The sequence below is a fragment of the Cupriavidus necator genome (assembly GCF_013141915.1).
In the GTDB taxonomy this organism is placed as follows: Bacteria; Pseudomonadota; Gammaproteobacteria; order Burkholderiales; family Burkholderiaceae; genus Cupriavidus; species Cupriavidus necator_B.
On record NZ_SROX01000030.1, the window covers coordinates 1 to 42,190 of the forward strand.

Consider the following 42,190-nt stretch of genomic DNA (forward strand, 5'->3'; position numbering starts at 1 on the left):
TTGAGATAATGCTGGCTCACCGGTCAAATCCACGGTGAGCCTTTATCTGCCCTGAACACAAAAACGCTGACAGGCCCCGGATCGCGATCCGTATAAATTTCAGACGGAGGAATAAGCAAAGTGAAATCGAGCAAGCTTTTTCCAGCAGACGGTGGTTGTGCCTGCCAGTCCGTTCGATATCGCATTGAAACACCACCTCTGTTTGTACACTGCTGCCACTGCCGCTGGTGCCAGAGAGAGACGGGAGCTTCATTTGCCCTCAATGCAATGATTGAAGCAGACCGGGTCTCGCTCTTGTCTGGAGAGCCGGAGATTGTCGACACGCCGTCGGCAAGTGGCCGGGGGCAAATGATTGCTAGATGCCCGAAGTGCCGTGTCGCTGTGTGGAGCAGCTATGCGGGGTCCGGGCCGATACTACGCTTTGTGCGTGTTGGCACACTGGACAATCCAGACTTGCTCCCCCCGGATATTCACATCTACACATCATCGAAGCAACCCTGGGTCATTATCCCGGAGACCGTGCCATCCGTTATGGAGTACTACGATCGCGAGCAGTACTGGACAGCGGAGAGTCTGGAGCGGCGCCTGGCGATACTCCCAAAGATCAAGGCTTATCAAGCCAAGCGTCAGCGGGCGGGAAGCTAACGATTCGCTCTAAGCCGAAGCGCGCTTCGCGCTCGGACTGACTATGGCGTTCCAACGGCAGGCTCATCTCGGCCAAGCGGTTGGTAACGGAGCCGACCGGTCTCCATGCGGAGACCGGTGCGTCGGAGATGCTAAAGCGATTCTGTGTCCGGGCATGCCGCGGGCGCGGCGCTCACTCAGTTCCAGACAGGATTTTCATTCTGCATCTGTGCCTTGGTCTTCGACTGCCAGTACGCGCCGATCTGACGTTGTGTTACGTAGCCCCGCTTCCTGGCGTCGATCTTGTCAAAGCGCTTGTAGACCTCCGGCATGCCTGCCTCGGCTTCCTCGCGGCTGAGTTTCCCGTCATGGTTGGCGTCGGCCGCCTTGAACTTTTCGTCGATCAGGGCCTTGGCCTGGGCGGTGGTCGGCGGCGCAGCCGGCACCTGGGCCGCATCCGCGCCCTTGGCGGGTTGCGGCTGCTGCGCGCTCGCTGCGCCAAAAACGAGCACCATGGCAACGAAGCCCGCCGCCGACATTTTACGAACGATCATGTTTTATCTCCTCGAGTATTTGTGGTTCTACCTTGCCTTCCCGCCAAAATTGCCTGGCCGTCACTGACCGCAGATGCGTCTTCTGTCCTGCTATTTGCCGGCGGCCGGCTGCACCGACACCGCCAGGGCTTCCGTATAAACCGCCTGGACCCGATCGCCCTTCTTGATGTGCTTGAGTCGCTCCGGATCGTCAACCACCAGGTCGACCGTACGTCCTTTTGGACCCTTCAGGGTAACGGTCCTGGCAGTGGCGTTCACCGCGACAACGTCAGCTGTGGCCGTTACTTCCCGACCCACGGTGCCACCAGGCTTGGCGCCGGGTGCCGAGCGGTCCGACATTTCGCGCTCTTGCATGGCAAGCGGCCCGCTGCCCTTTTGCAAGCTCAGGCTCAGGGCTTCCCGGTACTCGACAGTCACGGTATCGCCGACCTTTAACTGGTCAAAGTTCCGGGCTTCGTCGCCGACCACCAGGTCCACCACCTTGCCGTCTTTCCTCTTCAGTGAAACCGTTCGTGTCGACGCATCGATCCTGGCGATCTTGGCGGTCACCTTGGATGTGCCCGTCGCCTTCATCTGGCCGGGGGCCTGCGAGACGTCCATCTTCGTTTCAGGCTGCGCCCAAGCCGACGCCGTAGCCGCCATCATCACGGCCACGGCCAGCAGTGTCTTACTTTTCATGCCGCTCTCCCTTTCGTCTTCCATTGTCAATCTTCCGCGGACCTGGCACCTGCCGCAACCGGCTGCTGCGGCGCGCATCAGGACTGCATGACCGTGCGCGTCATGGCGTCACCTCGGTCCAGCCCGGGCCCGGGTCAAAGGCCCGGATCGACAGCGCCCGGCCCCGGCTGTCCGGGCCAAGGTCGCGCTCGAAGACGCGTCCGTCATGACTGACCATGAAGCTCTTGATCCCGGTATCGCCATAGCGAACCGGCCACGCAATCACGGCAAAGCCACCGAATAGCTTGCCATTCACGAGATAGTCGTACTGGCCACCCGGTGCGTGGCTTCCCTGCGAAGTCAGTAGCTTGAAGTGATAACCGTAATAACCGCCCTGCCCCGCGTTGCGCATGGTTGCCTCAAGAAAGGCGGGCCCGAGCGGGCTTTGCGGTTCGCCGAGCTTTGTCGGCCAGTACAGGCCGTCGCGCTTGCCAGGCGAACTGGTGAGCCTGGCTGCGTACAGCGACACACCGCTGGTCTGCCGGCTCATCTGCGCATAGTCGTTCTGCGCATCGCAAAGCGCCAGCAAGGTCTGCATCACCGCCAGTTCGTTGCGGCCGATGCGGCGCACACGCATTTCCTCAACCCCCGCGCGCGTATCGAAATGCCAACCTTTGGCAGTCTTTACCAGGGGAATCGGCAACGTCCAGTCGTCTTTTCCGGTCACAATGCGAGCGCGGTTGTCCCCTTCACGCCGAATGGCGTGTGCCTGGCTCCATGACTCAAGGAACCGGTAGCGAATCTCCGCGCCCACCGGTGGGATCAGGTTGTGATAGCTGGAGCCAAGCAGCGATTTCACCGCCTCATCATCACTGGTGGCCACCGCTTCGCCAAAGGCGTTCATCGCCGCTTCGGGTGAGCTGAAACTCTTCTGCGCAGCGGCCGGCGCCATGCCCAGAATGAGCAACGCAAGCACCTGGGCGATGGCACTGCCCCAGGCACAAGGCCGGCACGCAGAAGATCGTGGTATCAAAGGCATGATCGTGTTTCCCCGGATTAGCGCCTGCCGCCACGACCGCCGCCACCGCCACCACGGCCGCCACGACCGCCGCCACCGCTGAATCCACCGCCGTGGCCACCGGCACCACTGAATCCACTGCTGCTTCTGCCCGCGCCGCTTTGGCGTTGCGCAATCGACTGCGCGCTGGACCTGCCTCGGTCAAGATCCCGCTGCGCCGCCGCGCCGCCTGCGCCTACGCCCTGGAACGCGTTATCGCGTCCACCGCCTGCACCGCCTTCGCGTCCGCCTGCAGCTCCGGCACGATCCGACACGCCTCCGCGATCGCCGGCACCGCCGCGATCGCCCACACCGCCACGATCGCCCACACCGCCACGATCGCCCACACCGCCGCGATCGCCCACACCGCCACGATCGCCCACACCGCCGCGATCGCCCACACCGCCCCCATCGCGACCACGGAACTCGTTGCGCCTGTCGGCACCGGCCCCACTCCTGCCGCCGAACTTCTCACGCGAGGCATTATCGCGGTACGACACGCCTTTTCGATGTGCGGCGTCGTGCTGCCATTTTCCACCGGCCTGCACCTTGGTGCGGTCGAAGTTGCGATCGATGTTGGTAGCTCTGTTAACGTTGACGTTCACGTCGCCGCCGCCCCAGTTGCAGTTGCCGAAGATGGCTCCGGCCGCTGCCAGGCCAACGCCCCATGCCAACCCGGTGGCAAGGGCTGCGCCGGGATAGTAGGCCGGATATGGCGGCCAGTAATAAGGCGGATAAGCGGGATAGCTCCAGGCGCCGTAAACCACGCTCGGATTGTAGGCAGGCACGTAAATGACCTCCGGGTTCGCCGGCTCGATCCGTACGATGCTCTGAGGGGGCGGCCCCGCCGTCGTCACCTGGCCCTGAGCCGGGGCGGGAGGCGGCGCAGATTCCACAATCACCTTCTGCTGTTGGTTCGACTGGAGGTTGCCCGATTGCTGGGCGCGCGCCCGCAGCCGCTGCACCGCTGCCAGCACGTCCTTCTCCTGGCCCAGGAAGGCGTCGCCAAGCTTCTGCGTCCAGTCGAGCTTGTCGCTCATTGGCTCGAGCGCCTGTGGAAAGGCAACCAGCGACTTTACGCTGACATCCCATGGCTGGCTCTCGACCGCCTTGACGGCGGCATCGCCTTTCACCTTCGGGTTAGCCTTGACCCAGCGCGCAGCCTGCACGATTTCCAGCGGATAGGTGGAAGCCATCAGGACCTGGGACAACACGGAATCGGGGTAGAGCGCAATTGGCGCGACCAGCGCCTCGAGTTCCTCGGGCTTGAAGGGGGGCGCTTGCTCCGACCCAGCTTGCGCGCTTGCACCGAACGAGACCAGCGTCAGGCTGGCGAAAAGCCAGGGTCGGACGTAAAGAAACAAACGCATCAGCCAACGGTTCATCCCCAGGCCTCCACCATTTGCCGTTCACCACATCGGGCTTCTTCATGCCCGGGGGCCGCGCAGGCCAGGAAGGACGGGCCGACAAAGGCCCTGGCCGCCCAGTTCTGGTCAGATGCCTTGCCGCGCCCGGCGGGAAAGATCACTTGGGCCAGTCCCGTGGACGGAAGCGCATCGGTTCCTGCGCTACGGATGTTGCGCCATCCCGGGAGGGAAGCCGGACAACAGGTGTTCTCTATCGTCCTCATGCCAACTCTAGCCGTATGCTTCGCTGACACCTATGAAATCTTTTCGAAGCCGAAATAAGAAATTTCCGATGCCGCCATGACAAAGAGGCGATGCGCCGCTATATTGGGAACAATCATTTCCTAATTAACCGGTCCACCGGCATGACCGCAACCCATCCCGAAGTATCCACACGCGCACGCGGCCGGGGCCGCCCGCGCGAGTTCAACGTCGAGCAGGCGCTCGACCGGGCAGTGCGCGTGTTCAGCGAACGCGGTTACCACGGCACTTCGATCACCGATCTCACCGACGCCATGGGCCTCGCGCAAGGCAGTCTCTACAAGGCATTCAAGGATAAACAATCGCTGTTCCTGGCGGCGTTCGATCGCTACCGGGCCCAGCGGGCGGAGAAGCTGCACCGGATCAGCGATAACGCCGGCACCGGCCTGGATCGCCTTCGCGCCACGCTGGACTTCTATGCCGACTCCGCCCAGGGCGCGGCCGGTCGGCAAGGGTGTCTGGTTGTCGGCAGCACCGTGGAACTGTGTGCATTTGACAAACCAGTGGCCGACCACATCGCTGCCGCGCTGTCGCGCAACGAGGCGTTACTGGCTGAACTGATCCGCCAAGGCCAGGAAGACGGCTCGATCGCGGCCCATGTGAATGTCGAAGCGACTGCGCAGATGCTGCTGTGCCTGACGCAAGGCATGCGCGTCGTCGGCAAGACCGGGCGCAGCCGCGAACAGATGCAAGCCGTGGCGGCCGTTGCACTCAAGGCATTAGCCTGAAAATTTTTTGTCTATTTAGGAAGCAATCGATTCCCTTTTGACCAAGGAGACCTCTCCATGAAGATCGCTTTTTTGGGCCTCGGCACGATGGGTCTGCCAATGGCCACCAATTTGCTCAAGGCCGGCCACGCGATGCGTGGCTGGAATCGCTCGCCCATGCCGGTGGCGAAATTCAGAGCGCTCGGCGCGCAAAGCGCGGCCACACCGGTCGAGGCAGTGGCCGATGCGGACGTGTTGGTCTCGATGCTGGCCGACGACGAAGCCACCCGTGCCACGATACTGGATGCACAGACACTGCCCGCGCTAAAGCGGGGAGCGATCCATGTCAACATGGCCACGATATCGGTGGCCCTGGCAGCCGAACTGGCTGCGTTACACCACGCGCAAGGCGTGGGCTACGTTGCCGCCCCGGTGCTCGGACGGGTAAACGTGGCAGAAGCGGGGCGGCTCAACATCCTGGCTGCCGGCAATTCCGAGGCCATTGCAACCGTGCAGCCGCTGCTGGATGTACTCGGGCAAAAGACCTGGCATCTGGGCGAACGGCCAGAACAGGCCAATGCTGCCAAGCTTGCCGTGAACTTCATGATTGCCAGCGCCATCGGTACGATGGGCGAAGCCGTGGCACTGGCGCACGGCCACGGGGTGGACAAGGTCCGCTTTCTGGAAATGGTCACGTCTACGGCCTTCGCGGCTCCAGTCTACAAGGGCTATGGTCAGGCCATCGCCGAAGAGCGCTTCGAGCCAGCCGGTTTCAAGCTGGCGCTGGGCTTCAAAGACGTGCGCCTGGCGCTGGAAGCTGCGGAACAGGTTAACGTTCCCCTTCCTCTAGCGAGTACTCTGAGCGATACGCATATCGAAAGCCTTGCGCATGGCGAAGGCCACCTGGATTGGGCAGCGCTGTCGCGCACGTCCGCACGCCGTGCCGGGCAGGCCTGAACTGTCACCGCACCTGCGACCGGATCGCAGGACCGGGTTGCCACGTATTCGAAGGCCAGGCCGCTACTGCAGCGGCCGGCCAAATCCAGACCGACCACTTTACGTTAGAGGACTGTTCTGGCTCAGTTGAAATGTCCGAGCTGGCCCGGACAACCTGTGCGCCCCCCCCCGCCAAGAAGCTTCCGTGCCACCGACACCCTCGGCAGAAGCGACGACTCGAACTGCGTCCCTTGGACAACCCGGTTTCCGCGCTGCTATATTCCCGGATACTTCAAGTGTGCCTCACTGACCACCCCCACCCATGGCTCGCTGGCTTCCGCTCGCAGCATTGGCTGTTCTCCTGCATGGCTGTGCCGGTGCACCTTCCTTTGCCTTGTTCGGCGCCTATTTTCCGCTCTGGCTGTTGAGCGCGCTGATCGGCATCCTGGGCGCCGTGCTCGCCTGGCGTGTCTTCATTGCAACCGGCTGGGCGGAGACGGTCCGCTTCCAGCTGCTCGTCAATACGGCGATCGGCCTCATCGTTGCCGAAATCGTCTGGCTGATCGGTACGGGGCATCTATGAAAATGGCTGGCATGCGCCGCGGCCCGTGGCGCGGGAAAGTGATTGCGCTGGGGATCGTGGCGCTGGCCGTGGCGCTTTCTCTCTATGCCTACGAGCGGACCGTGCGGTTTCCCTCGACCGACGATGCCGCGCTGGACGCGGACCTGATCCACGTCGCGTCGCCGGTAGGCGGCCGCATTGCCCGCATACGGGTGACGGAAAACCAGCGCGTTGCCAGGGGCGATGTCCTGTTCGAAATCGACCCGGTGCCGTACGGGCTGACCCTGGCCCAGGCACAGGCCGATCTGGAACTGGCCAAGGCAATGCTCGGCACGCGGCGCCGCAGCATCGGCACCGAGCGCGGCACGGCCTCCGTCGCTGCCGAGCAGATTGCCCGTGCCGAGCAGAACTATGCGCTGACGCAACGTACCGTAGAGCGCTTGCGGCCACTGGCTGCCGATGGCTATGTGCCGAAGCAGCAGTTGGACCAGGCCGAAGTTGCCAGGCGCGACGCGGCAGTGACGCTGAAGCAGGCGCAGTTGCAGCAAGCCACCACGGCACAGGCAGTGGGCAATGCGGACGATGCCATGGCCACGGTGCGCGCACGCGAGGCGGCCCTGGCCCTCGCCCAGCGTGCGCTGGACGATACCGTGGTGCGCGCCGCGTTCGATGGCCGTGTCAGCGGCCTGCGGGTGCTGGCCGGCGAAGTCGTGCTGCCCAACCAGTCGCTGTTCCTGCTCGTGCATACCGGCGAGTGGTTTGCCATGGCCAATTTCCGCGAGACCCAGCTGGCGGATATCCATATCGGCGACTGCGCCACCGTCTACTCAATGATCGACCGGCGCACTGCCCTGCGTGGCACCGTGGAGGGCATCGGCGTCGGCATCGGCGACACCGATCGCGTGAATCTTCCGCGCTCCCTGCCCTATGTGCAGCCGTCGGTGAACTGGGTGCGCGTGGCCCGCCGGTTTCCGGTGCGCATCAAGCTGGCCGAGCCGCCGGAAGCCCTGGCTCGGGTCGGTGCGAGCGCCATCGTCGAGGTGCGGCATGGCGCAGCCTGCCGCTGACCAGCGCCGTGCCGTTGCCGAGTTCGGCGCCCTGCTGGCGCCGTTTCCCGGTCGCGCGGCGCTCACCACCCGCATTGCGGTGGCCAGCACGCTGACCGTACTGATCGCCGCGATATATGGCACGCCGGAGACCGCGATCTCCGCGTACGTCATCTTTTTCATCAACCGCGCAGACCGCACCAGCAGCATCGTGCTCAGCCTCGCCATGCTGGTCCTGGTGAGCCTGATCGTCGGGCTGGTGATCGTGCTGGCTGATTTCACGCTCGACAACCCCGTGCTGCGCGTGGCATGCATGGCGGTGTTGTCGGCGGGGCTGCTGTTCCTGACCTCCGCCAGCAAGTTGCGGCCGGTGGGCGCGATCGTGGCGATGATCGTCGGCTTCGGACTGGATGAACTGGGACTGGTGCCAGCCGGCGAGCTGGCCACGCGCGGCCTGCTGTATGCCTGGCTGATGGTGGCCATCCCGATTGGCGCCAACGTGGTGGTCAACCTGCTGCTGGGGCCATCGCCACGCCGGCTGGCAGGCGAGCGTCTGGCGCATTGCCTGCGCGTGGCGGCGCGCAGCCTGCGCGATCCGGCAGCGCAAGGCACCGCGCTGGCGACGGCGTTACGCGATGGGGTCCAGCCCCTGCCCGGCTGGCTCAGGCTGGCCAGGCTCGAAGGCAGCGCGACTGCGGCTGACGTGCTCGCGCTACGGCAAGCGATGACGTCGACCATGGCCATCCTGATGGCCGTCGATGTCGCCTGGCGGCAGCCTGACGCGCGCTTGCCCGCCACCTGCGCGGCGATCATCGCCGATACGCTCGATGCCATGGCACGCATGCTCGCCGCCGGCGGCTATCCGGTCGACATCACCCTGGCGCTGCCCGAGGCCGCGGCCCTGCCGCCGCTGCAGCAAGCGGTGGCAAAGGCGCTGCGCGAGGCCATCGAACACTACGCCGAACCCGCCGCATCGGCGGCACCGGAAGCGGCGCACAGTACTCCGGCCAGCAAGCCGGGGTTCATGGACCGCGACGCCTTCACTAACCGTTCCCATGTTCACTACGCCCTGAAGACCACCGGCGCTGCCATGTTCTGCTACCTGCTCTACCAGCAGTTGAACTGGCCCGGCATCCATACCTGCTTTATTACCTGCTACCTGGTTGCGCTCGGTACGGTGGCGGAATCCGTGGAAAAACTCGCGCTGCGGCTGGCGGGATGCCTGGCCGGCGCGGCGGCGGGGACCGCGGCCATCGTCTATGTCGTGCCGGCACTGGATTCCGTGACCGGTTTGCTGGCGCTGGTGTTGGTCGGTACGTGGCTGTCGGCGTGGGTGGCGTCGGGCTCGCCGCGCATCGCGTACGCGGGCTTCCAGGTCGCGTTTGCGTTCTATCTCTGCGTGATCCAGGGCCCGGGCCCGGGATTCGACCTGACCATCGCCCGGGACCGGGTGATCGGCATCATCATCGGCAACCTGGTGGTGTACCTGGTGTTCACCAGGATCTGGCCCGTCAGCATCGCCGGCCGCATCGACGCGGCGCTGGCGGCATTGGCAAGCCAGTGGCAGCAGCTGATTGATGCGCACCAGCCCGCCGCGCGCCGCCAGCATGCCGCCAGCGCCATGGCACTGCAGCGAGATATTGCGCAGGACTTGTCGCTGGCACGTTACGAGCCGGCGTCGGTCGGCCCTGCGCCGGCGTGGCTGGCGCAGCAATGGCAGCGCCTGAGACTGCTCGACGCGGTGGCGGGCCCCCTGTTCCTGCTGGCGGAACGGTTCCCGGGCGATCCTGCGATCGCCGCGCGGCTTCGCGCAGTGCGAACCGGCGAGGCACCGCCTGCCGGCGCGCAGCGCGATGCAGCGGCCGGCCCGGACGACGCCACACGCGCCACCCTGCTGGCGCTGGTCGATCAATACTTGTCTGAAACGCGCCCGGCCGCGGCGCACGCACCCTCTTCCCATGCGCAAACCTGATCCGCTCGCGCTGCTGCCGCTGGTGGCGGTGCTGGCCGTGGCCGGCTGTGCCACCGCGTCGCTCGACCTTGCGCCACCGCGGCCCGACCGGCCATGGCAGGCGCCCACCGGCGCGACGGGCGAAATCGTCGCCGGTGCGCCGGCCGGATCCGCCCCGACGGACTCGCCATCGGACTACGTGCTGCCTGCGAACACGACGCTGGCGACCATCGCCCCGCCCGTGCCGCTCGATGCCGCGCACGCCTATACGCTGCCCGAGCTGATCGACCTGGCGCAATCGCACAACCCGCTGACCCGGGTGGCCTGGAACGACGCCCGCAATGCCGCACTGGCCACCGGCATCGCGCGCAGCAGTTATCTGCCGCAGCTTTCGGTGGCGGCCATGGGCGGCTGGCAGAACGGCCGCCTGTCCGGTTCCACCGTGCTCGGCCAGGCAGGCACCGACACATCGCGCCACGGTGCGATCTCCGCGGTATCGCTGCAGTGGCTGCTGTTCGATTTCGGCGAGCGCGCGGGCGTGGTCGAAGCCGCCGAGCAGGCCACGGTGGCGGCGAACATCGCCTTCACTGCCCTGCACCAGCGCATCATCCACGAGGTCAGCGTCGCGTTCTACCGCTACCAGGCAGCGCGCGCGCGGATGGCCACGGTCGACCAGGCCACGGCCAATGCCGATGCGGTGCTGACGGCCGCCCGGTCACGCTACCAACGCGGCATCGGCACGGTGGTGGAAGTGGCGCAGGCCACCCAGAACCAGGCCCAGACCAGGCTGGCGAAGGTGCAGGCGCAAGGCGCGGAAACCGATGCCTACCTGGGGCTGATCAACGCCATCGGCATTTCCCCGCTGTCGAAGCCGCGCATCGCCGGGATGCCGGTGCGGCCGCTGTCGCCGGCGCTGCGCAGTTCGATCGAGCAGATCGTGGCGCGGGCCATCGCGCAACGACCCGATGTGCTGGGGGCCTACGCCGTGGAGCGCGCCAGCCAGGCCCGCGTGAAGGCGGCCGAAGCGGCGTTCCTGCCGAAGGTGTTCATGTCGGCGGTGGCCTCGTATGCGTCGGGCGGATCCGCCATCACGGCGATTCCTCCCGTGGGGCAGCAGCCGCCGACGGTCAATCTCAACGGTTATCGCTACGGCAGCAGCGTATTCCTGGGCGTGACGCTGCCGCTCTATGACGGCGGCATGCGCTCGGCCGTGCTGGCGCAGGCGCGCAACGATGCGGACAGCGCATCGGCGAAGCTGACGCGCGCCAAAGAAGACTCGGTGCGCCAGGTGGTGGTCAGCCAGAGCGCGCTGGAATCGAGCCTGGCAGCCTATGACGCCGCCAGGGCGCTGGCCGACGCTGCGCAGATCACCTATGACGCGGCGTACAACGCCTATCGCCGGGGCGTGGGCACGGTCACCGAGGCCAACCTTGCGCAAAACCAGTTGCTGCTGGCGCGCAACGCATCGGCCGATGCCTACAGCGCGGCCTTGACCGCGGCGGCAATGCTGGCGCTGGCCACCGGGGAAATCGGCAAGGGTGCCAACTAGCGGGCCACGCTCGGCGCCAGGACGGCAGTTGCGTCCGGCCTGCCGCCCCTGACCAAAGCATCCGTGCGCCGGCGCACAGATGGGTGCGCCGGCTGACGGCATGCTGGGACGTCACTTTCCCGTTAGCGGAAGGCCCTGTGCTGTGCATGCCATGGAGCGCAAAGAGGATGAGCCAGCCTGAGCCACCGGAGGTCGCCCCGCCGCCGCTGCCGGACCTCTTGATCTTCAGCGCCCCGTTCCACCCCTCCGTTGGCGGCATGGAGCGCTTTGCCGAGGACCTGGCGGGGGGACTGACCGAGCTCGGCTATCAGGTAGAGTTGGCAACGCGCACGCCGGCCGCCGCCGGGGACGCGCCGACGTACCCCTATCCGGTGACGCGCGTGTCGAGCCTGGTCGAGCTGGCGCGCGTCATGCTGCGGCATCCGCTGATCGTGTTCGTCGGCCTGACGTTCTACGACGTGTTGCTGGCCACCGCGCTGCGGCGCCGCATCGTGCTGACGCATCATGGTCCGTACGACAACTATGGCGAGAAGCGCCGTTTCACCCCAGGCAACGTCAAGCGCTGGATGTCGCGCTTCTACCACAACATCTGCGTCAGCCGGTACCTGGCCGGATGGCTGCCGGGACAGCCCCTGGTGATTCATAACGGCTATCGCGACGACCTGTTCGCGCCGTCATCCGGGGCGCGCCCGCCGGGCAGCTTCGCTTTTGTCGGGCGGCTGGTGACCGAGAAAGGCGCTGACCTGCTGCTGCGCAGCTTCGCCAGGCTGCGCGCGCTGCACGCTGACGCCCGACTGACGGTGATCGGCGACGGGCCGCAGTACGCGATGCTGGTCGCGCTGGCCGCCACCCTGGAGTGCGCCGAGGCGGTGACGTTTGCTGGTGCGCAGCCGGCCGCGGCCGTGGCGACGATGCTGGCGCAGCATGCCTGCCTGGTGGTGCCGTCGATCGGTTACGAGCCCTTCGGCATCGTCGCGCTGGAAGGCCTCGCGGCAGGCTGCGAAGTCATCGTCACGCGCCGCGGCGGCCTTCCCGAGGCGGTCGGCGGGTTCGGCTGGGTGGTGGATCCCGCGGTCGACCCGTTGTGCGAAACCATGCTGGCGGTGCAGGCCGGCGCAACCCGTCGCAGCGAACCCGGCCTGCGGCTGTTCCTGGCCGACCACCAGCGCAAGACCGTTGCGCGCCGGTACGCCGAAGCGATCGCGGGCTTCATGCAGCTACGCCGCAAGCGCTGAGGCGGCGGCTGGCCGGCGCGCTGCTGCGCGCCGGTCCTCACGCGCCCAAGCCTGTCAAGACCGCGGTCAACCGCGTCTAGCGCGCGGGCTTGTTCGGCTTGCGGGTTTCACCCTGATGCTGTCTCTGCGGATCTTCGTTCTTGAAGCCGCCATAGCTGCTCTGCCCGGGATCGGCGCTGCGGCTCTTGATCTGGCTGGCATCCCGGTCCATCCGCGCGCCCGGGTTCTTTTTGTCCGCGCCGGTCTTGCCGGTCTTGCCTGCTGTCTTTCCACTTGAACCTGGTTTCATTTCCAACTCCTTGTCGTGACACAGTGTCGGTCTGAGGACCTGCCCCCGGGCCGGCTGACTCCGCCTTTCAGGAGTCCGCGCTGGCGCCCGGAAGCGAAAACCACGCAACTTTTATTCCACGATCGATCGCGGCGCGCGGTCAACCGTGGCGGCCGTCGCAGAGGGGCGCCTGCGGTATCGCTGGCAGCAGCATTGCAGAATTTGCCGGCCTCCCCTTCCCTCAGGCCAGCTGCAGCAGCCACGCGACCGCCCAGGCCGTGCCGGTCGACAGCACCAGCCCAAGCGCCACCGGCACCGCAAAGTACGCGCCGCCCGCCGTCGAGGCGACGATCTTGCTGACGGTATTGGCGGTCAACGCCCCCAGCACCGGCCATACCGCGGCCGGCGGCTCGACCTTGCCGGCGCCGACCATGGCGCCGATCGAAGTGGCCGCGGCATGCGCGTCGGCAAAGCCGGCGCCCACCGACAGCGCCAGCAGCCCCTCGTTGCCGGCCCATGCCTGCGTGGCCGCGCCCACCAGTTGCAGCACGGCAAACAGCAGCGCAAACACCGCCGCGCCGCGCCAGTCGAAGATCCCGCCGCCGGGCACGCCCTCGGTGCCGCCGCGGGCCTCGTGCCAGGAGCGCCAGAGCCAGATGCTGCCAAAGGCCGCGATCACTGCCAGCCCCGCCGCCAGCGGCAGCGCCAGCGCCGCCAGCGCGGACAGGCTGGTGGCGCCCAGCAACAGCAGCATCTGCACGTAGGTGGCGACACTCGACAGCAAGGCCGCCGCCACCGGGCCGTGGATGCGCGCCTCGCTCCGGCGCGACAGCACCGCCATCGCGGCAATGGTGGCGGTGCTGGAGACGAAGCCGCCGAACAGGCCCGAGATCGGCAGACCCAGGCGGTCGCCGAACAGGCGCGCGCAGACGTGCCCGACCGCGCCGGCCAGCAGCACCAGCAGCACCACCAGCCAGATCGCATGCGGGTTCCAGGCCTGCAGCGGGCCCATGTAGCGGTCCGGCAGCAGCGGCCAGACGATCAGCGCCGCAGTGGCAAGGATCAGCGCCTCGCTCATTTCCTCGCGCGTGACCACGCGGCGGGCCAGATGGTGCAGGAAGGACTTGCCATGCAGCAACAGCACCACCACCGTGGCCAGCGCTGCCGCCAGCGCCGGATGGCTCGCCGCCAGCGCGCCCAGCAGCAGCGTCAGCAGCAGCGCGAATTCCGTGGTCAGGCCGCTGTCGTGGCCGGCCGAGCGGTGGTAGCTCACCGCCGTCAGCATGGCCGCGCCCAGCAGCATGACCGGCAGCACCAGCGCCGACGGCAGTATCGCGCTGGCCACGCCCGCCAGGCTGGCCAGCGCGAAGGTGCGCAGCCCGGCCGGGGCTTCGCTGCTGCCGTCGGCCGCCTGGCTGCGCTCGCGCTCCAGCCCGATCGCGAGTCCGATGCCCAACGCCACCGATGCGGAAATGATCAAGGGGTCCATGCCATATGCCCGAGGTTGCAGTCGTCGTGAAGCCTGGCGGATGCCTGTGACGACAGTATCGGTGCAGGCGACGATTTGCGCACCCCTTGAGCGAGCCTTGTGGACCGGTGCGCGATGCTTCAGCCCGCGGGCGCGACTACCATGACCACATGCGCCTGCATGGGGCCGGCCAGCGGGCCGGCGCCATAGGCCTGTACCAGCGCCTGCTCGCAGTGGTCGGTCGCGCGCGCCAGGGCGTCGGGCCCGCGCGCCTCCAGGTCGGTGCGCAGCGGCGTGCCCTGGCAGAATGCCACGGCGGGGATACGCGCGGCGGCTGCGTGGCTGGTTTCGGTGACGGTCTCGAACACCGCGCCCGCGGTGAATCCGCCCGCGCGCAGGTCTTGCTCGATGGCGGCCTGGCTGTGGTAGCCGTGCGGGATGCGGACCATGAAATCGGGCGGCGCGTCGGGAAACAGCGCAGCGAGCGCCGCGGTGATGTCGCGCGCAAATGCGTTGAACGCGATCCGGTCCCACACGTTGAACACCAGCGTGCCGCCTGGCACCAGCACGCGGCGGGCCTCGGCGAACGCCCTGCCCTTGTCGGGGAAGAACATCGCGCCGAACTGGCATGCCACCAGGTCGAAGCTGGCGTCGCCGAACGGCAGCTGCATGGCGTCGGCCTCGCGCCATTGCACCGGGCGCGTGGTGCCCGCGGCTTGCGCGCGCGCCAGCATCGGTGCATTGAGGTCGGTGGCGACGACCAGGGTGTCCGCCGCCAGGCGGAGCGCGAGTTCCCGGGTCAGCACGCCGGTGCCGGCGGCCAGCTCCAGCACCCGCCGCGGCCGCAGCGCGGCGATGCGCCGCCCCAGGTCGGCGGCATAGGGCGCAAAGATCATCGGCACCATCAGGGTCTCATAAACCTCGGGAATCGCCCCCGCAAAGACTTTGTCCTGGTGTTGCATGCCCATGGCCCGGTCCTCCCCTGTGCGGCCCGGCGGTAAAGTCGCCGGGGTTGCCTGACTGGGTGTAGGACACATCGCAGGCAATGTAAACCGCGCCCGCTAGAACGTCTTGCTCAGCGATCCCCAGACCGTGGCGCGGCCAAGGTAGCGCCCTTGGGCGCTGGTGTACACGGCCCGGTCGGCATTGGTATCGATATACGCCAGCGCCAGCGTGAAGCCGTTGCCGAGGTCCTTGGTCAGCCCAAGCTTCCAATCGGCGTAGGAGGCATCGGCCGCCTGCACTTTCTGGTAGCCCGCGTGGGCGTTGAGTGTCAGGCCCCAGAACCCGAGCGGCACGTTGGCCGACAGATCCGCATACCAGCTGTGGCGGCTCTCGGCCAACCCGAACAGGTTGGTCGGCGCATAGGAATACTTTAGCGTCACCGGGCCGTAGCCGACGCCGACGTAGAGCTCGGTGGTGTCGGGGCTGGTGTAGCGGTCCGGATAGCTGCCCGGATAGTAGTACTGCAGCACGCCCACGTCGGTGCTCCAGCCGCTGTCGCCAAATGCATGGCGGTAGCCGCCGTAGAAATCCATCTCGATGGGCGCCGAAACGTCCGGGTGGCTGTCGCCCAGCCAGCTGATGCTGGCGTTCCAGTTGCCGAGGTAAAAGCCGCTGGCATGGCTGTAGTCGAAGCCGCCCTGGATCGCGGGGCGCCCGCTGCTTTGCGTCAGGCCTCGGTAGCGGTAGTCGCTGGCCAGCGCAAGGTTGGCGCTGAGCGTGTGGGCAGCGGCGGCGTCCGCCGTATCGGAGGCTTGCGCCAGGACGGGCGTGGCATTGGCCAGCCACAGGGCAGCGGCCAGCGCGGCTGGTGCGGCGTGGTGGCCGGTGGAGTTGCGAAGCAAGGTCATGGTCGAAGGTGGCGGATTGAAGGCGCGTCCGCATCAGGACGCCCCGCCACGATAGGGACTTCGACATAAAAACGGCGTCAAGAGACGCCGTGACCGTATTGAAATGCGGTAAACGCCTTATGCCGGCGCAGCCGCCTGCTGCAGTGGCGCTGCGCCAAGGCGCGGATCTTGCGGGGCTGGCCTGGATGGCTCTCCCATGAGGGGCGCCAGGGATGTCGCGCGGGCAAGTATGGCGCCGTCGATTGCAAAAAGTACAGACCAGGGCATGGCGATGATCCGGATCGGCATTTCAGGCTGGCGCTATGCCGGCTGGCGCGGCGTGTTCTATCCCGACGGGCTGGCGCAGCGGCGCGAGCTGGAATTCGCGTCGCGCGCGGTTGAGACCATCGAGATCAATGGCTCGCACTACGCGCTGCAGACGCCGAAAAGCTATCGCGCCTGGCATCAGGCCACGCCGCCGGGCTTTGTGTTCAGCGTCAAGGGCCCACGCTACCTGACCCACATGCTGCGTTTTCGCGACGACTCGGCACGGCCGGCGATGGCCAACTTCTTTGCTTCCGGCGTGCTGGCACTGGAAGAAAAGCTGGGGCCTGTGCTGTGGCAGTTTCCGCCCAACTTTGGCTTCGATCCCGAGCGCATGGACCGCTTCCTGTCGCTGATTCCGCACGACACGCACAGTGCCCGCGAACTGGCGCGGCACCACAATCGGAACGTCAGTGACCCGTGGTACGAGACGAGTCGCCGGCGCCCGATCCGACATGCGGTGGAAATCCGCCACGCCAGCTTCTGCACGCCGGAATTTCCGGCCTTGCTGCGCCGCCACCGGGTGGCGCTGGTGATCTCCGACGCCGTCGCCGACTGGCCCTATGCCGAGGACGTGACCAGCAATTTCCTGTACCTGCGCCTGCATGGCACCGAGACCCTGTATGGCGGCGCCTATTCCGATGCGGCGCTGGACCGCTGGGCCGCGCGGCTGGTCAAGTGGGCCAACGGCCAGGAGCCGGCCGATGCGCAGCGGATCTCGCCGAAACGGCCGAGGGCGGCCGCGCATCGGGACGTCTACTGCTATTTCGACAACGACAAGAAGGTCAAGGCGCCGTTCGATGCGCAGCGGCTGCGCGCCCGGATCGAGGAAAAATAGACGAGCGGTGGCGATGCCGCGGGGGCTGTGCTCAATCGCGGATGCGCGGCATCCAGCCGCTGCCGCGCGTGCGCGGGTCTACCGGCAGCTGCCGCTGCAGCGCGGCCTTGGCCAGCATGTGGGCGCTGATCGGTGCGGTCAGGAACAGGAACGCGGTCACCAGCAGCTCATGCAGGCTGGCTTCCCCGCGGAAGCTGAAATACGCCACCGAAGCCAGCACCACGCCGCCCACGCCGAGCGTGGTCGACTTGGTCGGCCCATGCAGGCGCATGAAGAAATCCGGCAACCGGAACAGCCCGATGGCCCCGACCAGCATGAACACGCTGCCCACCAGCAGCAGCGCGCAGACGATGAATTCGGCAACAGGATGCAGCATGGCCCGGGCCTCCTAGTATTCGATGATATCGCCGCGCTGCAGGTACTTCGACAGCGCCACGGTGGCAACGAAGCCCATCACCGCGAGCAGCAGCGCGGCCTCGAAGAACAGCGCCGAATCCAGGCTGATGCCCAGCACCACGATCAGCGCGATGGCGTTGATGTTGAGCGTATCGAGCGCAACGATGCGATCGGGCAGGCTGGGCCCGCGCAGCAGCCGCGCGAGCGTCAGCACAAAGGCCAGGCCCAGGATCGCCAGGCAGACCGGAATCACGATGGCAAGCATTGGAAGATCTCCTTGAGCGGGGTTTCATAGCGCGACTTGATCAGCGCGACCAGCGCGGCCTCTTCTTCCAGGTCCAGCACATGGACCAGCAAGGCGCGGCGGTCGTCGCTCAGTTCGGCGCAGAGCGTGCCCGGGCTGAGCGAGACGATGCTGATCAGCGCGGTGGTGGCGAGTTCATGCTCGACGTCGAGCGGGACCACGATAAACCCCGGGCGCAGCCGCGCGGTGCGTCCCAGCACCATCACGGCCACTTCCAGGTTGGCCTTGACGATATCGATCAGCACATGGCAGCTCAGGCGCAGGATCAGGTCCGGGCGCGACAGGCGGAAGGCACCCAGCACCAGCCAGCGGTCGGCCAGCCGGCCGATGGCCCAGCCCAGCACCGCGCCCAGCAGCCAGTGGCCCGGCGCGACGCTCTGGACCAGCATCAGCCACATCAGCATCAGGATCAGGCTGAGCCAGGGATGGGGCAGCAGGCGACGCCACATGCTCTACCCCCGCTCGCCGGGCAGCACCGCCCGCAGGTAGGCGGCGCGGTCCAGTAGTTGCGCGGCGGCATCCGCCACGTAGTCGCTGACCGGGCGCGCGCCCACGGTCAGCGCCAGGTTGCCCGCCAGCAGCAGCATGCAGCAGGCCAGCTTGCGCGCGTCGGGCCGCACCCGCAGGCGCGCCGCGCCGGGATGGTCTTCATCCAGATATTCCGCGCCTTCGGCCACGCGCTGCGCTTCATGCGGCAGGCGCCACAGCAGCCGCGTACCGGTGCGGGAGACGGCGATCAGCAGCAGCAGACTGGACCCTAGGACCGCGGGCCACAGCACCGGCATCCATGGCGCCGGCGTGGCACGCAGGATCATGAGCTTGCCCAGGAAGCCCGACAGCGGCGGCAAGCCCACCGCCGCGACCACGCCCACCAGGTACAGCAGCCCCGCCAGCCGCGAGGCGCTGACCGGGGCACCGTCGGTGCGCGCGGCTTCCGGCTCGAGCGCATCGGCCAGCAGGAACAGCGCCGCCGTGCACAGCGTGGTGCTGAGCAGGTAGTACAGCGCCGCGGCCCAGCCGGCCTGGGTTTGCATCGACACGCACGCCGCCAGCAGGCCAACCGACGCCACCACCAGGTAGCTGGTCATGGTGCGCAGCGCCGTGGCGGCCAGCGCGCCCAGCGCGCCGACCGCCAGCGTGGCCAGCGCCAGCACGAACACCCAGTCATGCAGGAACGGCGCCAGCAGCCCTTGCGCGCCCCCGAAGATCAGCGCATCGCAACGCAGCATCGCGTAGATGCCGACCTTGGTCATGATGGCGAACAGCGCGGCCACCGGCCCGGCCGCGCTGCCATAGGCCCGCGGCAGCCAGAAGTACAGCGGGAACAGCGCCGCCTTGAGCGCGAACACCAGCATCAGCATCGCGCCGGCGGCCACCGCCAGCGGCAGGTCCTGGGCCGGCAACCCGGCCAGCCGCAGGCCCAGGTGCGCCATGTTGAGCGTGCCCGACAGGCCGTACAGCACGCCGATCGCCACCAGGAAGAACGACGACGCCACCAGGTTCAGGATCACGTAGTGCAGCCCGGCGCCGATGCGCGCGCGGCCCGCCCCATGGACCAGCAGCGCGTACGAAGCGATCAGCAGGATCTCGAAAAAGACGAAGAGGTTGAACAGGTCGCCCGCCAGGAACGCGCCGTTCAGGCCCATCAGCTGGAACTGGAACAGCGCGTGGAAGTGCCGCCCCTGCCGGGCCGTGCCGTCGCCCGCCGCGGCCAGCGCGGCGACCGCAAGGACCGCGGTCAGCGCCAGCATCATCGCGCCGGTGCGGTCCAGCTGCAGCACGATGCCGAACGGCGCGCTCCAGTTGCCCATGGCGTAGACCGCGATGTCGCCGCCGGCCGCATGGCGCAGCAGCAGCACGGCCACCGGCACCAGCAGCAGCGTCGCCACCGCGCTGGCCAGGCGCTGCGCGTGCAGCCGCTGCGCCGGCATCGCGGTCAGCAGCGCACCGGCAAACATGGGAACCAGAATGGGCAGCAGCATGGCATGGTTCATGGCCGCGGCTCCGTGCCGCTGCCGTCGGCAGCGTGGTCCTCGCGCGCCTGCGGCTGGCCGGCGGCGTCGACATGGTCGCTGCCGGTGAGGCCCAGCGAGCGCAGCGCCAGCACCACCGCGAACGCGGTCATGCCGAAGGCGATGACGATGGCGGTCAGCACCAGCGCCTGCGGCAGCGGATCGGCATAGCTGGCCCCCGGCGCGATCACCGGCGGGCGGCCGATCGACAAGCGCCCCATGCCCAGCAGGAACAGGCTGACCGCATACGACAGCAGGGTCAGCCCCAGCACCACCGTGAACACGCGCTCGCGCAGCAGCAGGTAGATGCCGGCGGCGGTCAGGATGCCGATGGTGATGGCGTAGAGCGCGGCCATCAGTCCTCCTCGGCGGCCTGCGCCGGCGGCAGGTTGCGCACGCCGAGGTGAGACACGATCACCAGCGTGGTTCCGGTCACGGTGCAGAACACTCCCAGGTCAAAGATCATGGCCGTGGCCAGTTCCACCTCGCCGATGCCAGGCAGGTGGAAGTGCCCGAAGGCGGTGGTCAGGAACGGATAGCCGAAGGCCAGGCTGCCCAGTCCGGTCAGCCCCGCGACCAGGATGCCGGCGCCGGCGATGGCGCGGTAATCCGGGGCGATGCGCGCCTCGGTCCAGCGCACGCCATTGGCAACGTACTGCAGCAGCAGCGCCACCGAGGTAATCAGCGCCGCGATAAAGCCCCCGCCGGGCTGGTTGTGCCCGCGCAGCAGGATGAAGGCCGCCACCAGCAGCGTCAGCGGCAGCATCAGCCGCGCCAGCATGGCGAGCAGCAGCGGGTGCGCCTGGCTGGTCCACGGCAGGCCGTCCGGCGCCGCCGACGGGGTCGGCAGGCGCATGCCCTTGAGCAGTGCCTGCACCGCCAGGCCGGCAACCAGCAGCACGCAGATCTCGCCCAGCGTATCGAAGCCGCGGAAGTCCACCAGCAGGACATTGACCACGTTGTGCCCGCCGCCGCCCGGCACCGATTGTTCGACGTAGAACGCGGACACCGGGTCGTATGGCCGCGTCATCACCGCGTAGGCCGCCACCGCCAGCAGCGTGCCGCCGCCCAGCGCCAGCACGGCATCGCGCATGCGCCGGCCGGCGCCGGGGCGGTCATGCGCTGCGCGCGGCAGGTAGAACAGCGCCAGCACCAGCAGCAGGATGGTCACCACCTCGACCGAAATCTGGGTCAGCGCCAGGTCAGGCGCCGAAAAGCGCAGGAACGCCAGCGACACCATCAGCCCGCAGCCGCTCAGCAGCACCAGCGCCAGCAGCCGCTGCCGGTGCGCCGCCACCACGGCGATGGCGCACAGCGCCAGCAGTGCCAGCGTGGCGGCAGCGACCGGATCGATGGCGCCGGCGGGCACGCTGCCCGCCAGCGTGCCCAGGTCGGCCAGGAACCAGCCCGGCACGGCCAGCATCGCCAGCAGCATCCAGGCGATATAGGTCGGCAGCGAACCGTCTTCGAGCCAGCGCGTGACCGCGCCGGCAAAGCGTTCCAGCGCGCGCATGCCATGCTCGAACGAGCGCCGCGCGCTCAGGTGCTCGATCGCCTGCTGCCAGCGCCGCAGCGCATCGCGGCGCAGGAAGAACAGGGCCGCGCCGCCCGCCATCGAAACCAGGCTCATCACCAGCGGCAGGTTGACCCCGTGCCACAGGTGCAGGCTGTATTCCGGCAGCGGCGCGCGCAGCGTCGCCAGCGACGCGGCCGCGAGCAGGTCTCCAACGGTGTAGGCCGGCACCAGCCCGACCACCAGGCAGATCACCACCAGGAACTCCACCGGCACTTTCATGAAGCGCGGTGGCTCGTGCGGCGGGTAGTTGGGCAAGTCGGGCTGGCCCGTGCCGAAGAACACGCCGTAGATGAAGCGCAGCGAATAGGCCATGGTCAGCGCGCCGGCCATGGTGGCCGCGGCGGGGATGACCCAGTTAAACTCGCCCAGCAGACCTTGCGCGAGGGTCTCGCCGAAAAACATTTCCTTGCTGAGGAAGCCGTTGAACAGCGGCACGCCCGCCATCGACAGCGATGCCACGATGGCCAGCACCGCGGTGTGCGGCATATAGCGGGCGAGCCCGCGCAGGCGGTAAAGGTCGCGCGTGCCGGTTTCGTGGTCGATGATGCCGGCGGCCATGAACAGCGACGCCTTGAACACCGCGTGGTTGATGATGTGGAAGATCGCGGCCACCGTGCTGAGCTGGGTGTCGAGCCCGAACAGCAGCGTGATCAGGCCCAGGTGGCTGATGGTGGAATAGGCCAGCAGGCCTTTCAGGTCGCGCTGCAGCAGCGCCAGGCCGGCGCCGACGATCAGCGTGGCAAGCCCCGTCATGCTGACCAGGTAGAACCAGCTGTTGGTGCCATCCAGCACCGGGTAGAGCCGCGCCAGCAGGAACACGCCGGCCTTGACCATGGTGGCCGAGTGCAGGTAGGCCGAGACCGGCGTGGGCGCGGCCATGGCGTGCGGCAGCCAGAAGCTGAACGGGAACTGCGCCGACTTGGTGAACACCGCCAGCAGCACCAGCACCAGCATCGGCAGGTACAGCGGATGGTGCTGGACCTTGCCGGCCTGCGCCAGCACCACGGACAGCTCGAAGCTGCCGCAGATATGGCCCAGCAGCAGCACCCCCGCCAGCAGTGCCAGCCCGCCGCCGCCGGTCACCGCCAAGGCCATGCGCGCGCCCTGGCGCGCATCGGTGCGCCAGGACCAGAAGCCGATCAGCAGGAACGACAGGATACTGGTCAGCTCCCAGAACACCACCAGCAACAGCAGGTTGCCGGCGAGCACCACGCCGAGCATGGCTGCCATGAACAGCAGCAGCAGGCAGAAGAAGCGCACCGCCGATTCATTGCGCGCCAGGTAATAGCGCGCATACAGGATCACCAGCAGCCCCACGCCCAGCACCAGCAGCGCGAACAGGAAGGCCAGGCCGTCAAGGCGCAGCGACAGGTCCAGCCCGAGCGCGGGCAGCCACGCCACGCGCCAGCCCTGCGCGTGCCCCGGCTGCGCGAAGACCTCGCCGCGCAGGCTCAGCAGCAGCATCAGCGCGGCCAGCGGCAGGCCCATGATGACCGGTGCCACCAGCCGCGGGGCACGCACGCCGATCAACCACGTCAGCGCCGCGGCCAGCAGGGGCAGCGCAATCAGCAGCGGCAGCGCCATGCGCGCGGCCTCAGCCATTGCCCGGGGTCGCGGCCGGCGTGCGCGCGCCGGTGACGTGCCGGGCGGCAGGTCGGGCAATGGACTGGCATCGGATAGTCGGGGCGGTGGTCATGGTCTGGATTCTCTCGGCAGGCGATCCCGGCCGCTACTGTCCGGATTCTGCCGTCATTGCGCAAGCCGTGCCAGCCAATCGCCGCAATTTGCAAAAATATCATCGACTCGCGCAAGAAACTGAAAGGCGCATCGTCGGCCGTGCCGGGGGGCAGTGGCAACGACCCGCAGAGCGGGGACCGAGCCGCGCCAGCGATATCCGGTAAATATCGCTGGCGAATAAATGAATATTAGACGCCGGGGCGTCCCTGGCTTAGCCTTGGCCCCAAGACAGGCTATCCCACCCCGCATCCGGAGCCCTCACCATGACCCAGTTCCTTCTCTACCAACAGCAGGACCACATCGTCACGCTGACGATGAACGAGCCCGAGCGGCGCAATCCGCTGACCGGCAACACCGCGGTGGCGGAATTCCTGGCCGCGATCGAGCGCATCCATGGCGACCGCAGCGTGCGCGCGGTGGTCATTACCGGCGCCGGCACGGCGTTCTCGTCGGGCGGCAATATCAAGGACATGGAGCGGCAGGCTTCGGGCACGGTGCCGGGCATGGAGATCCGCCAGGACTACCGCTGCGGCATCCAGCGGCTGCCGCTGGCCCTGTTCAACCTGGAAGTGCCGGTGATCGCCGCGGTCAACGGCGCGGCCATGGGCGCGGGACTGGACCTGGCCTGCATGTGCGACATCCGCATTGCCTCGGAACGCGCGCAGTTCGCCGAGTCCTTCGTCAAGCTGGGCATCATTCCGGGCGACGGCGGCGCGTGGCTGCTGCCGCGCGTGATCGGCCTGTCGCGGGCGGCCGAAATGACTTTCACCGGCCAGCCGATCGACGCGAAGCTGGCGCTGGAATGGAACCTGGTGTCGCGCGTGGTCGCACCGGACGCGCTGCTGCCCACCGCTTATGAACTGGCTGGCCGCATTGCCGCCAACCCGCCGCACGCGGTGCGGCTGGCCAAGCGCCTGATGCGCGAGGCGATGCATACCCGGCTCGATACGCTGCTGGAACTGTCGGCCGGCTTCCAGGCGCTGTCGCACCAGACCGCCGACCACCGCGAAGCGGTGCAGGCCTTCCTGGACAAGCGCACGCCGGTGTTTACCGGAAACTGAAGCGGCAGCTGAAACCTCGCAAGCGCCCTAGCCTGCCACGCCCAGCGCGCCTTCGACATTGCGCACCAGGCTGACCAGGCGCGGGCCGATATCCTGCTCCAGCTGCTTGCTCTGCTGGCTGAACACCGGCACCGACGCGGCGAAGATCCAGGCCTCGCCGTCGCGGCGCGCGCGCATCGGCACGGCCACCGATTCCACCTCACGGTGCAGGTCGCGATGGCCGCGGCAGAAGCCGTGCTCCTGCAGGTCGCGAGCGGCATCGGCCAGGCGCGCCTGCAGCCAGTCGGCGCGCTGCGGATCGGTGGCGCGCAGCTGGGCGAGATACGGCTCACGCTCGGCCTCGTCCAGCCGCAGCAGATACGCGCGGCCCGAGCCGGTGCGCGTGGCCGACACGCGCGTGCCGACCTCCGGCCGGAACACAGGGCTGCCCACGCCCTGCGCGATCTCGACATAAGTCAGCGCATGGCCGCTGCCGACGATCAGCTCGACCTGCCCGGCGATATGGTCGGCCAGTTCCTGCATGGCGGGCCGCGCCAGCTGGCGGATCGTCATGCGGGCCAGCGCCGGCGCGGCCAGGTTGATCAGCCCCACGCCTGGCACATAGCGCGACAGCCGCTCCGAGTAATGCAGCAAGCCCAGCCCGCACAGCGTATCGAGCAGCCGGAACAGGGTGGGCTTGGCCAGGCCGGTGCGCTCCATCAGTTCCCGGCTGCTGAGTTCCTGCACCGTCGGCGAGAAGCAGTTGAGGATCGAAACGCCCCGCGCCAGCGCGCTGACAAGGCGCGCCTCGCCGTCGGCAGCGGCGGATGGCGGGGCCACTGAGGCATGTGGAGCATTAGTCATCTGCGGACCTGAATCTGTAGTTTTTTGATACACGCGTCTCAAAACCCGGATGTTGCCCTTCGCCTTTTCCAAAGTCAAATCCGGTTTTTTGAATTTACAGAAGGATATTCCGACGCCAGAATCCCAATTCATCGTATCGGACGAGCACTTTTCGGTACGGGCGTCTCAATATCGCCACCACGACTCGCAACGCTCAGCTTTCTCAGGAGACTCCCCCATGCAACAAGCCGTCATCGTCGACGCCATCCGCAGCCCGATGGGCCGCTCCAAGCCGGGCTCGGCCTTCACCGAACTCCATGCCACCGAACTGCTGGCGCAGGTGCTCAAGGGCCTGGTCGAACGCAACCGGCTGGACCCGGGCCTGGTCGACGACGTCATCACCGGCTGCGTGACGCAAGCGGGCGAACAATCCGCCGGTCCGGGCCGCGTGGCCTGGCTCGCGGCCGGTTTCCCCGAGCACGTGCCGGCCACCACCATCGACCGCAAGTGCGGCTCCAGCCAGCAGGCGGTGCATTTTGCCGCGCAGGGCATCATGGCCGGCGCCTATGACATCGTCATCGCCTGCGGCATCGAGTCGATGAGCCGGGTGCCGATGGGCTCGGCGCGCATCGGCCAGAATCCGTATGGCCCGTCGATGGAAGCGCGCTACGCACCGGGACTGGTATCGCAAGGCGTTGCGGCCGAGCTGGTGGCGGCGAAGTACGAGCTGTCGCGCGAGCAGATGGACACCTATTCGGCCCGCTCGCACGCGCTGGCCGCGGCCGCGCGCGAAAGCGGCGCGTTCCGCCGCGAAATCCTCGGCATCAGCACGCCCAACGGCGTGGTCGAGCACGACGAGACCATCCGCGCGGGCACTTCGGTGGAAAAGCTGGGCACGCTGCAGGCGTCGTTCCGCAACGACGAGCTCAGCGCGCGCTTTCCGCAGATCGGCTGGAACGTGACCGCGGGTAACGCCTCGCAGATCAGCGACGGCGCCGCCGCGATGCTGCTGATGAGCGAAGCGATGGCGCAGCGCCTGGGTTTGCAGCCGCGCGCGCGCTTTGTCGCGTTCGACGTCTGCGGCGACGATCCGATCGCGATGCTGACCGCCCCCATCCCCGCCAGCCAGCGCGCGCTCAAGAAGAGCGGCCTGACGCTGGACCAGATCGACCATTATGAAATCAATGAAGCCTTTGCCTGCGTGCCGCTGGCCTGGCAGCGCGCGCTCGGCGCCGACCCGGCGCGGCTGAACCCGCGCGGCGGCGCGATTGCGCTGGGCCATCCGCTGGGCGCCTCGGGCGTGCGGTTGATGACCACCATGCTGCATGCCCTGGAAGACAGCGGCCAGCGCTATGGCCTGCAGTCCATGTGCGAAGCCGGCGGCATGGCCAACGCCACCATCATCGAGCGCCTGTAAGCGGCGCGCGGCCCCATCCCGATCCCCAATCAAGGAGACACACCATGAAACTGACCAATATGTCCGCCGTCGTGACCGGCGGCGCTTCCGGCCTGGGCCTGGCCTGCGTGCGGCGCCTGGTGGAACGCGGCGTCGACGTGGTCATCGCCGACCTGTCGGAAGAGCGCGGCAACGCCGTGGTCGACGAGTTCGGCGGCAAGGTCCGCTTCGTCAAGGCCGACGTGACCGACACCGACCAGATGAACGCGGTCTACGACGCCGCCGAGGCCGTGGCCCCGCTGCGCGCGCTGATCCATTGCGCCGGCCTGGGCGGCCCGGTGCGCGTGGTCGAGAAAGACGGCTCGCCGGGTTCGCTGGAAAAGTACGAGTCGATCGTGCGCATCAACCTGATCGGCACCTTCAACGCGCTGCGCCTGGGCGCCGCGCGCATGGCGAAGAACGAGCTGGTCGACGGCGAACGCGGCGCCTGCGTGCTGACCGCGTCGGTGGCCGCCTACGAAGGCCAGATCGGCCAGATTCCCTATGCCTCGGCCAAGGCCGGCATCGTCGGCATGACGCTGGTGGCTGCGCGCGACCTGGCGCAGCGCGCGATCCGCGTGTGCACCATCGCCCCCGGGCTGTTCGACACACCGCTGCTGGCCAAGCTGCCCGAGAACGTGCGGGCCTCCCTGGGCGCCATGGTGCCGCACCCGGCCCGCCTGGGTGCGCCGGACGAATACGCCTCGACCGCGCTGCACATCCTCGAGAACCCCATGCTCAACGGCGAAACCATCCGCCTCGATGGCGCCATCCGCATGGCGCCGCGCTGAACCGGCCGACAACTGGAGACACCCATGAGCAATACGCTGCTGAAGGAAATCCGCGGCAACGTGATGGTGCTGACCATCAACCGTCCCGAGGCCCGCAATGCGATGGATTTCGAGACCGCCACGGCAATTGCCGCCGCGCTGGATGAACTCGATGCGCGCGATGACCTGAGCCTGGCGGTGCTGACCGGCGCCGGCGGCACCTTCTGCTCCGGCATGGACCTGAAGGGCTTCCTTGCCGGCAAGCGCCCGAGCATTCCCGGCCGCGGCTTTGGCGGCGTGACCGAGCGCCCGCCGCGCAAGGTGCTGATTGCCGCGGTCGAGGGCTATGCACTGGCTGGCGGCTTCGAGCTGGTGCTGGCGTGCGACCTGGTGGTGGCCTCGCGCGCGGCAAAGTTCGGCCTGCCCGAGGTCAAGCGTGGCCTGGCCGCCGCCGCCGGCGGTTTGATCCGGTTGCCGCGCCGCGTGCCGTACCACGTGGCGATGGAATACGCGCTGACCGGCGACATGCTGCCGGCCGAGCGTGCCTATGACCTCGGCCTGGTCAACCGCCTGACCGATGCTGGCGGCGCGCTCGACGCGGCGCTGCAACTGGCCGCTGCGGTCGGCGCCAACGGGCCGCTGGCGATTGCCGCCAGCAAGCAGGTGGTGGCGCAATCCGGCGACTGGACCCGCGAGGAAATGTTCACGCGGCAGAAGCCGCTGATCGACCCGGTCTTTACTTCCGCCGACGCGCGCGAAGGCGCGGCCGCCTTCGCCGAGAAGCGCAAGCCGGTGTGGACGGGCAAGTGAACGCTCCCGCCCTGACCTGAGAACGGCCGGCCGCAAGCCGGCCGTTCTTGCATTGCCAAGCAGCACACAGACCACAACATGGAGGAGACCCATGACACCCAAGCTGCCCTCATCGCGGCCCAAGGCCAGCGCAGCCCTGCTGCTGGCCGCTGCCGCGGCGCTGGCCTGCGCCGCCCCTGCAGCGGCTCATGCCGCGGCCTGGCCCGAGCGGCCCATCACCATCATCGTGCCCGGCGCGCCCGGCGGCACCACCGATATCCCGACGCGGCTGGTGGCGCAGAAGCTGTCGGCCATCCTGGGCCAGCCGGTGGTGGTCGACAACAAGCCCGGCAGCGGCGGCATCATCGGCACGCAGGCCTTCATGCGCGCGGCGCCGGACGGCTACACGCTGCTGGTCGGCAATACCGGCTCGCATGCGATCAACTACAGCGCCTACAAACAGCTGTCCTACCAGCCGCAGGATTTCCTGCCGCTGACCGACCTGATCTCGTTCGCCAATGTGCTGGTGGTCGGCACGCAAACGCCGGTGCGCAGCGTGGCCGACCTCGTGGCGCAGCTTAAGCAGTCACCGGGCAAGTATTCCTATGCCTCGGCCGGCATCGGCCAGACCACGCACCTGACCGCGGAACTGTTCCGGCTGCGCACCGGCACCGAGGTGATTCACGTGCCGTACAAGGGCTCGACGCCGGCCACCACTTCCGTGCTGGCGGGCGAGACCACCTTCATGTTCGACAACCTGACCCAGGCGCTGCCGCAGATCCGCGCCGGCAAGCTGCGCGCGCTGGCGGTGACCAGCGCCGAGCGCCTGCCCGCGCTGCCCGACGTGCCCACCATGGCGCAGGCCGGCGTGAAAGACTTCGTGGTGATGGGATGGCTGGGCTTCTTCGCTCCGGCCAGGACCCCGCCCGCCGTGGCCGCGGCGCTGCAAGAGGCGCTGGGCAAGGCCATGCGCGATCCCGAGGTGGTGGCCCGCTTCCGCGACATGGGCGGCGCCCCCGGCGGCGAGCCGCAGCCGAAGTTCGCCGCGCTGGTCCGCGGCGAGATCCAGCGCTGGGGTGAGACCATCCGCGCGTCAAAGGTCAGCCTGGACTGACCGGCGCCGCTGGCCGGGCCGGCTTCGCCAAAACGGAAGGCGGCCCGGCCCAAAGCCAAATTGACAGGGCCCGGCGCCACGGCATACCCTCGCCTTACCCTGCGGTATATTCAGTGCCCGCTTACATTCCAGTACATTGCAGACATGGAAGGCGCCCGGGGTTCACAACGATAACGATAATCCCAGCGACCGAGACCCAGCGTGCCCCTCTCCCCCGCTCCTTCCCGCTACGCCGGCCTGCGCCCGGCCTTGCCGATCCTGCTCGGCGCGTCCGTGATGCTCAGCCTGGCCATGGGCCTGCGCCAGAGCCTCGGCATCTTCATGCCGCCGCTGACGCGCGACCTCGGCATCTCGGTGTCGGATTTCACCGTTGCCATTGCCGTGCAGAACCTGGCGTGGGGCTTGCTGCAGCCGCTGGCCGGCGCCTGGGCCACGCGCATCGGCTTCCGGCCGCTGATGATGGCGGGCTCGCTGCTGTATGTCATCGGGCTGGTGCTGCTGGCCACCGCGCACAGCCTGGTCGGCGTCACGCTGGGCGCGGGCGTGGCCATCGGCGCGTCGATGGCCTGCACCGGCAGCGCGCTGGCGATGGCGGTGGCGGCCCGGCCGGTGCCGGCGGCGCTGCGCAGCACGGTGCTGGGGCTGGTGTCCGGCGCGGGCTCGCTGGGCGCGCTGCTGGCGGCGCCGATCGGGCAGATGGTGACGCAAGCCTATGGCTGGCGCATCGGCCTGGCGGCCTTCGTGCTGCTGGCGCTGGTGATGCTGCCCGCGGCGTGGTCGGCCGGGCGCGTCGACCGGCTGCCGCTGGCCACGCCGGCGGGCATCGGCCAGGACAACGCGCGCCAGGCGCTGGGCACCGCGCTGCGCCACGCGCCCTTTGTGGTGATGGCGCTGGCTTATTTTGTCTGCGGCATGCAGCTGGTCTTCCTGACCACGCACCTGCCGTCGTATCTGGACGTCTGCGGCATGGACCCGATGCTCAGCGCCGAGGCGCTGGGCGTGATCGGCGGCTTCAACGTGCTGGGCAGCATCTTCTTCGGCTGGGCCGGCGGCCGCTTCAACAAGCTGATGCTGCTGGGCGGCATCTATACGCTGCGCTCGCTGGCGCTGACCTGGTATTTTTCGTCGGCACCGACGCCGCAGAGCACGCTGGTGTTCGCCGCCGTGATGGGCTTCCTGTGGTTGGGCGTGGCGCCGCTGGTGTCGGGCTGGATCGCCGAAACCTTCGGCCTGCGCTGGCAGGCGATGCTGGGCGGCGTGGCCTTCTTCAGCCACCAGATCGGCAGCTTTGTCGGCGCCTTCGGCGGTGGGCTGGTCTATGACGCGCTGGGGTCCTATACCGTGGCCTGGCAGGTCGGCGTGGCGCTGGGGCTGGCGGCGGGACTGGCGCAGATCGCTTTCGCGGTGGCCACCCGTCCGCGACCGCCGCTGATGGCGACATCCTGAATACGCACCCGGTCCTGCTGCGGCGCCTGGCCGCCACACGGCGGCGGTAAGAATCGACGCGCATTGTAAATCTGGCGTCACGCGGCGGCGGCGTGGCGCGCGCCCGGCCCGCGGGCTCATGGCAGGCACGGCTGGAACAGTTCGTGCCTGTGTCCGCAGTGACGCAATGCTCTGACCCAAGGAGGCCCCCATGACCTCGACCGAACAGGAGATCCTGGTGTGCGGCCCGGAAGACGGCCGCTGGCATCTGGAAATGCGCACCGGCAACGGCGCCCCGGAGCGGCTCGACGGCGAGTTCGACTCGCCCGACATGGCGATCGCCGGCGCCCAGCAGGTATACCCATCGATTCCGGTACGCGTGACCGATATCTCCGGCGCGCCGGCACCGTCGGCCCCCGCGCATGAAGGATCACTGACCGACTACCACTACGGCGGGCACAGCGTAACCCGGGATGAGAAGCTGACCGGCCGGGCGCATCCTTCCAGCGACACCTCGCAGCCTCCGCCCGGCCCGCATCCCTACCAGCCCACCGGCCTTGGCAAGCTGCCGGAAGGCACGCCGCGCCATGGCATGTATGGCGTCGCCTCGAGCCCGGCCGAGGCCGAGGCGGCCGACCGCAAGGACGAGGCGGCGCGGCGCCACACCGGCTCGCGCGACGCCGAAGACTAGGCTACGCGGCACCGTGGCGGACGCCAGCACGTACAATTCCGGTTTTCCTTACGCCTCGCTGCGCCGCCGCCATGACCACCCTCGGAACGCCCCTCTCCCCCTCCGCCACCAAAGTGATGCTGCTCGGCTCCGGCGAGCTCGGCAAGGAGGTGCTGATCGCGTTGCAGCGCCTGGGCGTGGAGACCATCGCGGTGGACCGCTATGACAACGCGCCCGGCCAGCAGGTTGCGCATCACGCGCGCACCATCGCGATGAGCGACCCCGACCAGCTCAAGGCCCTGATCGAAGCCGAAAAGCCGCACCTGGTGGTGCCCGAGATCGAGGCCATCGCCACGCCGATGCTGGAAACGCTGGAAGCCGCCGGCACCGTGCGCGTGATTCCGACCGCCCGCGCCGCGCGCCTGACCATGGACCGCGAAGGCATCCGCCGGCTCGCCGCCGAGTCGCTCGGCCTGCCGACCAGCCCCTACAAGTTCTGCGATTCGCTCGAAGAATTGCAGGCCGCCATCGACGGCGGCATCGGCTACCCGTGCGTGGTCAAGCCAGTGATGAGCAGTTCCGGCAAGGGCCAGAGCAAGATCGACGGTCCCGAGGGCGTCAAGGCAGCGTGGGACTACGCCATGGCCGGCGGCCGTGTCAGCCACGGCCGCGTGATCGTCGAAGGCTTTATCGATTTCGACTACGAGATCACGCTGCTGACCGTGCGCGCGGTGGGTGCCAGCGGCCAGGTGGAAACGCAGTTCTGCGCGCCGATCGGCCACGTGCAGGTCAGCGGCGACTATGTCGAGAGCTGGCAGCCGCAGCCGATGCATCCGGCAGCGCTGGCCAGCGCCCAGCGCATCGCGCAGGCGGTTACGGCGGACCTCGGCGGCATGGGCCTGTTCGGCGTGGAGCTGTTCATCAAGGGCGAGCAGGTCTGGTTCAGCGAGGTCAGCCCGCGCCCGCACGACACCGGCATGGTCACCATGGCCACGCAATGGCAGAGCGAGTTCGAGCTGCATGCCCGCGCCATCCTCGCCCTGCCGGTCGACACCAGCCTGCGCAGCCCCGGCGCCAGTGCCGTGATCTACGGCGGCGTGGAGGCGCGGGGCGTGGTCTTCGATGGCATCGACCAGGCCTTGCGCGTGCCGCAGACCGAAGTGCGGCTGTTCGGCAAGCCGGAGAGCTTCGCCAGGCGGCGCATGGGCGTGGCACTGGCCTATGCCGACGACGTCGACACCGCCCGCACGCGTGCCAAGGAAGCCGCCAGCCGGGTGCGCCCGCGCGCGGTGGGCTGAGCGCCCCGCTACATCGGATGGCCGCCCGCGGCGGCGCCGTGGGCCGGGGCATGCTGCACCGCCTGGACGGCCGCCACCTGCGCCGCCGCCAGCACCGGCGAAATGCGCACGCCGGTCAGGTCAGCGCCTGACGGCGCCTGGTACAGCCGCAAGCCCAGTTCCGGCAGGATCGCCAGCAGGTGGTCGAACACATCGCCCTGGATGCGCTCGTAGTCCATCCACGCGGTCAGCGCGGTGAAGCAGTAGATTTCGACCGGGATGCCCTGCGAATCGGGCTCCATCATGCGCACGTTCAGCAGCAGGTCGTGGTGGATCTCGGGGTGCGCCTTCAGGTAGGCAATGCCATAGGCGCGGAAGGTGCCGATATTGGTCAGCCGGCGCCGGTTGACCGGGTCGTTGCCCGCGGCGATCAGCAGCCGGTTCGCCTCGTCGACCTCGGCCTGCTTTTCTTCCAGGTAGTCGTGCAGCAGGCGGAAGCGCATCAGCGCATGGACCTCGCGGTCTTCCAGGAAGCGCACGCTGCCCGCATCCAGCCGCAAGGTGCGCTTGATGCGGCGCGCGCCGGACTCGAACATCTGGCGGTAGTTGCGATAGCTCTCCGAGAACAGCTTGTAGGTCGGCACCGTGGTCACGGTGTTGTCCCAGTTCTGCACCTTGACCGTATGCAGGGCGATGTCCTTGACGTAGCCGTCAGCGTTGCACTGGGGCATCTCGATCCAGTCGCCGATGCGCAGCATGTCGTTGGAAGTCAGCTGCGTGCTGGCCACCAGCGACAGCAGCGTGTCCTTGAACACCAGCAGCAACACCGCCGACAGCGCCCCCAGGCCGGACAGCATCCACAGCGGCGAGCGGTTGATCAAAATCGACAGCACCAGCACCGCGCACACCAGCCCCAGCCCCAGCCGCCCGACCTGGATATAGCCCTTGATCGAGCGCGTCTGCGCCTGGCGGCTGCTGGCGTAGACGTCCTGCCACGCGCTCAGCACACCGCCCAGCATCAGGAAGAAACAGATCCACAGGCTGGCATGGGCCAGGCGCTCGATCGCCAGCGCATAGCGGCCCATGCGCGGCACTTCGCCGATGCCGATGGTAATCACCGCGAAGCCCACGGCATAGCCAAAGCGCCGGTAGGCGCGATGCCGCGTCAGCGCCTTGCTCCATTGCCCCTTGCCCCATACCGTCAGCAGGCGATGGGCCAGGCGTGAGGTCACATGGCCGCACAGCCATTGCGCCAGCACCGCGATCAGCACCAGCGCCAGCAGGTACAAGGCAATCTGGGCAGACGGATGGGCCGGAACACGTTGCTCGAACAGGTCCAGCAGGGCATCGAAACTCATAAGGGGCCAATTTGCGCCAGTCACGTGGCCAGACAGTGTACCCAACGCGCCCGGCATGCGGCGAAAACGCGCCGCGGCATCCGCGTCGGCTAAGCCGGCCCCGCGACGCGCCGCGGCGGCACGCTTGCGGGTTGCGCCGCCGGGTCGCGGTCCCCCGCCGCGGCGCTTGCCTGCTGCGCTTCCACCTCGCGCAGGCGGGCGCGCAGGGCACGCGTGAGATTGCGCCAGCAATCGCTGCCGAGTACCAGCCGGCGCGGCGGCGCGGCGCTGCCGGCCGCGGCAATGATCGCTGGCGCGATCCGTGCTTGCGTAGCTGCTGGCACCAAAAAGAAAATTCACCCATAGGGGTGACCAGCGCCATTGCAGAAACCAGCGCCCGTCTCAGGCAGGTAGCAGTTTCAGCCCGCCAATCCCGACGAAAATCAGCCCGATCAGCACCAGCCGCAGCGGCGACGCGCTCTCACCCAGGAACAGGATGCCAATCAAGGTCACCCCGATCGCGCCGATCCCGGTCCAGATCGCATAGGCCGTGCCCACCGGCAAGTGCCGCAACGCCGCGCTGAGCAGGTAGATGCTGGCCAGCGCGGCGCCGATGCCCAGCGCCGTCGGGCCAACGCGGGTCCAGCCATCAGTATGTTTAAGCGCCAGCGCCATCACGATCTCGATCAGTCCGGCCAGCACCAGCAGCGTCCACGCCATTGCCATGTTGTTCTCCTCGTCCGCCGCCGGGCACCCGTTGCCGGCCAGCCTCCGCCACTGTAGGCTGTGCGGATTGGCACGAAAACTGGCGAATTCTGCAAAGGGGCTATGCAAACATGCAGGAAGCAGACTGGGACGACCTGAAATACTTCCTTGCCGTGGGCCAGTCCGGCTCGCTGGCTGGTGCCGCGCGTGCCCTGCACGTCAATCACTCCACGGTGCTGCGCCGGCTGGCGCGGCTGGAAGACACCCTGGGCACCCTGCTGTTCGAGCGTCACGCCACCGGCTACGCCATGACCCCGGCCGGCGAAGCGCTGGCGCAACGGCTGGCCGGGGTGGGCGAACAGATCGATGCGGCGCAGCGGCAGCTGTCCGGCCTCGACAGCCAACTGAGCGGCCCGTTGCGCGTGACCACCACCGACACGCTGCTGGGCGGGCTGCTGATGCCGCTGTTCGCCGAGTTCCGCGCGCTGCATCCGCGCATCCAGCTGCAGCTCGTCGTCAACAACAGCTTCCTCAGCCTGAGCCGGCGCGAGGCCGACGTGGCGATCCGGCCGGCGAACGCGCCGCCGGAGTACCTGGTGGGCCGTCGTATTGGCCGGCTGCAAACGGCGCCATACGCGGCGCGAAACTACCTGCGGCAACTGGGCCTGCCGACCGACGCGGACCACCCCACGCTGGCCGACTGGCCGGCCTATGACTGGGTCGTGCCGGACGAAGCCCTGTCGCACCTGGCCCAGTCGCGCTGGATCCGCGAGCATGTGCCGGAGCCGCGCCGCGTGGTCAGCGCCGACAGCCTGGTGGCGATGGCGGATGCGGTCCGGCATGGCATGGGCGCCGGCATGCTGTTGTGCCTGCTGGCCGGGGACGATCCGGCGCTGGTGCGGCTTGCGCCGGCCGATACGGCCTTGGATACCGACCTATGGGTGCTGACCCACCCGGACCTGCGCCACAGCGCGCGCGTGCGGGTGCTGGCGGATTTCCTGCACGGCCGGCTGAGGCAGGGGCAATGGCTGGCGGGATGACACTACGCCCGCGCCGCGCCCGGTGCGTGCTCAGGCTGCCGGGGCATACAGCTCCAGCAACTGCTCCTCCGTGTAGCCCCAATCCGCCGCGTTCTCGAACGCCACCACCGTTTCATCGCTATGGCGCAGGTCGATCAGTGCGTTCGGCACCGGCCGGGACTGCGCCACGGAGTAGAACGCCATCACCCGGGGCCGCAGCGGGTCGGCATCGTTCTGCGCGCACACCACCGCGAGCCGGTTGGAGCGCAGGCGCAGCACGGTGCCAAGCGGATAGATGCCGACGGTGCGCGAGAAGGCCTTGAACACGCGCCGGTCAAACAGCGTGTCGACGCGCACGGCCATGTATTCCATGGCTCGGGCCGGCGACCAGGGCTGGTGTCCCGGATGGCCGCCGGTCAGCGCGTCATAGGTATCGCAAATCGCGCCGATCTTGGCGTGCACGCTCAGTTCCCGCCCGATCAGGCCAAAGGGAAAGCCGCGCCCGTCGACGCGCTCATGGTGGTGGACGCAGACATCGAGCGGGATATTGGAATAGAGCCGCGCTTCGTTGAGGAGGCGGTAGCTCGCGGAGGGATGGCGGCGGTAGGCCTCGTCCTGCTCGGGGGTGCGCTCGCCGGACCGGGATGCGGCGTCAGGAACGGTCAGCTTGCCGATATCATGCACCAGGCCGGCCAGGCCCAGCTCGCGCACCTCGTCGTCGGGCAGGCCCAGCGTGCGGCCCACCGCGATCATCAGCGCGCAGACCGCGAAGGCATGCAGGTAGTTGTCGTCGCCACGCGCCTTGAGCCGCGCCAGCGCCAGCAGCGCCTGCCCGTGGCGCGACAGCGAGCGCGAAGCCGAGTCGACCAGCAACAGCGCGCCGCTGAGCTCCAGCGCCCGCCCCATGCGCACGTCGGCAAACATCGAGCCGATCACGGCCTTGCCCGACTGGAGCAGTGCGCGCGCATGCACGATCTCGGCTTCGAGCGTGGCGGGTGACGGCGCATCAGCCGACTCACCGGCTCCGGGCGCAGGTGGGGACGGGAGGATGGCCGAAGCAGCGGCATCTCCCCCTTCCGGCGCCGGCACATTGCGGCCCTTCAGGAGATCGATCCAGACTTCGCGCACCCCCGCCGACTGGATCTGCCGTATCTGCTCCGCGCTGGCGACCAGGAACCGCGCGCGCCAGAACGGGTGATTGATCCAGGGCCCGCCCAGCCTGGCCACGAACATCCCGACCTGCAATTGCTCCGACCCGATGCGTCTCAGCATGCGCCACCCTCCCGGATGATGGTTTTATTGTTTTCGTTCCGGATATCGGTATTGACGGGCATAACTTTAGCCCCGGCCGCGGCGGCAGGAACCGTGCCGCGCACCCTTGTCAAGCGCCGCCCGAATGCCCGGACGGCGCCGTCGGGCATTGCCGGCGCCGCCATGGCCGCCGCTACAATGGCTGGCCCAGTGCTCACAGACGCCAGCCAGTCGCCCCCGTTCACCCATGTCCGGAACGTACACGCTAGTCGGCATCGCCCGTGCCAAGACCCACCGCCGCGACGCGCTGGTCTCCCAGCTCACTGCGCTGCGCTCGCGCGGGCTGACCGAGCCCGGCTGCCTGGACTACCACGTCGGGCAGGACGCCGAGGACGCGCGGGTGTTCGTGATCTACATGGTGTGGGATTCCAAGCGCGCGCTCGAATCGCACCTGAACCGGCCCTATATGCGCGATTTCCACGCCGCGCGCGCGGATTTCGTCGAAGGCGATTTCAGCTTCCGCTGGCTTAACGCCGCCTGAGCGCAAGGCGCCATCCCGGTCACTTCCCGGTGGGGTCGCGCGCCTGCCGCCGCCGGCCACGCCGCTTGTCATTCCCGCCGCACCGATCTATCACTCAAGGTGACGCCCGCCACGGGCGCGGCAGGAGTGCACCATGGAAATCAGGGATGGATTTGCCGGCACCATCGGCCACACGCCGCTGATCCGGCTGGCCGGCCTGAGCGCCGAAACCGGTTGCGACATCTACGGCAAGGCGGAATTCCTCAATCCCGGCGGCTCGGTCAAGGACCGCGCGGCGCTCTACATCATCCGCGATGCCGAGCGGCGCGGGCTGCTGAAGCCGGGCGGGACAGTCATCGAAGGCACCGCGGGCAATACCGGCATCGGCCTGGCGCACCTGTGCGCGGCGCGCGGCTACCGCTGCATCGTGGTGATTCCCGACACGCAATCGCCGGAAAAGATGGAGCGGCTGCGCATGCTCGGCGCCGAGGTGCGCGCGGTACCCGCCAAGCCCTACGCCGATCCCGACAACTACCAGAAGATTGCCGGACGGCTGGCCGACGAAACCGATAACGCGATCTGGGCCAACCAGTTCGACAACCTCGCCAACCGCCAGGCCCACTACGAGACCACCGGTCCCGAGATCTGGCTCGCCACCGGCGGCCATATCGACGCCTTCACCTGCGCCACCGGCACCGGCGGCTCGCTGGCGGGCATCGCGCGCTGCCTGAAGGAACACAAGCCGGGCGTGCGCATCGTGCTGGCCGACCCGCACGGCAGCGGCCTGTACCACTTCGTCAAGCATCGCGAAATCAAGTCGGAAGGCAGCTCGATCACCGAAGGCATCGGCTCCAGCCGCGTCACCGCCAACCTGCAGGACACGCCCATCGACGACGCCGTGCGCATCGACGACCAGACCTGCGTCGACATGGTCTACCGGCTGCTGCGCGAGGAAGGCCTGTTCGTGGGCGGGTCATCCGGCATCAACGTCGGCGCCGCGGTGGCACTGGCGCGCGAGATGGGTCCCGGCCACACCATCGTCACGCTGCTGTGCGACCGCGGCGACCTGTATCTGGCGCGGCTGTTCAATGCCGCGTGGCTGCAGGGCAAAGGGCTGGAGCCGATCCCGTTCCGCCGAGCCGGCCCGGCCGGGTAACCGAAGCGCAACTGCCGGCGCCGCGACCGAATTGGCTAGGCCCCCTTCAGCCGCCGCCACAGCGTGGTCGGGCTGATGCCGAGGATATGGCAGGCGGCGGTCCGGTCGCCGCCGCACTCCTCCAGCACGCGCCGGATATGGTCGACTTCGCTGGATTGCTTGACGCGCGCCAGCGAGCGGCGGGCCCGCGCGGCCGGCGCCGCGGGCGCGGCTGCGGGCGCGGGGGCTGGCGCCGCATCGCCGAACAGCTCCGGCGCCGCGGCCTGCAGTTCGTGCTGCAGGGCCTCGCCATCCAGCCGGCGGCCGGCCACCAGCACCGCGATGCGCTCGGTCACGTTTTCCAGTTCACGGATATTGCCAGGCCAGCGGTAGCGCGCCAGCCGCGCGCGCGCCGCCGCGGGCAGGCGCTGCGGGCGCTCCAGGCCCAGCCGCTCCTGCGCGCGGCGGTACAGCAGCTCGGCCAGCTCGGGCAGGTCTTCGGCGCGTTCGCGCAGCGGCGGCATCGCGATGCGCAGGATGTTGAGGCGGTAGTACAGGTCCTGCCGGAAGGTGCCGTCGCTCACCAATGCCGGCAGGTCGCGATGGGTGGCGGCGATCACGCGCACGTTCACCGGCACCGCGTCGAGCCCGCCGATCGGCAGCACCTGCTTTTCCTGCAGCACGCGCAGCAGGCGCGTCTGCAGCGCGGGCGGCATGTCGCCGACCTCGTCGAGAAACAGCGTGCCGTTGTGGGCCGATTCGAACAGGCCGGCCTTGCCGCCGCGGCGCGCGCCGGTGAAGGCGCCCTCTTCATAGCCGAACAGCTCGCTTTCCAGCAGCGCCTCGGGAAAGGCCGCGCAGTTGACCGCCACGAACGGGAACGCGCGGCGCGGGCTGGCATCGTGCATGCCCTGCGCCAGCACCTCCTTGCCGGTGCCGCTCTCGCCGCCGATCAGCACGGTGGAATCCACCGCGGCATAGCGCCGTGCCAGTTCGCGCAAGGCGGTCATGACCGCCGAGGTGCCGGCCAGGTCGTCGAGGCTGTAGCGCACTCCCGCCGGCCGCGCGCGGCTGCGCGAGCGCAGGTTGCGGTCCACGCGCTGGATCGCGCTGGCGTCCTGGATGGTCAGCACCGCGCCGGTGGTGCCGGCCTCGCCGAGAATCGGGATGCGGTTGACCACCACCATCTTGTCGCCCAGCTTGTGGATCGCCTCGAGTTCCTTGTCGCCGCTCTGCATCACCCCTTCCAGCGCCAGGTTGGGCGCGAGCGTCTGCAGCTTGCGCCCAACCGCGGCGGCGGCAGAGGTGCCGAGGAAGCGCTCCATCGCCGGGTTGAACGACTGGATGCGCCCCTGCGCGTCAACCGCCGCCACGCCCTCGTTCAGGTGCGCCAGGATGGTGTTGACATAGTCGCGCCGGGTGGCCTCGATACGGCGCAGGCGCGCGGCCTCGATTGCGTCTTCCAGCGCCATGCGCACCGAGTTGCCCGAGTACAGGAATACGCCGGTCAGCCCATAGCGGTCGGCCAGGTCGGTCACCAGGCCAGGGCCCACCACCACCTGGATGCCCTCCTGTTTCAGCGCCTTCACGCGCGCCACGGCGTCATCCTCGGTCAGGTAGGTGTAGGCCGGCACCGACAGCGAAAACGCGCGCACGAACTCATCCACCTCGGCGTAGGTGGCGGCATGCGTGACCAACGCCACCCGCGGCGAAATGCGCCGCGCCGTGGCCAGTGCGCTCATCACGTCGAAGCCGGTGACCTTGACCAGCACCACCGGCACATCGACGTGCTGGCGCAGGTAGGCGCCATTGGACCCGCCCGCCACCACCACATCGAGCCGGCCCTCGCGCACCTCGCGCGCCACCGCGCTGGCGGCCGCTTCGAAACCCTTGCCGACGATGCGGAATTCGGCGCGATCGGCATACGCCGGGATCAGGTCGGCAAAGGCGCGTGCGAGGCGGCTGATGCCGATCGCCCAGATGCGCGGGCGGCCTTGCGGGGAAACGGGAGGAGCCATGATGCAATGCAGAAGGAAAGCGTGATGAAACGCGCGATGAACAGGCGTACAGTGCTGGCACATTGTGAGCCACCGCGCCCCGGATTTCAACTTTGAATTCCAAATGAAGACACTTGGAATTCAATTGTGTTGAAACTTGGCATGAAATACCCGGTGGGTCCTCGCCGCCTTCCCGCCAGGCCAGTCCCTGCAAGGGATAGCGGGATTTTCAGGCGCGCCCGCGATCCTTGGCACATCCCTTGCAGTATTTGGCTTGTCCTGTTCACCCAACGCAAACGCCATGACCTATTCCGCTTCCGACCTCGCGCGCTCCGCTGGCGCCCGTTTCCGCCAGGCGCTTGCCGAAGAGCATCCGCTGCAGGTGGTCGGCACCATCAACGCCAACCACGCCCTGCTGGCCAAGCGCGCCGGCTACCGGGCCATCTACCTGTCCGGCGGCGGTGTCGCGGCCGGTTCGCTGGGCCTGCCCGACCTGGGCATCTCCAACCTGGACGACGTGCTGACCGATATCCGCCGCATTACCGACGTGTGCGACACGCCGCTGCTGGTCGACGTCGACACCGGTTTTGGCGCCTCGGCCTTCAACGTGGCTCGCACCACCAAGTCGCTGATCAAGTTCGGCGCCGCGGCCATGCATATCGAAGACCAGGTCGGCGCCAAGCGCTGCGGCCATCGTCCCAACAAGGAAATCGTCACCCAGGGTGAAATGGTCGACCGCATCAAGGCCGCCGTCGATGCCCGCACCGATGAGAACTTTGTCATCATGGCCCGCACCGACGCGCTGGCCGTGGAAGGCCTGGACAAGGCCATCGAGCGCGCAGTGGCGTGCGTGGAAGCCGGCGCCGACGCCATCTTCCCGGAAGCCATGACCGACCTGGCCATGTACCGCAAGTTTGTCGACGCGGTGAAGGTGCCGGTGCTGGCCAACATCACCGAGTTTGGCGCCACGCCACTGTTCACCACCGAAGAACTGGGCGGCGCCGGCGTGTCGATGGTGCTGTATCCGCTGTCGGCCTTCCGCGCCATGAACAAGGCCGCGGAGAACGTCTACGCGGCGATCCGCCGCGACGGCACGCAGAAGAACGTGGTCGATACCATGCAGACCCGCGCCGAACTCTACGAGAGCATCGGCTACCATGACTTCGAGCAGAAGCTTGACGCGCTCTTCGCACAAGGCAAGGGCAAGTAAGCAAGACTCAGGCGCGGCCGGGCTATGTCCCGGCCGCTTGCACGATCTCGTGCACGATACAGACAGGCTATACCAGGCATCACACAAAGGAGACCCAGATGTCCGAAGCGCAACCGCTCGTCACTCCCAAGCCCAAGAAATCCGTCGCCTTGTCGGGCGTGACCGCCGGCAACACCGCGCTGTGCACGGTCGGCCGCACCGGCAATGACCTGCACTACCGCGGCTACGACATCCTCGACATCGCCGAGACCTGCGAGTTCGAGGAAATCGCCCACTTGCTGGTGCACGGCAAGCTGCCGACCAAATCCGAGCTCGCCGCCTACAAGGCCAAGCTCAAGAGCCTGCGCGGCCTG

At 68.0% G+C, this 42,190-nt stretch carries 42 protein-coding genes; 22 read left to right on the forward strand and 20 right to left on the reverse strand.

Annotated features, from left to right (window positions below; all coding sequences use genetic code 11):
* Positions 1–120 precede the first annotated feature (120 nt).
* Positions 121–645 (forward strand): GFA family protein, encoded by a 525-nt coding sequence (locus E5S69_RS31070; RefSeq protein WP_171518153.1) that lies wholly within the window; start codon positions 121–123, stop codon positions 643–645.
* 176 nt (positions 646–821) lie between these two features.
* Here the strand turns inward: E5S69_RS31070 and E5S69_RS31075 are convergent, their stop codons facing one another.
* From E5S69_RS31075 to E5S69_RS31090, 4 genes are all read right to left on the reverse strand, one after another.
* A complete protein-coding gene (locus tag E5S69_RS31075) occupies positions 822–1,178 on the reverse strand; it encodes an EF-hand domain-containing protein (RefSeq protein ID WP_171518154.1) in 357 nt (118 codons plus the stop codon).
* Positions 1,179–1,268: 90 nt separating this feature from the next.
* Positions 1,269–1,856 carry a hypothetical protein gene (locus E5S69_RS31080; RefSeq protein WP_171518155.1) on the reverse strand — a complete coding sequence of 196 codons (588 nt, stop codon included), beginning with the start codon at positions 1,854–1,856 and terminating at the stop codon, positions 1,269–1,271.
* Positions 1,857–1,956: 100 nt separating this feature from the next.
* On the reverse strand, positions 1,957–2,874 hold the full coding sequence (locus tag E5S69_RS31085; protein WP_171518156.1) for a DUF2950 domain-containing protein: 918 nt from the start codon (positions 2,872–2,874) through the stop codon (positions 1,957–1,959).
* Between the two features lie 17 nt (positions 2,875–2,891).
* Entirely contained in the window at positions 2,892–4,277 is a 1,386-nt protein-coding gene (locus tag E5S69_RS31090) for a DUF3300 domain-containing protein (protein WP_171518157.1), read from the reverse strand.
* A gap of 476 nt (positions 4,278–4,753) precedes the next feature.
* Here E5S69_RS31090 and E5S69_RS31095 point away from each other — a divergent pair, with 476 nt between their 5' ends.
* The 7 genes from E5S69_RS31095 (at position 4,754) to E5S69_RS31125 (ending at position 12,545) form a co-directional block, all read left to right on the forward strand.
* Positions 4,754–5,287, forward strand: a complete 534-nt coding sequence (locus tag E5S69_RS31095; protein WP_336510626.1) for a TetR/AcrR family transcriptional regulator — start codon at positions 4,754–4,756, stop codon at positions 5,285–5,287.
* Positions 5,288–5,344: 57 nt separating this feature from the next.
* Positions 5,345–6,223 carry an NAD(P)-dependent oxidoreductase gene (locus tag E5S69_RS31100; protein ID WP_171518158.1) on the forward strand — a complete coding sequence of 293 codons (879 nt, stop codon included), beginning with the start codon at positions 5,345–5,347 and terminating at the stop codon, positions 6,221–6,223.
* A 301-nt stretch (positions 6,224–6,524) separates the two neighbouring features.
* Complete coding sequence (locus E5S69_RS31105) at positions 6,525–6,785, forward strand: hypothetical protein (RefSeq protein ID WP_171518159.1); 261 nt, start codon at positions 6,525–6,527, stop codon at positions 6,783–6,785.
* A complete protein-coding gene (mdtN, locus tag E5S69_RS31110) occupies positions 6,782–7,831 on the forward strand; it encodes a multidrug transporter subunit MdtN (protein WP_171518160.1) in 1,050 nt (349 codons plus the stop codon). Before E5S69_RS31105 ends, mdtN begins: the two co-directional genes overlap by 4 nt.
* Entirely contained in the window at positions 7,812–9,782 is a 1,971-nt protein-coding gene (locus E5S69_RS31115) for an FUSC family protein (protein ID WP_171518161.1), read from the forward strand. The genes mdtN and E5S69_RS31115 overlap by 20 nt, the downstream gene beginning before the upstream one ends.
* Positions 9,769–11,310: a TolC family protein gene (locus E5S69_RS31120; protein WP_171518162.1), complete on the forward strand. Its 1,542-nt coding sequence runs from the start codon at positions 9,769–9,771 to the stop codon at positions 11,308–11,310. The genes E5S69_RS31115 and E5S69_RS31120 overlap by 14 nt, the downstream gene beginning before the upstream one ends.
* 167 nt (positions 11,311–11,477) lie before the next feature.
* Positions 11,478–12,545 (forward strand): glycosyltransferase family 4 protein, encoded by a 1,068-nt coding sequence (locus E5S69_RS31125; protein ID WP_171518163.1) that lies wholly within the window; start codon positions 11,478–11,480, stop codon positions 12,543–12,545.
* Positions 12,546–12,621: 76 nt separating this feature from the next.
* Here E5S69_RS31125 and E5S69_RS31130 read toward each other — a convergent pair whose 3' ends face one another.
* The 4 genes from E5S69_RS31130 to E5S69_RS31145 form a co-directional block, all read right to left on the reverse strand.
* A complete protein-coding gene (locus E5S69_RS31130) occupies positions 12,622–12,834 on the reverse strand; it encodes a hypothetical protein (RefSeq protein WP_171518164.1) in 213 nt (70 codons plus the stop codon).
* Between the two features lie 220 nt (positions 12,835–13,054).
* Entirely contained in the window at positions 13,055–14,302 is a 1,248-nt protein-coding gene (locus E5S69_RS31135) for an MgtC/SapB family protein (protein ID WP_171518165.1), read from the reverse strand.
* A 119-nt stretch (positions 14,303–14,421) separates the two neighbouring features.
* Positions 14,422–15,249, reverse strand: coding sequence for a class I SAM-dependent methyltransferase (locus tag E5S69_RS31140; RefSeq protein ID WP_171518166.1), 828 nt, complete (start codon positions 15,247–15,249; stop codon positions 14,422–14,424).
* 93 nt (positions 15,250–15,342) lie between these two features.
* The gene (locus E5S69_RS31145; RefSeq protein ID WP_171518167.1) at positions 15,343–16,134 is read right to left on the reverse strand and encodes a TorF family putative porin; all 792 of its coding nucleotides are present in this window, start codon (positions 16,132–16,134) and stop codon (positions 15,343–15,345) included.
* Between the two features lie 271 nt (positions 16,135–16,405).
* Between E5S69_RS31145 and E5S69_RS31150 the strand changes: the two genes are divergently transcribed.
* Positions 16,406–17,275 (forward strand): DUF72 domain-containing protein, encoded by an 870-nt coding sequence (locus E5S69_RS31150; RefSeq protein ID WP_171518190.1) that lies wholly within the window; start codon positions 16,406–16,408, stop codon positions 17,273–17,275.
* 31 nt (positions 17,276–17,306) lie between these two features.
* Here E5S69_RS31150 and E5S69_RS31155 read toward each other — a convergent pair whose 3' ends face one another.
* Genes E5S69_RS31155 through E5S69_RS31180 form a run of 6 tightly spaced genes read right to left on the reverse strand, consistent with a single transcriptional unit; the run spans position 17,307 to position 23,147 of the window.
* Positions 17,307–17,651, reverse strand: a complete 345-nt coding sequence (locus E5S69_RS31155; protein WP_171518168.1) for a Na+/H+ antiporter subunit G — start codon at positions 17,649–17,651, stop codon at positions 17,307–17,309.
* A gap of 12 nt (positions 17,652–17,663) precedes the next feature.
* Entirely contained in the window at positions 17,664–17,936 is a 273-nt protein-coding gene (locus E5S69_RS31160) for a K+/H+ antiporter subunit F (protein WP_171518169.1), read from the reverse strand.
* Entirely contained in the window at positions 17,921–18,424 is a 504-nt protein-coding gene (locus E5S69_RS31165) for a Na+/H+ antiporter subunit E (RefSeq protein WP_171518170.1), read from the reverse strand. Before E5S69_RS31165 ends, E5S69_RS31160 begins: the two co-directional genes overlap by 16 nt.
* Positions 18,425–18,427: 3 nt before the next feature.
* Entirely contained in the window at positions 18,428–19,969 is a 1,542-nt protein-coding gene (locus E5S69_RS31170; protein WP_171518171.1) for a monovalent cation/H+ antiporter subunit D, read from the reverse strand.
* Positions 19,966–20,343 (reverse strand): Na+/H+ antiporter subunit C, encoded by a 378-nt coding sequence (locus E5S69_RS31175; RefSeq protein ID WP_171518172.1) that lies wholly within the window; start codon positions 20,341–20,343, stop codon positions 19,966–19,968. Before E5S69_RS31175 ends, E5S69_RS31170 begins: the two co-directional genes overlap by 4 nt.
* On the reverse strand, positions 20,343–23,147 hold the full coding sequence (locus E5S69_RS31180; RefSeq protein ID WP_171518191.1) for a monovalent cation/H+ antiporter subunit A: 2,805 nt from the start codon (positions 23,145–23,147) through the stop codon (positions 20,343–20,345). Before E5S69_RS31180 ends, E5S69_RS31175 begins: the two co-directional genes overlap by 1 nt.
* Positions 23,148–23,563: 416 nt before the next feature.
* Here E5S69_RS31180 and E5S69_RS31185 point away from each other — a divergent pair, with 416 nt between their 5' ends.
* Entirely contained in the window at positions 23,564–24,361 is a 798-nt protein-coding gene (locus E5S69_RS31185) for a crotonase/enoyl-CoA hydratase family protein (RefSeq protein ID WP_171518173.1), read from the forward strand.
* Between the two features lie 27 nt (positions 24,362–24,388).
* On the opposite strand, the gene E5S69_RS31190 is transcribed toward E5S69_RS31185, so the two are convergent.
* Positions 24,389–25,204, reverse strand: coding sequence for an IclR family transcriptional regulator (locus E5S69_RS31190; protein WP_171518174.1), 816 nt, complete (start codon positions 25,202–25,204; stop codon positions 24,389–24,391).
* A 217-nt stretch (positions 25,205–25,421) separates the two neighbouring features.
* Here E5S69_RS31190 and E5S69_RS31195 point away from each other — a divergent pair, with 217 nt between their 5' ends.
* The 7 genes from E5S69_RS31195 to purT all read left to right on the forward strand — a co-directional run bounded on the left by E5S69_RS31195 (position 25,422) and on the right by purT (position 32,684).
* Complete coding sequence (locus E5S69_RS31195; protein WP_171518175.1) at positions 25,422–26,600, forward strand: thiolase family protein; 1,179 nt, start codon at positions 25,422–25,424, stop codon at positions 26,598–26,600.
* Positions 26,601–26,644: 44 nt separating this feature from the next.
* The gene (locus tag E5S69_RS31200; RefSeq protein WP_171518176.1) at positions 26,645–27,409 is read left to right on the forward strand and encodes an SDR family NAD(P)-dependent oxidoreductase; all 765 of its coding nucleotides are present in this window, start codon (positions 26,645–26,647) and stop codon (positions 27,407–27,409) included.
* A gap of 24 nt (positions 27,410–27,433) precedes the next feature.
* The gene (locus E5S69_RS31205; protein WP_171518177.1) at positions 27,434–28,198 is read left to right on the forward strand and encodes a crotonase/enoyl-CoA hydratase family protein; all 765 of its coding nucleotides are present in this window, start codon (positions 27,434–27,436) and stop codon (positions 28,196–28,198) included.
* 91 nt (positions 28,199–28,289) lie between these two features.
* The gene (locus tag E5S69_RS31210) at positions 28,290–29,291 is read left to right on the forward strand and encodes a Bug family tripartite tricarboxylate transporter substrate binding protein (RefSeq protein ID WP_171518178.1); all 1,002 of its coding nucleotides are present in this window, start codon (positions 28,290–28,292) and stop codon (positions 29,289–29,291) included.
* Positions 29,292–29,492: 201 nt separating this feature from the next.
* Positions 29,493–30,737, forward strand: a complete 1,245-nt coding sequence (locus E5S69_RS31215; protein WP_171518179.1) for an MFS transporter — start codon at positions 29,493–29,495, stop codon at positions 30,735–30,737.
* 190 nt (positions 30,738–30,927) lie between these two features.
* Positions 30,928–31,407 carry a hypothetical protein gene (locus E5S69_RS31220; RefSeq protein WP_171518180.1) on the forward strand — a complete coding sequence of 160 codons (480 nt, stop codon included), beginning with the start codon at positions 30,928–30,930 and terminating at the stop codon, positions 31,405–31,407.
* Between the two features lie 71 nt (positions 31,408–31,478).
* Positions 31,479–32,684, forward strand: a complete 1,206-nt coding sequence (gene purT / locus E5S69_RS31225; RefSeq protein WP_171518181.1) for a formate-dependent phosphoribosylglycinamide formyltransferase — start codon at positions 31,479–31,481, stop codon at positions 32,682–32,684.
* Positions 32,685–32,692: 8 nt separating this feature from the next.
* Here the strand turns inward: purT and E5S69_RS31230 are convergent, their stop codons facing one another.
* The 3 genes from E5S69_RS31230 to E5S69_RS31240 form a co-directional block, all read right to left on the reverse strand.
* On the reverse strand, positions 32,693–34,021 hold the full coding sequence (locus tag E5S69_RS31230) for a mechanosensitive ion channel family protein (RefSeq protein WP_171518182.1): 1,329 nt from the start codon (positions 34,019–34,021) through the stop codon (positions 32,693–32,695).
* Positions 34,022–34,110: 89 nt separating this feature from the next.
* Positions 34,111–34,344: a hypothetical protein gene (locus tag E5S69_RS31235; RefSeq protein ID WP_171518183.1), complete on the reverse strand. Its 234-nt coding sequence runs from the start codon at positions 34,342–34,344 to the stop codon at positions 34,111–34,113.
* A gap of 58 nt (positions 34,345–34,402) precedes the next feature.
* Complete coding sequence (locus E5S69_RS31240) at positions 34,403–34,720, reverse strand: DMT family transporter (RefSeq protein ID WP_115680273.1); 318 nt, start codon at positions 34,718–34,720, stop codon at positions 34,403–34,405.
* A 116-nt stretch (positions 34,721–34,836) separates the two neighbouring features.
* Between E5S69_RS31240 and E5S69_RS31245 the strand changes: the two genes are divergently transcribed.
* On the forward strand, positions 34,837–35,745 hold the full coding sequence (locus E5S69_RS31245) for a LysR family transcriptional regulator (protein WP_171518184.1): 909 nt from the start codon (positions 34,837–34,839) through the stop codon (positions 35,743–35,745).
* Positions 35,746–35,775: 30 nt separating this feature from the next.
* Here E5S69_RS31245 and E5S69_RS31250 read toward each other — a convergent pair whose 3' ends face one another.
* Positions 35,776–36,996 (reverse strand): HD-GYP domain-containing protein, encoded by a 1,221-nt coding sequence (locus tag E5S69_RS31250; RefSeq protein WP_171518185.1) that lies wholly within the window; start codon positions 36,994–36,996, stop codon positions 35,776–35,778.
* A gap of 226 nt (positions 36,997–37,222) precedes the next feature.
* On the opposite strand from E5S69_RS31250, the gene E5S69_RS31255 reads away from it, so the two are divergent.
* On the forward strand, positions 37,223–37,516 hold the full coding sequence (locus tag E5S69_RS31255) for a putative quinol monooxygenase (protein ID WP_092318219.1): 294 nt from the start codon (positions 37,223–37,225) through the stop codon (positions 37,514–37,516).
* Positions 37,517–37,649: 133 nt separating this feature from the next.
* Complete coding sequence (locus E5S69_RS31260; protein ID WP_171518186.1) at positions 37,650–38,651, forward strand: cysteine synthase A; 1,002 nt, start codon at positions 37,650–37,652, stop codon at positions 38,649–38,651.
* Positions 38,652–38,686: 35 nt separating this feature from the next.
* Here the strand turns inward: E5S69_RS31260 and prpR are convergent, their stop codons facing one another.
* Positions 38,687–40,648, reverse strand: a complete 1,962-nt coding sequence (gene prpR, locus E5S69_RS31265; RefSeq protein ID WP_171518187.1) for a propionate catabolism operon regulatory protein PrpR — start codon at positions 40,646–40,648, stop codon at positions 38,687–38,689.
* Positions 40,649–40,928: 280 nt separating this feature from the next.
* On the opposite strand from prpR, the gene prpB reads away from it, so the two are divergent.
* Together prpB and E5S69_RS31275 are read left to right on the forward strand one after the other, a co-directional pair.
* Positions 40,929–41,837: a methylisocitrate lyase gene (prpB, locus tag E5S69_RS31270; protein ID WP_171518188.1), complete on the forward strand. Its 909-nt coding sequence runs from the start codon at positions 40,929–40,931 to the stop codon at positions 41,835–41,837.
* 98 nt (positions 41,838–41,935) lie between these two features.
* Positions 41,936–42,190: citrate/2-methylcitrate synthase (locus tag E5S69_RS31275; RefSeq protein ID WP_272871754.1), on the forward strand; the 255-nt coding region annotated here is incomplete at its 3' end.

Coding starts and splice junctions, on each gene's coding strand:
- E5S69_RS31075 (WP_171518154.1), bottom strand. CDS start 1,178: ATGATCGTTCGTAAAATGTCGGCGGCGGGCTTCGTTGCCATGGTGCTC.
- E5S69_RS31080 (WP_171518155.1), bottom strand. CDS start 1,856: ATGAAAAGTAAGACACTGCTGGCCGTGGCCGTGATGATGGCGGCTACG.
- E5S69_RS31085 (WP_171518156.1), bottom strand. CDS start 2,874: ATGCCTTTGATACCACGATCTTCTGCGTGCCGGCCTTGTGCCTGGGGC.
- E5S69_RS31090 (WP_171518157.1), bottom strand. CDS start 4,277: ATGAACCGTTGGCTGATGCGTTTGTTTCTTTACGTCCGACCCTGGCTT.
- E5S69_RS31100 (WP_171518158.1), top strand. CDS start 5,345: ATGAAGATCGCTTTTTTGGGCCTCGGCACGATGGGTCTGCCAATGGCC.
- E5S69_RS31105 (WP_171518159.1), top strand. CDS start 6,525: ATGGCTCGCTGGCTTCCGCTCGCAGCATTGGCTGTTCTCCTGCATGGC.
- mdtN (WP_171518160.1), top strand. CDS start 6,782: ATGAAAATGGCTGGCATGCGCCGCGGCCCGTGGCGCGGGAAAGTGATT.
- E5S69_RS31115 (WP_171518161.1), top strand. CDS start 7,812: ATGGCGCAGCCTGCCGCTGACCAGCGCCGTGCCGTTGCCGAGTTCGGC.
- E5S69_RS31120 (WP_171518162.1), top strand. CDS start 9,769: ATGCGCAAACCTGATCCGCTCGCGCTGCTGCCGCTGGTGGCGGTGCTG.
- E5S69_RS31125 (WP_171518163.1), top strand. CDS start 11,478: ATGAGCCAGCCTGAGCCACCGGAGGTCGCCCCGCCGCCGCTGCCGGAC.
- E5S69_RS31130 (WP_171518164.1), bottom strand. CDS start 12,834: ATGAAACCAGGTTCAAGTGGAAAGACAGCAGGCAAGACCGGCAAGACC.
- E5S69_RS31135 (WP_171518165.1), bottom strand. CDS start 14,302: ATGGACCCCTTGATCATTTCCGCATCGGTGGCGTTGGGCATCGGACTC.
- E5S69_RS31140 (WP_171518166.1), bottom strand. CDS start 15,249: ATGGGCATGCAACACCAGGACAAAGTCTTTGCGGGGGCGATTCCCGAG.
- E5S69_RS31145 (WP_171518167.1), bottom strand. CDS start 16,134: ATGACCTTGCTTCGCAACTCCACCGGCCACCACGCCGCACCAGCCGCG.
- E5S69_RS31150 (WP_171518190.1), top strand. CDS start 16,406: ATGATCCGGATCGGCATTTCAGGCTGGCGCTATGCCGGCTGGCGCGGC.
- E5S69_RS31155 (WP_171518168.1), bottom strand. CDS start 17,651: ATGCTGCATCCTGTTGCCGAATTCATCGTCTGCGCGCTGCTGCTGGTG.
- E5S69_RS31160 (WP_171518169.1), bottom strand. CDS start 17,936: ATGCTTGCCATCGTGATTCCGGTCTGCCTGGCGATCCTGGGCCTGGCC.
- E5S69_RS31165 (WP_171518170.1), bottom strand. CDS start 18,424: ATGTGGCGTCGCCTGCTGCCCCATCCCTGGCTCAGCCTGATCCTGATG.
- E5S69_RS31170 (WP_171518171.1), bottom strand. CDS start 19,969: ATGAACCATGCCATGCTGCTGCCCATTCTGGTTCCCATGTTTGCCGGT.
- E5S69_RS31175 (WP_171518172.1), bottom strand. CDS start 20,343: ATGGCCGCGCTCTACGCCATCACCATCGGCATCCTGACCGCCGCCGGC.
- E5S69_RS31180 (WP_171518191.1), bottom strand. CDS start 23,147: ATGGCGCTGCCGCTGCTGATTGCGCTGCCCCTGCTGGCCGCGGCGCTG.
- E5S69_RS31185 (WP_171518173.1), top strand. CDS start 23,564: ATGACCCAGTTCCTTCTCTACCAACAGCAGGACCACATCGTCACGCTG.
- E5S69_RS31190 (WP_171518174.1), bottom strand. CDS start 25,204: ATGACTAATGCTCCACATGCCTCAGTGGCCCCGCCATCCGCCGCTGCC.
- E5S69_RS31195 (WP_171518175.1), top strand. CDS start 25,422: ATGCAACAAGCCGTCATCGTCGACGCCATCCGCAGCCCGATGGGCCGC.
- E5S69_RS31200 (WP_171518176.1), top strand. CDS start 26,645: ATGAAACTGACCAATATGTCCGCCGTCGTGACCGGCGGCGCTTCCGGC.
- E5S69_RS31205 (WP_171518177.1), top strand. CDS start 27,434: ATGAGCAATACGCTGCTGAAGGAAATCCGCGGCAACGTGATGGTGCTG.
- E5S69_RS31210 (WP_171518178.1), top strand. CDS start 28,290: ATGACACCCAAGCTGCCCTCATCGCGGCCCAAGGCCAGCGCAGCCCTG.
- E5S69_RS31220 (WP_171518180.1), top strand. CDS start 30,928: ATGACCTCGACCGAACAGGAGATCCTGGTGTGCGGCCCGGAAGACGGC.
- purT (WP_171518181.1), top strand. CDS start 31,479: ATGACCACCCTCGGAACGCCCCTCTCCCCCTCCGCCACCAAAGTGATG.
- E5S69_RS31230 (WP_171518182.1), bottom strand. CDS start 34,021: ATGAGTTTCGATGCCCTGCTGGACCTGTTCGAGCAACGTGTTCCGGCC.
- E5S69_RS31240 (WP_115680273.1), bottom strand. CDS start 34,720: ATGGCGTGGACGCTGCTGGTGCTGGCCGGACTGATCGAGATCGTGATG.
- E5S69_RS31245 (WP_171518184.1), top strand. CDS start 34,837: ATGCAGGAAGCAGACTGGGACGACCTGAAATACTTCCTTGCCGTGGGC.
- E5S69_RS31250 (WP_171518185.1), bottom strand. CDS start 36,996: ATGCTGAGACGCATCGGGTCGGAGCAATTGCAGGTCGGGATGTTCGTG.
- E5S69_RS31255 (WP_092318219.1), top strand. CDS start 37,223: ATGTCCGGAACGTACACGCTAGTCGGCATCGCCCGTGCCAAGACCCAC.
- E5S69_RS31260 (WP_171518186.1), top strand. CDS start 37,650: ATGGAAATCAGGGATGGATTTGCCGGCACCATCGGCCACACGCCGCTG.
- prpR (WP_171518187.1), bottom strand. CDS start 40,648: ATGGCTCCTCCCGTTTCCCCGCAAGGCCGCCCGCGCATCTGGGCGATC.
- prpB (WP_171518188.1), top strand. CDS start 40,929: ATGACCTATTCCGCTTCCGACCTCGCGCGCTCCGCTGGCGCCCGTTTC.